General features: G+C 46.0%; 50 protein-coding genes (2 of these 50 running past the window's edge). 12 read left to right on the top strand and 38 right to left on the bottom strand.

Annotated features, from left to right (window positions below; translation table 11 throughout):
- The 7 genes from ACKX2L_RS02440 to ACKX2L_RS02470 form a co-directional block, all read left to right on the top strand.
- Positions 1 to 546 carry the 3' portion of an ornithine cyclodeaminase family protein gene (locus ACKX2L_RS02440; RefSeq protein ID WP_497550088.1) on the top strand. Its footprint begins 597 nt before the window's first position, so 546 of the gene's 1,143 nt are visible here — the last part of the coding sequence; the start codon falls outside the window, past its left edge; its stop codon occupies positions 544 to 546.
- A 52-nt stretch (positions 547 to 598) separates the two neighbouring features.
- Positions 599 to 946: a P-II family nitrogen regulator gene (locus ACKX2L_RS02445; protein ID WP_497550087.1), complete on the top strand. Its 348-nt coding sequence runs from the start codon at positions 599 to 601 to the stop codon at positions 944 to 946.
- 27 nt (positions 947 to 973) lie between these two features.
- Complete coding sequence (locus tag ACKX2L_RS02450) at positions 974 to 2,377, top strand: APC family permease (protein ID WP_497550086.1); 1,404 nt, start codon at positions 974 to 976, stop codon at positions 2,375 to 2,377.
- 94 nt (positions 2,378 to 2,471) lie between these two features.
- Positions 2,472 to 2,792, top strand: coding sequence for a (2Fe-2S)-binding protein (locus ACKX2L_RS02455; RefSeq protein ID WP_497550085.1), 321 nt, complete (start codon positions 2,472 to 2,474; stop codon positions 2,790 to 2,792).
- 12 nt (positions 2,793 to 2,804) lie between these two features.
- A complete protein-coding gene (locus ACKX2L_RS02460) occupies positions 2,805 to 4,382 on the top strand; it encodes an FAD-dependent oxidoreductase (RefSeq protein ID WP_497550084.1) in 1,578 nt (525 codons plus the stop codon).
- Between the two features lie 14 nt (positions 4,383 to 4,396).
- Positions 4,397 to 4,750 carry a (2Fe-2S)-binding protein gene (locus ACKX2L_RS02465; RefSeq protein ID WP_497550083.1) on the top strand — a complete coding sequence of 118 codons (354 nt, stop codon included), beginning with the start codon at positions 4,397 to 4,399 and terminating at the stop codon, positions 4,748 to 4,750.
- Positions 4,747 to 5,886 carry an NAD(P)/FAD-dependent oxidoreductase gene (locus tag ACKX2L_RS02470; RefSeq protein WP_497550082.1) on the top strand — a complete coding sequence of 380 codons (1,140 nt, stop codon included), beginning with the start codon at positions 4,747 to 4,749 and terminating at the stop codon, positions 5,884 to 5,886. Before ACKX2L_RS02465 ends, ACKX2L_RS02470 begins: the two co-directional genes overlap by 4 nt.
- Here the strand turns inward: ACKX2L_RS02470 and ACKX2L_RS02475 are convergent.
- Entirely contained in the window at positions 5,874 to 6,785 is a 912-nt protein-coding gene (locus ACKX2L_RS02475) for a MerR family transcriptional regulator (RefSeq protein ID WP_497550081.1), read from the bottom strand. The two genes, ACKX2L_RS02470 and ACKX2L_RS02475, sit on opposite strands and share 13 nt — an antisense overlap.
- Before the next feature lie 225 nt (positions 6,786 to 7,010).
- On the opposite strand from ACKX2L_RS02475, the gene yneA reads away from it, so the two are divergent.
- The 4 genes from yneA to ACKX2L_RS02495 all read left to right on the top strand — a co-directional run bounded on the left by yneA (position 7,011) and on the right by ACKX2L_RS02495 (position 10,132).
- Positions 7,011 to 7,349 (top strand): cell division suppressor protein YneA, encoded by a 339-nt coding sequence (gene yneA / locus ACKX2L_RS02480; RefSeq protein ID WP_497550080.1) that lies wholly within the window; start codon positions 7,011 to 7,013, stop codon positions 7,347 to 7,349.
- 268 nt (positions 7,350 to 7,617) lie between these two features.
- A complete protein-coding gene (locus ACKX2L_RS02485; RefSeq protein WP_497550079.1) occupies positions 7,618 to 8,343 on the top strand; it encodes a lysophospholipid acyltransferase family protein in 726 nt (241 codons plus the stop codon).
- A gap of 167 nt (positions 8,344 to 8,510) precedes the next feature.
- Positions 8,511 to 9,587, top strand: a complete 1,077-nt coding sequence (locus tag ACKX2L_RS02490) for a tyrosine-type recombinase/integrase (protein ID WP_497550078.1) — start codon at positions 8,511 to 8,513, stop codon at positions 9,585 to 9,587.
- An 89-nt stretch (positions 9,588 to 9,676) separates the two neighbouring features.
- Positions 9,677 to 10,132, top strand: a complete 456-nt coding sequence (locus ACKX2L_RS02495) for a PaaI family thioesterase (protein WP_497550077.1) — start codon at positions 9,677 to 9,679, stop codon at positions 10,130 to 10,132.
- 86 nt (positions 10,133 to 10,218) lie between these two features.
- Here the strand turns inward: ACKX2L_RS02495 and ACKX2L_RS02500 are convergent, their stop codons facing one another.
- From ACKX2L_RS02500 to ACKX2L_RS02680, 37 genes are all read right to left on the bottom strand, one after another.
- On the bottom strand, positions 10,219 to 11,136 hold the full coding sequence (locus ACKX2L_RS02500) for an RluA family pseudouridine synthase (RefSeq protein ID WP_497550076.1): 918 nt from the start codon (positions 11,134 to 11,136) through the stop codon (positions 10,219 to 10,221).
- Positions 11,137 to 11,682 carry a signal peptidase II gene (lspA, locus tag ACKX2L_RS02505; protein WP_497550075.1) on the bottom strand — a complete coding sequence of 182 codons (546 nt, stop codon included), beginning with the start codon at positions 11,680 to 11,682 and terminating at the stop codon, positions 11,137 to 11,139.
- Between the two features lie 12 nt (positions 11,683 to 11,694).
- Positions 11,695 to 12,930, bottom strand: a complete 1,236-nt coding sequence (gene aroB, locus ACKX2L_RS02510) for a 3-dehydroquinate synthase (RefSeq protein WP_497550074.1) — start codon at positions 12,928 to 12,930, stop codon at positions 11,695 to 11,697.
- 243 nt (positions 12,931 to 13,173) lie between these two features.
- Positions 13,174 to 13,725, bottom strand: a complete 552-nt coding sequence (locus tag ACKX2L_RS02515; protein ID WP_497550073.1) for a cell division protein SepF — start codon at positions 13,723 to 13,725, stop codon at positions 13,174 to 13,176.
- 12 nt (positions 13,726 to 13,737) lie between these two features.
- Entirely contained in the window at positions 13,738 to 14,445 is a 708-nt protein-coding gene (locus ACKX2L_RS02520) for a YggS family pyridoxal phosphate-dependent enzyme (RefSeq protein ID WP_497550072.1), read from the bottom strand.
- Positions 14,446 to 14,455: 10 nt separating this feature from the next.
- Positions 14,456 to 15,832 carry a biotin/lipoyl attachment domain-containing protein gene (locus ACKX2L_RS02525; protein ID WP_497550071.1) on the bottom strand — a complete coding sequence of 459 codons (1,377 nt, stop codon included), beginning with the start codon at positions 15,830 to 15,832 and terminating at the stop codon, positions 14,456 to 14,458.
- A 13-nt stretch (positions 15,833 to 15,845) separates the two neighbouring features.
- Positions 15,846 to 16,865 (bottom strand): D-alanyl-D-alanine carboxypeptidase family protein, encoded by a 1,020-nt coding sequence (locus tag ACKX2L_RS02530; RefSeq protein ID WP_497550070.1) that lies wholly within the window; start codon positions 16,863 to 16,865, stop codon positions 15,846 to 15,848.
- On the bottom strand, positions 16,849 to 17,244 hold the full coding sequence (locus ACKX2L_RS02535) for a methylglyoxal synthase (protein WP_497550181.1): 396 nt from the start codon (positions 17,242 to 17,244) through the stop codon (positions 16,849 to 16,851). Before ACKX2L_RS02535 ends, ACKX2L_RS02530 begins: the two co-directional genes overlap by 17 nt.
- 134 nt (positions 17,245 to 17,378) lie before the next feature.
- On the bottom strand, positions 17,379 to 18,491 hold the full coding sequence (locus tag ACKX2L_RS02540) for an FtsW/RodA/SpoVE family cell cycle protein (protein WP_497550069.1): 1,113 nt from the start codon (positions 18,489 to 18,491) through the stop codon (positions 17,379 to 17,381).
- A gap of 51 nt (positions 18,492 to 18,542) precedes the next feature.
- Complete coding sequence (locus ACKX2L_RS02545) at positions 18,543 to 19,235, bottom strand: septum site-determining protein MinC (RefSeq protein WP_497550068.1); 693 nt, start codon at positions 19,233 to 19,235, stop codon at positions 18,543 to 18,545.
- Positions 19,236 to 19,327: 92 nt separating this feature from the next.
- Complete coding sequence (locus tag ACKX2L_RS02550; RefSeq protein WP_497550067.1) at positions 19,328 to 22,180, bottom strand: penicillin-binding transpeptidase domain-containing protein; 2,853 nt, start codon at positions 22,178 to 22,180, stop codon at positions 19,328 to 19,330.
- Positions 22,177 to 22,710: a rod shape-determining protein MreD gene (mreD, locus tag ACKX2L_RS02555; protein ID WP_497550066.1), complete on the bottom strand. Its 534-nt coding sequence runs from the start codon at positions 22,708 to 22,710 to the stop codon at positions 22,177 to 22,179. The genes ACKX2L_RS02550 and mreD overlap by 4 nt, the downstream gene beginning before the upstream one ends.
- Positions 22,707 to 23,561: a rod shape-determining protein MreC gene (gene mreC, locus ACKX2L_RS02560; RefSeq protein ID WP_497550065.1), complete on the bottom strand. Its 855-nt coding sequence runs from the start codon at positions 23,559 to 23,561 to the stop codon at positions 22,707 to 22,709. Before mreC ends, mreD begins: the two co-directional genes overlap by 4 nt.
- Positions 23,562 to 23,574: 13 nt before the next feature.
- Positions 23,575 to 24,591 carry a rod shape-determining protein gene (locus ACKX2L_RS02565; RefSeq protein ID WP_497550064.1) on the bottom strand — a complete coding sequence of 339 codons (1,017 nt, stop codon included), beginning with the start codon at positions 24,589 to 24,591 and terminating at the stop codon, positions 23,575 to 23,577.
- Complete coding sequence (gene radC / locus ACKX2L_RS02570; protein ID WP_497550063.1) at positions 24,588 to 25,313, bottom strand: RadC family protein; 726 nt, start codon at positions 25,311 to 25,313, stop codon at positions 24,588 to 24,590. Before radC ends, ACKX2L_RS02565 begins: the two co-directional genes overlap by 4 nt.
- A gap of 54 nt (positions 25,314 to 25,367) precedes the next feature.
- Positions 25,368 to 26,690, bottom strand: a complete 1,323-nt coding sequence (locus tag ACKX2L_RS02575) for a methionine gamma-lyase family protein (protein WP_497550062.1) — start codon at positions 26,688 to 26,690, stop codon at positions 25,368 to 25,370.
- A gap of 144 nt (positions 26,691 to 26,834) precedes the next feature.
- A complete protein-coding gene (gene miaA, locus ACKX2L_RS02580) occupies positions 26,835 to 27,821 on the bottom strand; it encodes a tRNA (adenosine(37)-N6)-dimethylallyltransferase MiaA (RefSeq protein ID WP_497550061.1) in 987 nt (328 codons plus the stop codon).
- Between the two features lie 20 nt (positions 27,822 to 27,841).
- Entirely contained in the window at positions 27,842 to 29,743 is a 1,902-nt protein-coding gene (gene mutL, locus ACKX2L_RS02585; protein ID WP_497550060.1) for a DNA mismatch repair endonuclease MutL, read from the bottom strand.
- A complete protein-coding gene (gene mutS / locus ACKX2L_RS02590; RefSeq protein ID WP_497550059.1) occupies positions 29,737 to 32,400 on the bottom strand; it encodes a DNA mismatch repair protein MutS in 2,664 nt (887 codons plus the stop codon). Before mutS ends, mutL begins: the two co-directional genes overlap by 7 nt.
- Positions 32,401 to 32,478: 78 nt before the next feature.
- On the bottom strand, positions 32,479 to 34,185 hold the full coding sequence (locus tag ACKX2L_RS02595) for an NAD(P)/FAD-dependent oxidoreductase (protein WP_497550058.1): 1,707 nt from the start codon (positions 34,183 to 34,185) through the stop codon (positions 32,479 to 32,481).
- A 17-nt stretch (positions 34,186 to 34,202) separates the two neighbouring features.
- Entirely contained in the window at positions 34,203 to 35,474 is a 1,272-nt protein-coding gene (locus tag ACKX2L_RS02600) for an aminoacetone oxidase family FAD-binding enzyme (protein WP_497550057.1), read from the bottom strand.
- Positions 35,475 to 35,528: 54 nt separating this feature from the next.
- Positions 35,529 to 37,175 (bottom strand): putative polysaccharide biosynthesis protein, encoded by a 1,647-nt coding sequence (locus tag ACKX2L_RS02605; protein WP_497550056.1) that lies wholly within the window; start codon positions 37,173 to 37,175, stop codon positions 35,529 to 35,531.
- 58 nt (positions 37,176 to 37,233) lie between these two features.
- Positions 37,234 to 38,403, bottom strand: coding sequence for a DUF3048 domain-containing protein (locus ACKX2L_RS02610; RefSeq protein ID WP_497550055.1), 1,170 nt, complete (start codon positions 38,401 to 38,403; stop codon positions 37,234 to 37,236).
- A gap of 49 nt (positions 38,404 to 38,452) precedes the next feature.
- Positions 38,453 to 38,965 carry an rRNA maturation RNase YbeY gene (gene ybeY, locus ACKX2L_RS02615; RefSeq protein ID WP_497550054.1) on the bottom strand — a complete coding sequence of 171 codons (513 nt, stop codon included), beginning with the start codon at positions 38,963 to 38,965 and terminating at the stop codon, positions 38,453 to 38,455.
- A gap of 1 nt (position 38,966) precedes the next feature.
- Positions 38,967 to 39,941 (bottom strand): PhoH family protein, encoded by a 975-nt coding sequence (locus ACKX2L_RS02620; RefSeq protein ID WP_497550053.1) that lies wholly within the window; start codon positions 39,939 to 39,941, stop codon positions 38,967 to 38,969.
- A gap of 28 nt (positions 39,942 to 39,969) precedes the next feature.
- The gene (locus ACKX2L_RS02625) at positions 39,970 to 41,130 is read right to left on the bottom strand and encodes a chitobiase/beta-hexosaminidase C-terminal domain-containing protein (protein ID WP_497550052.1); all 1,161 of its coding nucleotides are present in this window, start codon (positions 41,128 to 41,130) and stop codon (positions 39,970 to 39,972) included.
- A gap of 3 nt (positions 41,131 to 41,133) precedes the next feature.
- Positions 41,134 to 42,039 (bottom strand): bifunctional methylenetetrahydrofolate dehydrogenase/methenyltetrahydrofolate cyclohydrolase FolD, encoded by a 906-nt coding sequence (folD, locus tag ACKX2L_RS02630; RefSeq protein ID WP_497550051.1) that lies wholly within the window; start codon positions 42,037 to 42,039, stop codon positions 41,134 to 41,136.
- 9 nt (positions 42,040 to 42,048) lie between these two features.
- Positions 42,049 to 43,719: a formate--tetrahydrofolate ligase gene (locus tag ACKX2L_RS02635; RefSeq protein WP_497550050.1), complete on the bottom strand. Its 1,671-nt coding sequence runs from the start codon at positions 43,717 to 43,719 to the stop codon at positions 42,049 to 42,051.
- A 124-nt stretch (positions 43,720 to 43,843) separates the two neighbouring features.
- Positions 43,844 to 46,750, bottom strand: coding sequence for a DNA translocase FtsK (locus ACKX2L_RS02640; protein ID WP_497550049.1), 2,907 nt, complete (start codon positions 46,748 to 46,750; stop codon positions 43,844 to 43,846).
- 218 nt (positions 46,751 to 46,968) lie between these two features.
- A complete protein-coding gene (gene glgA / locus ACKX2L_RS02645) occupies positions 46,969 to 48,417 on the bottom strand; it encodes a glycogen synthase GlgA (RefSeq protein WP_497550048.1) in 1,449 nt (482 codons plus the stop codon).
- 54 nt (positions 48,418 to 48,471) lie between these two features.
- Positions 48,472 to 49,212 (bottom strand): YebC/PmpR family DNA-binding transcriptional regulator, encoded by a 741-nt coding sequence (locus tag ACKX2L_RS02650; protein ID WP_497550047.1) that lies wholly within the window; start codon positions 49,210 to 49,212, stop codon positions 48,472 to 48,474.
- Between the two features lie 54 nt (positions 49,213 to 49,266).
- Positions 49,267 to 50,586 (bottom strand): hemolysin family protein, encoded by a 1,320-nt coding sequence (locus tag ACKX2L_RS02655; RefSeq protein WP_497552569.1) that lies wholly within the window; start codon positions 50,584 to 50,586, stop codon positions 49,267 to 49,269.
- Positions 50,583 to 51,743 (bottom strand): alanine racemase, encoded by a 1,161-nt coding sequence (gene alr / locus ACKX2L_RS02660; RefSeq protein ID WP_497550045.1) that lies wholly within the window; start codon positions 51,741 to 51,743, stop codon positions 50,583 to 50,585. The genes ACKX2L_RS02655 and alr overlap by 4 nt, the downstream gene beginning before the upstream one ends.
- Before the next feature lie 111 nt (positions 51,744 to 51,854).
- Entirely contained in the window at positions 51,855 to 53,348 is a 1,494-nt protein-coding gene (locus tag ACKX2L_RS02665; RefSeq protein ID WP_497550044.1) for an NAD(P)H-hydrate dehydratase, read from the bottom strand.
- Positions 53,349 to 53,431: 83 nt separating this feature from the next.
- A complete protein-coding gene (locus tag ACKX2L_RS02670; RefSeq protein ID WP_497550043.1) occupies positions 53,432 to 54,085 on the bottom strand; it encodes a redox-sensing transcriptional repressor Rex in 654 nt (217 codons plus the stop codon).
- 113 nt (positions 54,086 to 54,198) lie between these two features.
- Positions 54,199 to 56,166: an ABC-F family ATP-binding cassette domain-containing protein gene (locus ACKX2L_RS02675; RefSeq protein WP_497552570.1), complete on the bottom strand. Its 1,968-nt coding sequence runs from the start codon at positions 56,164 to 56,166 to the stop codon at positions 54,199 to 54,201.
- A 1-nt stretch (position 56,167) separates the two neighbouring features.
- Positions 56,168 to 57,379, bottom strand: a complete 1,212-nt coding sequence (locus ACKX2L_RS02680; RefSeq protein ID WP_497552571.1) for an NADP-dependent isocitrate dehydrogenase — start codon at positions 57,377 to 57,379, stop codon at positions 56,168 to 56,170.
- A 232-nt stretch (positions 57,380 to 57,611) separates the two neighbouring features.
- Between ACKX2L_RS02680 and ACKX2L_RS02685 the strand changes: the two genes are divergently transcribed.
- Positions 57,612 to 57,671, top strand: the beginning of a protein-coding gene (locus tag ACKX2L_RS02685; protein WP_497550040.1) for a prephenate dehydrogenase/arogenate dehydrogenase family protein. 1,065 nt of this gene lie beyond the right edge of the window; 60 of the gene's 1,125 nt are visible here — the first part of the coding sequence; it begins with the start codon at positions 57,612 to 57,614; its stop codon lies off the right edge, out of view.

Here is a 57,671-nt window from a genome sequence, read left to right on the forward strand (position 1 = left end):
CAGAAGGAATTTCCTCAATTTGATGAGATCAAAGTCTGTGATACAGAGGAAGAAGCTATCCGGGGAGCGGATGTGATCGCCTTTACAACGACTGCCAAGACGGATGACGATCCGAAGGTCGTAGAGACTTATCCCTATATCAGCGGAGACTGGATCAAGCCCGGAGCCTTTATTTCCATGCCATCAGCGGCCAGATTCGATGACGATTATCTGTCCGGCTGCCGTTTTGTTGTAGACAATTACAAGCTCTATGAAGCCTGGGCAAATGAATATCCCTATCCGACCTATCCGAAGATGGGGATCATCGGATGCAAGTTTACAGACCTCGTTCATGAGGGTAAAAACAAGCTTTCTGACATCACAGAGATCACAGATATTATCGAAGGCAAGGCTCCCGGCAGACAGTCGGATGATGAGGTCATTGTATATTCTGTCGGCGGAATGCCGGTAGAGGATGTCGCCTGGGGCTGCTCTGTGTATCGGAGAGCTTTGAAGGAAGGAATTGGCGTGAAATTGAATCTCTGGGATGTACCTGAGATGGCTTAATTCATTTTTCCAAGGAAGATTCATTTTGTCAGTAAGGCTGGAGGAAAAGGCTATGGCAGAACTCAGTAAGATCGAAGTGATTTGTGATATGTCCAAATTTAATCCCATCAAGAAAAGGCTTTCGGAATTGAAGGTCGGCGGCATGACCATTACGCAGGTCTTGGGCTGTGGCGTAGAAAAGGGAACAAAAGAATATGAAGTCGAAGAACATGAGGAAATGGAGCTTTTGCCGAAGATTCAGGTCGCCGTCGTTGTAGATACAAAGCGAGTCAAAGAAATCACAGATGAACTCCTGAAGGCCCTCTATACCGGACATATCGGAGATGGAAAAATCTTTGTATACAGTCTGGATAACGCGATCCGGATCCGGACCGGAGATGAGGGAAAAGACGCTTTGTAAAGTCTTTTTAGAAAAAGGAAAAAGATTATGGATGAAAAGAAACTGGGACTAAGAAATGTCATATCTGTTTCCGTGGGCCTTGTAATTGCAACGAGCACCCTGGTTCAGCTGGGCCAGGGTGCCGGACAGGCTGGGGTCTTATTTATCCCTGCTATGATCATTGCCTGCTGCTTCAATATGCTTACGATGGCTTCTCTGGCAGAATTGAATTCTTTGATGCCTAATGTGACCGGTGGCCTGGCTCAATATACCCTGGCAGGCATCGGCCCCATTCCTACCATTGTCTTAATGGTCGGCGGATATATGGTATCAAATATCTTATCTTGTGGTGTTGAAGCATCGATTTTTGCTTATGCAATGGGAGCGGTCTTGCATCTTCCAATTCCTGATTATTTCTGGGTTGCCATTGCATCGGTCATCATTTTGATCGCGAATCTTCATGGGGTCGATATGTTTGCAAAAATTCAGGATCTGGTCAGTTATCTGATGCTTGGATCCATGCTGGTCATGGGGATCATAGGAAGCTTGAAACTTGGAAGCGGAAAAGTAATCCATCAGCCAATGGTAGTAGGTCAGCAGACACCGCTCAGTATCATTTCGCTTACGGCGATCGCTTTCTGGCTCTTTATCGGAGCAGAATATGCCATCCCGATTTCGAAGGATGTAAAGAATGCAAAAAGGAATGTTCCTCTGGGAATGTTTCTCGGACTGGGACTGATCTGTATCGTACAGATCATTATGATCTTCGGTTTTCATAATTATACGACCTGGAAAGATCTTATGAATTCCGCTGCACCACATATGCTCTATGGGGAGAGCCTTTTCGGAAAGCCGGGCAAGATCTGGATGTGCCTGGTGTCGGGACTTGCGGTTGTCAGTACTCAAAACTCCACGGTGCAAGGCCTGTCCTCCATCTTCGCAGGTATGAGTCATTCCAATCTGATGCCCCAGTTTTTTGGGAAAACCAATAAGAAACAGGTCCCTTTTATCGGCTGCTGGCTCATTACGATCGGTATCATGATCTGTGCTCTTCTGGGGCAGAATTCCTCTCAGATCAGCTTTTTGATCCAGGTGGGATCCGTTTTCTGGATGGCTTCTTATGCAGTAGCAAATATTGATGTTCTGGTTTTCAGGCACAGGCTGCCAAAAGCGCCGAGAAATTTCAAGGTGCCATTCGGCCCCCTTCTTCCCTGTATCAGTATCGCAAGCATCATCTTTATGATAGTGAATATTTCAACCGATCCGGTGGAGCGGAATCAGATCCTTCTGGTCACGGCAATTATCACGGGTATCTTGTTCGTTTATTCAATCTTCTGGATTCGTTTTCGTATGCATATTCCGCTGTTTAAGGCGGTTCCGATGGAAAAAGTTCTGGCGATGGAGAATCCTCTCTATTATGGAATTCGGAAATATCGTGGTATTTGGAAGTGACTTTATGCTTACAGTGTAAAAAGCACTGTTGTCACTGTAAGCAGTTTATGAAATAGAGAACAAGAAGAAAACGGTAGAGAATCGAGGCAGGTTTATGGATAGAATTAAGAATCATCCCATCCTGGGGGAGACCCCGGAGGGAAAATTAGTAAGCTTTACTTATGACGGGAAGACCCTTCAGGGTTATGAAGGAGAACCGATTGCTGCAGCTTTAAGAGTGAACGGTATTATGATCCATCGTTATACCAAAAAAAGGCACGAGCCGCGGGGTGTTTTCTGTGCCATCGGCAGATGTACAGACTGCGTTATGGTTGTGGACGGACAGCCTAATGTCAGGACCTGTATCACACCGCTGAGAGAAGGCATGAAAGTACAGACACAGGATGGCGTAAAACCTCTGGAAGTGAGAGATTAAGGAGAGTTCGCGATGGAAGTGATAAAGAAAGAATTGATCGTAGTCGGTGCCGGCCCTGCAGGACTGTCAGCAGCGATAGAAGCGAGTAAGGCCGGTGTGCAGGTAACCGTATTTGATGAAAATGCAGCCCCCGGCGGACAACTTTTTAAGCAGATCCATAAGTTTTTCGGATCGAAGGAGCATAAGGCAAAGATCCGGGGATTCCGGATCGGTCAGGATCTCTTAAAAGAGGCCGAAGAGGCCGGCGTTGAGGTTGTTTTGAATGCAACGGTCATAGGCCTCTATCCGGAAAAGGAAGTGCTGGTACAAGAAGGGAATGAGGTCCGCCACTATAAGGGCGATGCGATTCTGGTTGCTACCGGAGCAGCCGAGAATATGGTCAATTTTCGCGGTTGGACTCTTCCGGGGGTCATTGGAGCCGGAGCCGCTCAGACCATGATGAATCTGCATCATATCAAGCCCGGTAATCGGATCCTTATGCTGGGTACAGGAAATGTAGGGCTTGTCGTTTCTTTTCAGCTCTTGCAGGCAGGATGTGAGGTTGTAGCTTTGGCAGATGCAGCTCCAAGGATCGGCGGATATGGTGTTCATGCAGCAAAAGTCGCCCGTACCGGAGTTCCCTTCTACCTGTCCCATACCATCAAAGAGGTGGAAGGAAAAGACTGTGTGACCGGTGTCACCATTGCAGAAGTGGACAGCCATTTTCAATTCATACCAGGTACAGAAAAACACTTTGATGTCGATACGGTCTGCGTTGCAGTTGGTCTGTCTCCAATGGCACAGCTGTTAAAGATGGATGGAATCGAGATGGATCATTCTTCCGGCGGCTTTGTTCCCAAGTGCGATGAGACCGGAGCTACTTCGATCCCGGGGATCTATGCAGCCGGTGATGTAGCCGGTATTGAGGAAGCATCCTCAGCTATGATCGAAGGCCGAATGAGCGGAGCTGCTATTGCAGAATTCCTGGGCTATATAGATTCGGATCAAAGAGAGAAGAGGGAAGCAGAGCTGGAAAAGTCCCTGGATTCTTTAAGACAGGGAATGTTTGCTCCACAGAATCGAGGTAAGAAGATCGAAAAAACGGAAGAAGGCATTCCGGTTTCAGAAAGTCTCTTAACCAAGGGCTATATTTCCGATGATGAAATCGAGAGATTCCCCGGATTCCGGAGAGAAGTCAAGGTGCATCCGGTCATTGAATGTACGCAGAACATTCCATGTAATCCATGTCAGGATGCTTGTAAGAAGGGTTGTATTTCCATTGGAGATAATATCACATCCCTGCCGATCTCCGTTGACAACAGCTCCTGCATCAATTGTGGTATGTGTGTAGCAAGCTGCAGCGGACAGGCCATCTTCCTGGTTGCTGAAAATACGGAACCGGGCTTTGGTGAAGTGACCATCCCTTATGAGTTTTTACCTCTTCCGAAAAAAGGAGACCGGGGTTTTGGACTTTCCAGAAGCGGAGAGAAGATCTGCCCTGCGGAAATTACCAATGTCCGGTCGGCCAAAGCCTTTGACGGAACCAACCTGGTTACGATGAAGGTAGCGATGGAGTATATCGATCGTGCCAGATTTTACAGCCAAAAGTGACAGGAGGGAGAAATATGCTTGACATTGAAGAAAAATTAAGAGAGATCGGACCCTACGTACCGGAAGAGGATGACGATCTTCTGGTCTGCCGTTGTGAGGAAGTGACAAAGGGAGAGATCCGTCAGGCCCTCCATAGCGGGATCACGACGATCGAGGAATTGAGAAGGCTTCTTCGCTGCGGTATGGGACTCTGTCAGGGACAGACTTGCGGTAGTCTGACAAGAAGACTGGTGGCGAAGGAACTCCATATGAAGCCCAATGATGTGGTACTTGCAACAGCTCGTACTCCAATGCGGCCTGTCGATATGGGTGTCGGCGGTAATGACCGGGGGCTTAAGGAAGATGCTGTGAAAGGAGGCTTGCAATGAAAAAGTCAGCTGACGTGATCATTATAGGTGGCGGTATCGTAGGCTGCGCCACGGCTTATTATCTGACCAAACTTGGAGTGAAAGACATCATCGTTCTTGAGGGCAGCGATTCGATCGGACACGGAGGATCCAGCCGAAATGGCGGCGGTGTTCGTCAGTCCGGCCGGGATCCGAGAGAGCTTCCAATTGCGATGACGGCAGTGCAAAAATTCTGGCCGACTCTTTCCGAAGAACTTGGAAGAGATGTTGAATATACCCAGAAGGGAAATCTCCGTCTTGGAAAAACAGAAGCTCATATGAAGAAACTTCAGGCTTTGGCTGACAGTTGTGCGGCTGGTGGTCTGAAACTGGACATGATCTCGGGAGATGAGGTAAGAGAGATCAGCCCCTATATGTCTGAGGATGTCATGGGAGCCAGTTTCTGTCCGACGGACGGTCATGCAAATCCATTGGTTGCAACCCTGGCTTATTATCTGAAGGACATTGAACTTGGGGTTCATTTTCTTACCGGTGCTAAGGTGGAAGCCTTGGAAAGGGTCAGAGGCAGGGTAAGAAAGGTCATCTTAAAGGATGGGACGGTCTTAGAAGCCGGTGATATTGTGACAGCAGCAGGTTATGATTCCAGAAGGATCATTCAATCGATCGGTCTGGATATTCCGATGACTGCTTTGGTTGACTGTGCTTTGGTTACAGAAATGGAACCGGAAATGTTTCCGCAGATGCTTGGAACAGCAGCTGCAGATTTCTATGGTCATCAGACCAAACATGGATCCTTTGTTTTCGGTTCGGAGTCAGGTCTGGAAGAATTTATGGATGTCAAAGATCCGAACGATATGAGTATGCAGCATCCTGCGACTTTAGGCGCAAGCTGCAGAGCCATTGAGGGTTGGATCCCGGCTCTGGCAAAGGCGAAGATCGTCCGCAGCTGGTCCGGTATCCTTGATATGACAAAAGACGGAGTCTGTGTCCTCGGCCGTCCGAAAGAGGCAGATGGACTGGTGCTTGCCTGCGGTTTCAACGGACATGGATTTGGAACTGCTCCCGCTGTGGCTTATATCATTGCGCAGACCGTAGTAGGAGAGGAACCGATCTGTGATATCAAACCTCTTCGATATGAGAGGTTCTATGAAGTTTGATTGCATTTCACAGGAAGCTCAAGTTCTGTGAGATATTCGGAAACATCTGACGTCTCATAGCGATCAATATGACAGAATTCTATCAGATCTCCGGCGGGGGTCAGAGCATGATTGCGACAGTATTCCAGCATCTTTGGATAATATTTTTTGGTTTGCCGGAAACTGCCGCGATAGGAAAGAGATAAATACTGACCCTTGGAAAGAAGAAAATTACTCTTATAATCTAAATAATCCGAGTAGAAGAAGACGGCTTTCGTGGGAAAGTCGTCTGTTTTTTGATGGTCAGGATCTATGGAAATCGAGTCTCTGTCTCCTTGTCCCTCCTGGTTCAGGCCCTGAGTATGATCGGCCTCTTCACTGTATTCTGAGGTGTCGAGGATGTAGCAGTCACAGGCTCCGATCGTTGTGACTTTCTGGCTGGAGCTGCTGGTGAATTCTGCAAGCCTGTAATTGATCTCATTATCCGGCATATTTTCATCCGTGATCATGAGACACTTTCTATCTGGAAGATCCAGAAGGCGGATCTCTCCTGAAGTATCGATCTTGAGAGATTCATTGATCGAGCGAAGCCTTGAATTGATATTGGTCCGGATATTTTTAAGATGAAGGATCTTTTCATCGATCACATCCTTTTCCTTTTCCAGCATAGATAGGACATGACTGATATTTCGATCCGTTTCAAAGTCCAGAATTTCCTCCGTTGAAAAACCGATTTCAAGCAGTTCACGGATGGTATTCATGGTACGGATATCATCAAGGGTATAGAGCCTGTAATTACTCTCACGGCTTCTGACCGGATGCAGAAGGCCCACTTTTTCATAATAACGGATGGAATCAACCCCTATTTGGAAAAGTTTTGAGATCTCTCCAATGCGGAATAATTCTTTTTCTTCTTCCATAGCTTACCTCCGAAAAAAAGGAAAGGCATTTTCCTCACTTTCTGATAAGTATAACAGATCTTGTTTGAGAAAGGTCTGAAGAAAGTAGAGATCGAAAATATGTTCGAATCTTATTGACAAACATTTGTTCTGATGCTACTATCATATCGAACAGAAGTTCGAAACATTTGTTTGGAAGATTCGCTTGAAACATTTATGGGAGGTTCATTTATGGGAGGTTCTGTCATGAATGATAGGAATAGAGAGAAGACAAAGCAGGTCGAAAAGAAACTGATGATACTTCTGGCCATATTTTCTGCTGTATTCATTACCGGCATCCTGTTTGCAGGAAGATTTCGTATGGCAAAAGCAGAAGAGTCAACTCCGGATTATAAATACTATACTTCGATTGAAATAGAATCCGGAGACAGCCTTTGGTCCATTGCCGGACGTTATATGGATGATCATTACAGAGATCGGGAGGAATATATCCATGAAGTTCGCACTTTGAATCACTTGACCGGAGATGAGATTCATGCAGGAGGATATCTTCTTGTACCATATTATTCCAATGAACTGAAGTGATTGATCGATCACGCGTCGAAAAAAATTAGAAAAAATTAGAAAAAATTCCAGAGCTTTATCTTAGGAGTAAGAAAAAATATATATCCGCCTGAATCTTGATTCGGGCGGATTTTTTGAAAACATTTCCTGTAAGACTTCCCATTTGTTATAATCATAAATAGTGGTAAAGGGTAGTTTATATTGCTGCCAACAAGTCCTTTTCATTTTACAGATTACAGATAGATATTTTATTTAAAGATATTTTATATGGGAGTTTTCAGATCAACTTATGTTTCGTTTAATTGTAATTATTTTCTGGAATATGTATCGAATTCCTTATATGGTTCTGAAAATGCGTTATATGGCAAAGCATCCAGAACGTTATACGGAATTGGACCGCTATCGTTTTGCCCAGCATGAGATCCTTTGTATGAATCAGGCCGGTAAGATCGAGACAGAAGTCTATGGGAAGGAAAATCTGCCAAAGGAAGGCGGATATATCATGTATCCCAATCATCAGGGCAAATATGATGCGACAGGTATCATTTTTGCACATGACAAGCCTTGTACTTTTGTTATGGATAAGGCAAAGTCCTATCAGTTCTTTGTCCGCGAAATGGTAAATCTCCTGGGTGCAAAAAGGATGGAACTTAAGAATATCCGCCAGGGTCTTCAGATCATCCAGGAAATGACGGAGGACGTCCGAAAAGGGAAAAGATATATTATTTTTTCGGAAGGCGGCTACCATAAGAACCATAATCACGTTCAACAGTTCAAAGCAGGAAGTTTTAAGGCTGCAGTCCGGGCCCGGGTTCCCATTGTACCGGTATGTCTGATTGATACTTATAAGCCCTTGAACAGTCTCACAGTAGGTCGTGTCACTACTAAGATCAGTTTCCTGCCGCCTCTGTATTACAAGGATTATAAGGATATGAAGACGCCCCAGATCGCAGAATATGTTCGTCAGGCAATCATTGATGAAATGAAGCGCTTTGGGATTGATGGAGAAGAGTGATAGTGTTAAAATATATCTATCGGAAAAATATCTGTTTTTCCGAGAAAAAGCAGTGAGATGATCAAGGATATGGTATATCCTGTTAAAAGGCCCTGACAAGGCGGATTCTCAAGGCTTTTGATATGGTTATTATGGTTAATGAAGAACGAATATAGAAAGTATATATTATGGGAAAAGATTCCGAATTCTATAAGGATAAGAAAAGAAAACAGACTCTCCGCTTAAGAGAACTCTTATCGGGACTTCCCCAATGCGCCAGGGATTATATTCAAAGCAAGGAAGTCATCGCACAGCCAAGTACTTTGGTTCAGTATTCCTATGATCTTTTGATTTTTTTCCAGTTCTTAAAGGACAATAATCCGCTGGTAAGAAACACTCCGATCAAGGATATCCGTGTGGATATTCTTGATCGAATCGATCCCAAGGATATTGTCGAATACCAGAGATATCTGGAGCTCAATGTCGATAAGCTTCACTATCATGAAAGCGGAAAACGTGCTATTGCCCGGCGTATGGCACCTCTTCGCGGCATGTACAAATATCTGGTTCGGAATAAGGATATTAAAAACAATCCTACCGAACTGGTTGATCTGCCCCGGATCAAGAAGGACAAGAATATTGTCCGTATGAATGCTACTGAAGTAAGAGACATTCTTACAACAATCTCTACAGAAAGTGCTTCCATGACAAAGCGTCAGAAACAATTTGCCGAGAAAACACGCTATCGGGATCTTGCAATTTTAACTCTGATGTTAAACACAGGAATCCGTGTCTCGGAATGCAATGGTCTGGATTTGTCGGACGTTGATCTGAAGGCGAATACTCTGGTAATTGTCCGAAAAGGCGGCGGACAGGATGTTCTCTATTTTGGTGATGCGGTCCATGATGCCCTGCAGGACTATCTGGATACCGAACGAAAGCTGATCACCCCACGGGAAGGCCATGAGAAAGCTTTCTTCCTTTCGCTTCAGGGACGACGGATCAGCGTGGACGCCATTGAAAATCTGGTTAAAAAATATGCGAGGATTGCTGTCCCCAACAAGCATATTACGCCCCATAAGCTCAGGAGTACCTATGGTACTGCCCTCTATCGGGAAACAGGCGATATTCGCCTTGTAGCGGACGTATTGGGCCATGAGAATATCAATACGACCATTGATTACTATGCGGCCATTGAGGATGAGCACAAACGGGAGGCAGCCGGTGCGGTAGATTATGATAAAATTCGCAAGCAGAATGGCTGAATGAGCTGGAAATGAAACTGGATTTCAGAGGGTATTTGATAGTCCGCTTTTGTCATTTTGGAATATAGTAATTAGAAGGCTGATAAAATATGTGCGAGAAAATGAATAAAGACAGGAAAGATAAAGATGAAATCCGCCCGGATTATGAGCAGATGATCCGTGCACGAAATCAGGCCAACCGCTTTGCAAGACAGCTGGGAATCCAGATTATCGATATGCAGCGCGGTTATGCGAAGGCGATGATGCCAATCACAAAGGAAGTAAAGAATCCGATCGGATCCGTGCACGGCGGCTGTCTCTTTACGCTTGCAGATGTTGTCTGCGGAGCTGCTGCCAGTTCCTACGGAATGCAGGCGACAACGCTGGATTCATCCTTTCATTTTCTGCGAGCAGGACTTGAGGACGATGGCGAACTATATGGTACGGCCCAGGTAATTAAACATGGAAAACGTATAACGGTCCTGGACACAAAGATCAGCGATCAGACCGGACGTATTCTCTGCACAGGAACGTTTACCTATATGTCAATTGGTAAGAAATTCTAATTACTCTTGATAGTCAAGTTATTGGAATAAAATTTTATATATCATGCATACTGGATTGAAATTTTTGATTCCTTTATGCAGGTCCTTTATAGATCCGTCCTCTTCAAAAGTTTCTGAAAATATTCCGGAATCGGGGCCTCGAATTCCACGTACTGCCTTGTCGTCGGATGAATAAAGCCGATTTTCCAGGCATGGAGGGTCTGGCCGACCAGGTGGGGAATCGGGCACTTCCTGGGTCCGTAAAGGGGATCTCCCAGAAGCGGATGGCCGATGGATGCCATATGTACGCGGATCTGATGAGTACGGCCTGTATCCAGCTTGAATTCGCAGTAGGTATAGTTATGGAAGCGCTTGAGAACCTTATAGTGGGTAACGGCAGGCTTGCCGTTTCTTTCATTGATGGCCATCTTCTTCCGGTCGTTGGGATTCCTGCCGATCGGTGCATTGATGGTCCCGCTGTCATTCTTTAAGACCCCATGTACGATGCCGAGGTATCTTCGGTTAATGGAGTGAACGGCCAGCTGTTCGGCAATTTTCTGATGGGCATTATCGTTCTTACAGATGATAAGGGAGCCTGTGGTATCCTGATCAATCCGATGAACGATGCCGGGCCGGAGAACACCGTTAATGGAGGATAGACTGTCCTTACAGTGGTACATGACCGCATTGACCAGGGTATGATCGGGATGGCCCGGAGCCGGATGGACGACCATATTTTTGGGCTTATTTACAATCAGAATATCATCGTCTTCATAGATAATATCCAGAGGAATGTTTTCCGCTTCTACTAATAGAGGCTTAGGATCCGGCTCATAAAGCATGCCCTGATCACCGACTGTAGTCAAATCCTTTGCTTTTACGACATTCCCGTTCAGCTTTACATTTCCATCTGCAATCAGTTTCTGAAAATAAGATCTGGACCGATTCGGAAAAAGAATGGTCAGGGCCTTGTCGATTCTAAGGTTTTTTGTTTGATCTGTGATAGTAAATTCCTGTTCGGTCATTCAGTCAGCCTTTCGGAAGGAGAAAAAATTCGACAGCTCCTCTTCCTTATAATAGAAAACGAATAGGCAAAAGAGGACAATGACACTCAGAGTGACATAAATATCCGCAACATTGAAGACCGGAAAATTGATCAGGGAGAAATAAATAAAATCGACCACATAATGATTCTGTATCCGGTCGATATAATTGCCGAGAGCCCCTGCCAAAATAAAGAGCAGATCGATTCGAAGGATCCGATAGCGGTCTTTATTCGTCAGAAATACAGATCGAAGGACGAAGAAAAGAATCAGTACCATTACAATGGGTGTAAGGACTGTCATGATGGTCTGGAAGACAGAGTGATTTGCTGCAAAACTAAAGGCAGCGCCGGTATTCTCGAGATAGGTAAGCTGGAGAACCCCGGGAATGAGAAGGATATCCTCTTTTCCTTTCAGATAAGTTACGGCCAGGGCCTTGGTCCATTGGTCGAAGGCTATGGTAAGTACTGTAAAGATCAAAATAAAGAGGATCATTTTTATTAGTGTTTTTAAACTTTTCTCTGACATAGTTTCTCTTTTCTATCTTAAAATAAGCCGGATCGCTTGAAGAAGTTCATCATCGCTGACATTCGTTTCGATGATTGCATTGCCGATTCCATGAAGAAGAATGAAACGGATTTTCCCATGATCTCTTTTTTTATCGGAACGAGTTGCAGCCAGAATTTCCTCCGGACTTGGCCAGGAGACCTGTAAAGCTTTCGCCCTGCAATCCTCTTTTGATTTTGAAGAAGAAGCGATTCGGTCTGATAGTTTTACAGGAAGTCCGAAAGATCGGATGAGTTCTACGCCTTGCTTCTCTTCTGCCTGGCTGATCAGACCTCTTTTTCTTGAGATAGAAAGGCTGGAAACCATTCCCAGGCCGACACAGTCTCCGTGGAATAAAGTGAAATCCATCTGTTTTTCAATCGCATGGCCGATGGTATGGCCGAAATTCAGAATGGCACGCAGGCCCTCCTCTTTCGGATCCTCTTCTACCACCTGTTTCTTATAGCTGCAGGAAGCCCGGACAATGCATCTTAAGGCTTCTTTGTCTCTGGAGAGGATCCGGTCATGGAGCTGATTCAGAAGATCCAGAAAGGATCTGTCACAGATGAAACCATACTTTACGACCTCTCCGAGACCGGAGATCAGTTGTTCCTTTGGAAGGGTTTGATAGACTTTGTCATTCATATAAACAAGCTTTGGCATATAGAAGGCGCCGATCATGTTTTTATAAGACATAAAGTCTACGCCGGTTTTTCCTCCGACAGAGGAATCCACCTGGCTCAGGAGCGTTGTTGGAATCTGGATGAAATCTACACCGCGGAGATAGGTCGAAGCTGCAAAACCGGTCATATCCCCGATGACACCGCCGCCCAGGGCAAGAAGCAGGGCGTGACGATCATAATGGCCTTCGATCAGTTTCTCGTAGATCTTTTGGATGGAATCCAAATTCTTATATTCTTCTCCTGCCGGAAGGATGATATGGTCAAAGGAAATTTCCAGAGGTTTCAAAGCCTTTTCCAAGTCACCCAGCAAACAGGGAGCAACGTTGGAATCTGTGACAATCAGGATCTTACTGTATTTGATTGATTTTATTGTTTTTGTGGGGTGCAGGGAATCTTTATAGCCGATGGTCCTGATCTCTTTTGCCAGATCCTCGAAAGAGTCTCGAAACAAGATGGAATAGAGAAAATCCCCTTTGGGATCAGTAACCTTTAGATCCTGTGTCTTATCAAAAGAATTTGAATCCTTCTCCTCTTCTCTCTTCATCATGGGAACACACACACTTTCTTTCAACCAGTCAAGCCGTTTTTAACCAGTCAAGTCGCTTTTAACCAGTCAGGCCACTTTTAGTCAAGCCGCATTTTTGTAAGCACGAATGCGGCATGATCAATCATACGACCGACCATGTATCATACTATAAGAAAAGCGGCAGTTTGACTGCCGCCACATTTTCTTTTTATTCATTCAGATTCTTCATCCAGATTCTTCATCCAGATTCATTCAGAATCCAAATTAGAAACCGGTCTGGATACCGGAGAAATCAAAGGCATTTACAATATCCTGCAGATCACCGGAAATAGAGACACCGGAAGGTGTGATAATGAAGATGTAATTACTGATCTTCTGCAAATTTCCGTTCAAGGCATAGATACAACCGGATGCAAAATCAATGATCCTTTGTGCCAGGCCGACATCGACACCCTCCATATTGATGATCACCGTTTGATTGCCAATCAGAGTCTCTGCAATTTCCATTGCATCATCAAAGGATGTCGGCTTGAATACACAAACTGACATCTCTCCATTTCCTTTTTTACTGTGGAGGGGAGTGATTTTAGAACCGCTGCGATTTGTTGTTACCTTGTGATCAAAGCGACTGCTTCTCGATTCACGATCGGAATCAGCCGAAGACTCTGTTTCATCAGAAGAATCAGACTGTCTGCTGCGCTGGCTGAAACCTCTGCTTTCCTGGCCTTCGTCTTCTTCGTCGTAATCTTCATCATTATAATCTTCATCGTCATCATTCAGACGCATCACATCAAGGAATTTAGAAAATACGCTCATAATTCTTCTCCATTATTTTATACGTGAATAGTCACGGGCGCCGAAGATACCGGTACCGACGCGAACCATGGTAGAACCCTCTTCCACAGCAACAATATAGTCATTTGTCATACCCATGGAGAGTACTTCCATTTCTACATTATCAATGTTTTCCCGGGCGATGTCAACTGATAACTCCTTCATACCGCGGAAGATCTCCCGGTTTTCCTCGGGATCTTCAACAAAAGGCGCGATGGTCATAAGACCTTTGATCTTTACATTTTCCAGTTCGCTGATTTCTTGAACCAGTTCTTTTGTTTCTTCCGGTGCAATGCCGAATTTGGAGTTTTCTTTGGCATAATTGACTTCGATCAAAATGGGAATTATGCAATTATTTTTCTTGGCCTGGATATTGATTTCCTCAGCCAGTCGGTAACTGTCTACGGAATGAATCATAGAAACCTTCCCGGCAATGTATTTCACTTTATTTCTCTGGAGATGTCCGATCATATGCCAGCGAATATCGGCAGGCATTTCTTCTATTTTTCCGGTGAGTTCCTGCACCTTGTTTTCTCCAAAGTCTCTAGCACCGGCCGCATAAGCAGCCCTTAAGTCTTCGATTGGCTTGGTCTTACTTACTGCGATCAGAGTCACTTCTTTTGGATCTCGCCCTGCCCGCTTACAGGCCTCATTGATTTCTTCTTTTACATGGTTTAAATTTTTTTCAATTTCTGCTGCCATCATAGGCCTCCTAATTAATAATTTCGTCTTCTTTTACAGAGCTTCCATCCAAAGCAATGTGGTCATAAAGGCTGACCCCGTAGGGAGTATTACTCTTGACAACACTATAATCCGTGTTTTGGAATAGGATCTCGATTCGGTTAAATACGGCATACCCCTTATTGACATTGAAAACTCCCTTTAACTTGGCGGTTTTCTGTCCTACCCGGTATTTCTGCAGAGAATTGGTCAGATAGATCTGATCCGAGGCTTTGACATCGGAAGAGTCGATATAGTAATTCTTGTCATCTGCATAGAAAATCGTCGGTTTGACCATACCCTCCTCTTCTCTTCCACTGACCAGGAATCCCAGATCACTATTATCTGCCCCGGCTGTAAAATAGGATTTGGGGATCACGAAGAAAGTTTTCTCCGTGATGGAAGAATTGGGAATCTTCAGGCCGGATCTACTGTTCAGAAGCAGTTCTATGGAAATCATCCTCTGATCTGCATAACGGTCCACACTATCATTCAAAGAGAGATTCAGGTAGGAATTTCCGTTTTTCTCAATTACACTGACAGAGGCCGTGGTCTCTGCCTGATCCTTATCGAATCGGATGCGAATGTTTTTGGCATCACCGATTTCTTTCTTCAGAGTAGAATCCATGCGGAGAAGAAGATTCCAATTGTCGGATGTGATCTCTTTATATACCGGACTTCCGGCGGAAAGCTGACCCTTTGTCCGAAGGTCTTTTGCCTTGTATTTCGAAGAATCCAAATCGGCATCCGTAAAGGAGTCCAGGGTCAGACCCTCTCCTCCGTCTGTACTATAGATAAGAAATCCAGGGCTTGTGGCATTTATGATATGGTAGCTTCCTGCTTGAAGGGAAGCATTTATATCATTTGCATGTTCTGATGCCGATCCCATCTGGAAGGCTTGATCCGCTGTATTGGTAAGATCCGAGGCAAAGCTGTAGGTCTTTTGGAAATTGTTTGAATCATAGGCATTTACAAAATCCGACGCGGTTTTCTCGAAATCCTCCAAATTCTGATCCGTAAGATCGTTGGAGGAACTTGTGGTATGATTCATGGATTTTACCAGGTCTCCCTGATCATCGATTGCATAAACCGGAGAGAGGAGGCCGACCTGGCTTCCATTTTTCGCATAGTAAAATGGAAATCCTGCCCGGTCAGTTGTGATGACAGTCTCTTGTCGGATGGCAAGGGCTTGGAAATGGTTGTCCTGTGCTATCGTTCCGGCGGAAACTTCATAAATGGCAGCATGATTTCCCGTCAGATAGGAAATACCGTGATAAGCCAGATAAATCAAGAGAATCAGGCAGACAACGATCGCAATATTCAGTTGATAGAGAGGTTTGAATTTTACGATTTTTTTATTTCTTGCCATTCGATTCCATTTCTTATGAATTCTTGATTAATTGATTCTGTGCAGCCGTGAGGATCTCATTCATATCAAGATATAGGTTATAGGCACTATCAGCGCCAAATACTGTAGAGATTAACTGGTCTCCGTTGGATGCTGTGGAAAGCAGGACCAGACAATATTTGGCTTCCCCGGTTGTTCCTGTCTTACCGCCGACGACTGTGATCCCTTCCGGAGGCTTTCTGGTACCCTTCAGATAGCGGCAGGAATTTGTCCAGGTCTGCTGTACAGCAGCACCGGCAGAATTTCTGTAGAAAGCATTAAAGGAAGTGGAACTGATCAGTTGAACAAAGCGGTCATATTTACAGGCAGCAGCGAAGATCAGATACATATCATAAGGCGTTGTATAATGATTTTCGTCGTGAAGGCCATTCACCGTAACAAAATGGCTATGAGTTGCACCAAGAGCATTGGCTTCTTTATTCATCAATTCGACGAATTTTTCTGTGGATCCGCTGACAGCATCGGCGATTGCAATTGCCGCATCATTACCACTGGGGAGCATCAGCCCATAGAGCAGCTGCTGGAGACTGATGACATCGCCGGGGTTCAGATGAGCAAGGGACGAACCGGATTCAAGGCCCAGGATATCAGAGCCTACGGTAACTTCCTGGTCCGGATTTCCATATTTGATTGCAAGATAGGCAGTCAGGATCTTGGTCGTCGATGCAGGATAGACCTTCTTTAACATCTGATAGTTATAAAGGGCCTTGTTTTGTGTGACATCATATACGGAAGCTGCTGCACAGGTTCCTATGTCCGGTGCCATCTCCTTAGGAGAATCTTCATTCAAAGGAAGAGCCAAATTGGTAGAAAATCCCTTGATTGAGCCGGATGATGAAGATGATGTCAGCCGGTATTCATCGGAACTATCATAGACATGATAGGGATTGGAAACCTTGTTCCCACATCCGGTCATAGATAAGACGGTAAAAGCGATGAGACAAAAAGCTGCAAGTTTTTTCTTTAACTTATTTATCTTATTTATACATTTCACGCCAGTCAAGATCTCCTCTGTCAAGTGCTTTGATCAATAATTCAGCGGTAGCAAGATTGGTCGCCAAAGGAATATTGTTAGCATCACAGATGCGGACAATATTGTTGACGTCCGGCTCATTGGATTTCACACGAAATGGATCTCGCAGGAAAATCACCAGATCAATATTATTGTGTTCGATCTGTGCTCCCAGCTGCTGGGTTCCACCAAGATGACCAGCCAGAAATTTGTGGACGGAAAGATTGGTCACCTCTTCCACCAGACGCCCGGTTGTTCCGGTTGCATAAAGATTGTTTTTGGCTAAAATATTCCGATATGCAATACAGAAATTCTGCATCAGCTTTTTCTTTGAGTCATGTGCGACAAGACCGATATTCATCATTTTCCTCCCTTCAATTCTCTTTATTTTGCTGAAATCCTTTTCCAGTAAGATTCATACGTGAGTTTTCTTTATAATATAATCTTCAAACCATAGGAAACATATGACCTTCTACTATCATACGACAAAATGCTCTAATGTTCATAGAATTTCTTCGCTTGAAGCCCTACATTTAATACCAGTCCGATTCCGATATAAATCGTAACAAGAGACGTCAGTCCATAGCTTACAAAAGGAAGGGTCAAACCGGTATTCGGCATCAGTCCGGTAACCACACAGACGTTGACAAAGCTCTGGAAACCGATAATGGATGCGATGCCAATACAGATCAGTTTTCCTGCCTCATTTTTCGCCCTTTTCGCTACACGAAGACAGAGAATAACAATCAGGAGAATGAGAAGGAGCAGAATACAGGATCCGACAAAACCAATCTCCTCTCCCGCTACGGCAAAAATGAAATCTGTATGGGGCTCTGAAATAAAATTACCGTTTTTCACCGAGTTCCAGTCATTATTATTTAATCCCTTACCCAGAAGCTGTCCGGATCCGATGGCCATAATTGAATTTTGCTGCTGATAGGCATTCTGGGGATATTCCTCCGGACGCAGCCATGCCAGGATTCGCTTTTTCTGATAACCTTTGATGAATGGAACGGATCCGGTCTGGGCGGAATAGAGAATGAAGATTGCAATCGCCGGAATTGTGATCAAAAGAACCGGTGTTATGATTTTGGAGGACAAACCGGCAGCATAAAACATAGTCGCTATGACCATAAAGGTCACGATGGTTGTCGACAGATCCGGCTCCTTTAAAATTAAGAGAAGCGGAATTGCAATATAGATCAGGGTTAATAGAAAGCGCTTCCTTTGATTTAAGCTTTCCATAAAGTGTGTAAAATACCAGGCAAAAAAAAGAACCAGAAAAATTTTAGCAATTTCCGAAGGCTGGAAACGAATACCGATATTGATCCAACGCTTTGCTCCGAGTGAAGTGTCACCGAACAGCAGGACAGATAAAAGAAGGAGTATGGTCAATCCATAGTAAAACCAATGAAATTGCAGCAGAAATTCGAAGTCAATCAGAGATACGACGAACATGAGAGTCACGCCAATCACCATGCCAACGATCTGTTTGGCCTGATTGTCGGTATTAGCACTTCCGATGATCATAATGCCAAGAATCGTTAATGCAACGACTGCTATGACCAAAGGTAAATTATAATTTTTGAATTTATAATTATGGAACATAGAAAGGCTCCTTTAGCTCTTCTTTTCAGTTCTTCTTTTCAGTTCTTCTTTTCAGTTCTTCTTTTCCGCCTGAAACAGTTCCGTCAGGAGTTCGTCATAGACATTGGTCAGAAGGAATCGGTTTTGATGCCGAAGCAGGATCTGGCCTTCCTTCTTCCGAAAGCGGTCAAGAAAACCTGATTTTCTTTCCGGCAGATCTGCATCATGACCGCTGATATGCACTGCTTCCGCATTAAGATCCCCTGCATAGACGAAACAATCCTCATGATCGGGACAGCCGGCTTTGGCATCTCCGGCGAGAAGACCTGTAACGATGATATTGCCCGCAGCAAGGAGCTCACTGCCCTCTTCTGCATCTCCAAGGATCAGGAGACTGGCATCGGACTGAACCTTTTGCCCGTCTTTTACCGGACCTAATACAATTTTACAGTTCTGGCGGATGGATTCAAAATAGAATCGGTCTCTCATTGATCTCATCCGGCGATCTCGAATCTGACTCTTATCATAGATCAAATCAATCTTGACATCTGAATTGTACTCAATGGACTGAATGACTGCTTCAAATTCTTCATCGGTCAGTTGCCGTCCGGTCACAGTCAGTACCATTTTTGCAGATCCGAAGAACTTTTTCTGGGAGGCAAATTTATAGCAAATCTCTCTTAAAGTATCTTCGATCGGTGAAGATGGGTTCAGAAGCAAAGTGATTCCGTAGGATCCGCTTTTGATAATACAGTTTTCCTTCATGCTTTTACTCTTTCGATCGTAATCATGTAATGGTTGGCTACGGAAGTCCGCAGCCATTGCCTGTTTTTTTTTAAGTTCTCTCAGTCTGACCATCAGTCCGTGATCGGTTCCGTGGAGGCAGTAGGCGCACCACTATTATCAGCGGCCTCTATAGAGGAGGGTACCTGGAAGAGACAGCCGAGAATGTCCTTGGCTACATCCGATGCATTATGAGAAGAATAGGCATTGGCAATACGGGTAGCCAGGGCATATTGAGGACTGCTGCTTGGCGCATAGGCAATAAAAAGTGCGTGTGGCGGTCGATCCTGTGCTTCCTGAGCAGTTCCGGTCTTACCTGAAACTTCGATGGGGAAATTATCGTAGGCTTTCGTACTTTGAATGACCATTCTCATACCATTCTGGATAGCATCCCACTGACTGGAATCTAAGACATCAATCGTATTCTGCAAAGAGGATCCATAGGTTTTCAGGACTTTTCCCTGCGGTGATTGTGTATGATCCAGAAGACTCAGATGATATACCTTTCCCCTGGTAGCCAAAGCTGCTGCATATCGAGCCAAAGCCACAGTTGTGAGATTGTTGTCAGATTGGCCGATCGCAGCCATGACAGGATATTTTGTAGCGATCGTCGACTTGGCCTCTTCAATTTCCAGACCGGTCTTCTCGTCCAGACCATACATATGAGCATATTTCTGTATTTTCTGGATACCGACAGAATCATTATAATTATTATCGCCACCGGCCAGACGCCAACCGACTTCATAAAAGAAATAGTTGCAGGAATTCTTCAAAGCCTCAGATACATTGAGCGTGCCATGGGTACCATGATACATACCATAGATCCAGCATACCGGGTGGTTGGATACTTTGGTGAAAACACCGGTACAGTCGATCGTTGATGTCGGGGTAATCGCGTTTTCCGCCATGCCTGCCGTTGATGTCATCGGTTTAAATGTTGAACCGGGGGCCGTCTTCTGCTGTGTTGCAAAGTTAAACAGAGGCCGGCTGCTATTGGAATTCAAATAAGCATAATACTTGGAGTCCACCGTATTGGCCAAACGGTTGTTATCGTATCCGGGGTAGGAAACACAGGCCAGAACGGATCCCTTATTTGTATCCAGTACAACGGTAGATCCGGAGCAGGGGTCCAGACCGAGCTGACCAGGTGTGATTTGCATATTCCGGATCTTATCAATGATGAAATTGTAGGCATTCATGGAACCGCCGGCTAATGCATTTCTGCTGTTATCATCTTTGGCAAGAATTCCCTGATCATATAATAGGGCGCAAACCTGACCGGGTTGAATTCGATCCTGGAGGATCGCATATTTATATACCAGCTTGGAAAAATCTGCATTCGTCTGAAAAACATCCGAAAGATTTGAAACCAATGCCTGATAGAGTTCGTCTGTATCGACATACTTCTGGCTGGTCTTGATTGAATCGGTATCGATCCAGTTTTTTTCGATGCAATATTTCAGATAATCATGGATACTTAGAGTTCCGGCAGTCCAGGATTTATAAGTGGCATCGGATGTGTCAATCTTATCTGTATTCAGGATCTTCTGACTCTTCAGATAGCGGATGACATAGTTCTGGTAGTTCTCCATTTCGTCATCAAGCTTTCCAAACGGAGTTGTACCGTTTAACAAGGCATCCGAAAGCATGTTCAAAGCTTCCCCTTGTTTCTGCTGAAATGCAGCATAGACGGCCTTTTCCAGATCACTGGCATTACTGTCTTTAAAATGGTCTGAATCGATAACACCATTATTGATCAAGGCAATATAGGCATCATAAACTGCAACCGTCATATTCGAAGTATCCGTTGTTACCGGAACGGTTCGCTGATTGACCAGCTTTGAGATCAGGACACCTGCAATCTCTTTCTCCAGAAGTTTATAGGTTCTTACCTGTAAATCATAGTCGATGGAAAGATAGACATCGTTTCCGGCCTTGCTGTCGATGTGGTTTACCTTTTTAATAATATTACCAACGTTATCAACATAAAGGGTATCAGATCCCTTGGAGCCTCGAAGAGTAGAGTCCATATATTGCTCAATGCCGGACTTTCCAACGACATCATTCATTGTAATGGATTTATCTTTTTTCTTCAGATCCTGATACTCACTGGTGGAAATTTTTCCGGTATATCCGAGAATAGAAGCAAAAGCCTCCGAATCCGTGTATTTTCGGATAATATTCTCATGAATATCGATTCCGGGATAGCTCGCTTTATTCTCTTTCACATATGCAATCGTTGCCTGGCTGACATTGGAAGCAATGGCTGTCGTGACATACTTCTGGTAGGAATTGAGACCAATCTTATAGCGGAGAACAGCGATCTTAAAACGGAGATCATCATTATATTTACCGGAGATATTATAACATTTGCTGCCCATGAGATAGTTCATGATGTCCTCGGCTGAGGCTTGGACTTCATTGATTCCGTCTTTATTTTTGTAGTCAAGATCACTGATTTTCGCATGCCCGAAGATATCCGCACGGAATCTCTGCTGAGCGGTACCGCTCACGGTGAAGACAAAGCTTCCGTCCGTATTTCTCTGAATATCAAAATCGTCATCAGCAATTTTGTCGCCGTTTTTTTCTATTTCAGGGATGATTTGTGCGAGTTCCCGATTGAGATACTTATTTCGATCCTTACTCGAATAATTGGAGTAGGAATCCTGAATGGTGACATCATAGGAAAGGTCATTATATGCCAGAAGTTTACCGTTTCGGTCGAAGATCCGGCCTCGTGAAGCCTCAATGGTCTCCTTCCTCTCAACCAGGAGGTTATAGGAGTTCTGATAGTCTTTGCCATGCAGAATCTGCAGAATAAAAAGTCTGAGAATCAGAATCACGGTAAAAATAATCATCAGGACCATGATAACGCGTTGACGGTCCTTGAAGAGTTTTTCATGCAGGTCTTTAAAAAAGGATGTCAAAATCGACGGTCTCCTTTCGATTCATATCGGTCAGTTCTTCCGGCGATCCATAAGATAAAAGGATACAGGAGAAAAGAAATAACAACCGTATAGATGGCTTCCGGGAGCATGATATTCAAAAAAAAGAATTTAAAGTCGCTTCTGCCCCGGCTGGCAAAGGAAATGAGATAGACACATATCCCATAGACCAGATCTGTCAGTCCTACAAAGAGGATGGGAAGTTTGATATCATCTCCGAAAAAAATCTTCCTTACCAATCCATTCAAATATCCAAGCAAGAGAAAAAGCAGTGCATAGATACCGAAAAGCTGTCCGGAAAAAGTATCCAGAAGAAGACCGGAGGCCATGCCAATCGCCATGCCCTCCTTTCTCCCGCGAATAAATCCAATCAATGCAACCAGGCTGAGGAGAAGGTTCGGCACCACCCCCGCCAGGACCAAATGAGAGAAAACAGCAGTCTGTAAAACATAGACCAGTCCGATCAATAGGAGGCAGATCACTGCCCTTCGGACGAAGTAGGAAATCTTCATTGACCGCCACTCTCCTTCGTCTTAAGAATTACAAGAACATCCTGGAGATGCTTAAAATCAACCGCCGGGGTCAGGCTGCCGGACTTACTGATACCGTTTGGATCCGTCTTCAACTGATCCACATAGCCGATCAGAAGACCGGGAAGATACTTGCTGCTGACATTACTGGTAACGATCGGTTCGCCGGAGCTGATCTTTTCATCCTTATCTTCCAGATTTGAGATATTTAAAGTGTTATTCTTTGTCATCTCTTCCAGAGATCCGGATACAATACAGATATTTCCCGTGTTCAATGACATGGCGGATACATCGGAAGTGTCATCAATGATGGCACGGACAACAGCATAGTTTCTTCTTGTTTCTGTGACGATGCCAACAAGACCTCCATCAGAAAGGACATTCATATCTTTCTTAATGCCATCGGCACTTCCCTTATTGATGGTAAAAGTATTAAACCAGTTCGATGTACCACGCGCAATGACCCGGGCACCGGTTTTTTTGTAATCACCATACTGCTGATCCAGAGCATATAATTTCTGCAGTTTTTCTAACTCCGACTGCTGCAATTGTATCGTGTTCAGCTGGTTATTCAGGTCATTCACTTCATCCTGCAATTTCTTATTCTTCTTCTGCAGAGATTGAATCGTTTTCTGGTTTCCGCGCCGGACACTTGCGGATTCTTCGATCACTGCAAGCCCTTTCTGCATGGGTACGAAGACATAGTTCGATACGGAACCGATGATTCCCCCGTTAAAATCCGAAATATAACTTATAAAGAGGATCATTATGCATACGATCACAAGGATGATCATAATTGCGCTGCTGGAAATGCTATGTTTCTTCCGTCTCATTGCAAACTGTCCTTTAGCTGAAAATTCGTGATCTCATAGTATAGCCGAAACGACTGTATTTCTCATCGGTCAGAACCTTGCCGAGTCCAAGAGCAACGGTTTGTTCACCGTTTTCCGTAATATTGGTCTTGATATTTGTGATATTGGAAAAGAACTGATCCAAACCGGCAATCTTAGAACTGCCTCCGCTGACATAGATGCCGGAGTAGACAATATCCTTTGCAAGTTCCGGCGGAACATTTTCCAGGATTCTTTTAATAGCCATAGACAGGCTTGTCAGTTCGTCTTTCATGCCTTCGAAAATGATATCTGATGAAATGGTCATAGGAATGGGAAGACCGCTTACTACATCACGTCCGACAATTTCCAGAGAATTATCCATACCCGGGAAGGCACCGCCGATTTTCTCTTTTAATTCACGGGCAGTCTTTCGACCGATCAAAAGATTATACTTGCGTTTCAGATAAGTCACAATGGCATCGTCCAGACGGTTTCCTCCCGTTGGAAGAAGTTCGGACAACACAAGTCCACCCAGAGAAATAACAGAAATTTCCGTCGTATCGGCACCGATATCAACTACCATGACACCGGTCGGTTCCGTGATATCGATCCCCATACCAAGGGCATCTGCCAGAGGCTTTTCACAGAGAGTGACCGAATGCAGTTTGATTCTGGTTTTCTCGAAAATATCCCGAAAAGCCCTCTTCTCTACCTCGGTAATATCATTCGGCACGGCAATGGTGATATCCGCACTCTTCAAATGGGCTTTCAGGTCCTTATTTAATACTTCTAAAAGCATGGACTGCATATGATCGAAATCGGCAATGACACCATTGACGATCGGGAAAGAAACATCAATGGTGTCCGGTGCTTTTTCATACATGGAATAGGCATCGTCTCCGTATGCATAGATTTGATTCTTGTTGATAACAGCGATTGTATTTTTTAAAGTCGTCACATCATTGGCGGTGCGACTGAAGATCTTCAGATTAAATGTACCGAGATCAATGCCATATCCATTATTTGTCATAAGTCTGTTCCTTCCCGGGGCAGTAATTCCCCATGTTCTTTAAAACTATAATAGCGTCTGTCTCCGATAATAATATGATCCGCCAGAGGGATCTCAAGCATATCTCCTGCCTTACAGATCCTTTCGGTGATCATACGGTCTTCTCTGCTGGGACAGGGATCTCCGGATGGGTGATTGTGAAGGAGGATGAAGTAAGAAGCGTTTTCTCTTAAGGCCTCTCTGAAGATCAAGCGAAGGCTGACAAAAGACCGGTCTTCTGTTCCTATGGACAGGAGATGCTCGGAAAGAAAGCCGCAATGGTTATCAAAGAAAGCCAGGAGGACTTTTTCCACTGCTTCATGACGCATCTGTTCCATAAAGTAGGAAGCTACGGATGACGGATCGTCCAGTTTTATCTTCTGTCTTTTGCCTTCCATTGTGATTCTTCGTCCAAGTTCACAGGCAGCCTTCAAAGTCAAAGCCTTGACTGTACCGAGACCCCGTATTGCAGTAAGCTCTTTTAAGGAGAGCTCTTCCACATTACAAAGGCCGGCGTTCTTGGCCTGCATGACCTCGTAGGCCAGGGCCAGAGCATTTTTCTCTCTGGTACCGGATCGGATCAGAATGGCCAGAAGTTCTTCATCAGACAGACAAAGAACTCCGCAGCGGAGAGCCTTCTCATAAGGTCCTTCCTTTAGATCCTGCATACGGAGTGTAGACGACGGATTCTGCATCATTGACATCCTTTCACTCTCTTCTTACGCTTGGATCTGCCAATCACACAATTTGCATTAATTTTAGCATAATGTAGGAATGCGAACAAGATTTCTCTCTGCAAGTTTTTGCAGAGACATAAGAATCCCAAGCTTGGCGGAAGGCCAGGTCAGTCCACCCTGAAGGTAGGCGGCATATGGCGGGCGAAGGGGACCGTCGGCAGAAAGTTCAATCGAAGACCCCTGGACAAAGGCACCTGCTGCCATAATGACCTGGCTGTCATATCCCGGCATGTCCCAGGGTTCCGGAGATACGTAGGAATCCACCGGGGAACCGGCCTGGATCCCCTGACAGAATGCAACAAGCTTATCGGCTTCGCCGAAGGTGATGGCCTGAATAATGTCATGCCGGTCTTCTGTCTTGCCCGGAACACAGGAAAAGCCCAGAGGTTCATAGAGATTGGCAGCAAAAATTGCACATTTTAAGGCACTTGCCGTTACGATCGGGGCCATAAAGAATCCCTGGATAAAGGACCGGTTTAAGCCAAGGCTGGCTCCGACCTCTTTTCCAAGTCCGGGAGAAGTCAAACGATAGGCTGCATTTTCCACGCATTCCTTCTTACCGACGATATAACCTCCGATCGGGGCCAGCCCGCCGCCCGGATTTTTGATCAGGGATCCGACCATCATGTCGGCACCGACGTCAAGCGGTTCCTTATCCTCAACGAATTCCCCATAACAGTTGTCGACCATGACTTTTACGTCCGGTTTACATTTCTTTATGAAGGAAATAAGCTCTCCGATCTCATCAACCGAGAAGGTATGCCTGGTCTGATAGCCCTTGGACCTCTGAATGGTGACAAGCGCGGTCTTTTCGTTGATCGCATTTTTGATGCCCTCATAGTCGAAACTTTCGTCGGCTAAGAGGTCGATCTGGCGGTATTTGATCCCATACTCTGCCAGAGATCCCTTGGAAGGCCGAATGCCGATGACTTCTTCCAGGGTGTCATATGGGCGGCCGACCGGAGAAAGAAGTTCGTCACCGGGTCTTAAGTTACTCATCAAAGCCAAAGCCAGGGCATGGGTACCGCAGGTGATCTGAGGGCGAACCAAAGCATCCTCACCGTGGAAGGTCAGAGCATAGACTTTCTCCAGTTTTTCCCGGCCGATGTCATCATAGCCGTATCCGCTCGAAGCATTAAAGCATTCATTGTCGATCCGGGCATCCTGCATCGCTTTTATCACCTTCAGCTGATTCCTTTCCGCTCTCTCATCGATGGAAAGAAAACGGTCTTTCAACCCTGTCAATACGGATTCCCCGTAAAGATAGACCGATCGGCTGATTCCCATGGATTCGTAAACTGCCTCAGCAGTTGTAAAGATCCCGGATCTGTCTTTGTTTTCCATTGTTTGATTCATGTCTTTTACAAGCATTTCTTTGTCCAATCTATTTTTATTTATTTTCCATCTTACGAGGAGATCCCTGTCTGGTTTGATCCAGGCCTCGTGAATCAGTCAGGTAATATACACCTATCACATCTATACGATCTATCATAAATCATCGGATCCGTCTGTATTTTCATCAGAGGCAATTTTTGAGAGTACAGCCTGCAAAAGGTCCTCGCCGCTTGGATAGTCTCTCCGGTCCAGAAAAATAACATCTTTTTCCCGTCGAAACCAGGTCAATTGACGCTTGGCATAATGCCGGCTCTCTTTTTTGATCTGATCGACCGCACTGTCATAATCTTCTTCTCCCCAGATCACAGGGATCAGCTGTTTATAGCCAATGCCTTGCATGGAGGTCATGGAAGGCTGACAGCCCATGTCCAGAAGGCTTTTGACTTCGTTTAAAAGACCTTCTTTCATCATGAGATCGACTCTTTCGTTAATTCTTTGATAAAGTCTGGCCCGGTCGTCTGTCAAAACGAAAAAAAAGGTGTGGAAGGGGGAAATCTTCTCCTCTTCCTCTTCATTATGAAGTGAGATCGCTTTCTTATTTTTATGATAGAATTCCAGAGCCCGAATCACACGCTTTCGGTTGTTCGGATGGATGGTCTGATAGGAAATCGGATCGATCGTTTTTAATCTTTCATGGAGGGCCTGATTTCCCAGACGAAGAGCCTCCTCTTCCAGTTCCTCCCGATAAGCCATATCCGGATCTTCTTCTGTGAAATCAATATCCCGGACGATGGCCTGGATATAGAAACCGGTTCCGCCGCAGAGAATCGGAATTTTTCCCCGGGCCTGAATGTCACGGACTATCGATATGGCTGTCTCCTTAAAGGTTCGGACGTCACATGGTTCGGTCGGATCCAAGATATCGATCATATGATGGGGAACCAGTGCCCTCTCGCCCGGAGTGACCTTGGCAGTCCCGATATCCATACCCCGATAGACCTGCATGGAATCACAGGAGACGATCTCCCCCCGGATCTTTTGAGCCAGCCGTATGGCTAAGTCACTTTTTCCAACTGCTGTCGGACCGGCGATCACAATAAGAGGCGGCCGCGGGTCCGTGAAATTATGCTGAATTGTCATGCTTTTTATCCTAAACCTGTCTAGACGATCCTCTTAAAGAGCTTGTCCAGATCTTCTTTTTTGACAGCAATCATGGTCGGCCGTCCGTGCGGACAATGAAAAGGTTCCTCTGCCATTAACATTTCCTGGATCAGGGCTTTGGCTTCCACAGGGGAGATGGTCTGATTTCCCTTGATCGAAGCCTTGCAGGCCATGGAGGCGATCTTTTCTTCGATGATCTCCGGTGTATCTTTTCGGTCGAAGTTCAGAGAATCCGCAATCGAAAGGAATAAGGCTTTCGGATCCACATCCGGCAGATTGGCCGGGAGACCGGTCAGCTTATATTCTTTTCCGCCGAAGGATTCAAAGCGGAATCCTAAGGCCTCGACTTCGGCCCGGTACTTTTCCAACTGATCCATTTCATTTGCTTCTAAGCTTATGATCGCCGGAGGAAGGATCATCTGGGAGGTCACGGAATGCTGTTTTAATTCTTTCATCATCCGTTCGTAATTGACCTTCTCGTGTGCGGCATGCTGGTCAATGAGATAGACTTTCTCATTGTATTCTATGATCCAGTAGGTGGAGAAGATCTGCCCGACGAGATGAAAATAGGTTTGGTTCTCTTCGGTAAAGAAGGATAGCTGTTGATTTTTGGCATTTCCTGCTATGGAAGCACTTTCTATTCCGGGATGGGTCTCTTCTGACTGTTTTTTGTCTTCCTCTTCCATACGATCATAGTGTTTCCCATTTTCCCGGACTTCACCAGGCTGATAGAAATCAGCCGGAAGGTCCTCTCGTATGGATCTGACTTCTTCTTCGACCGCCTTTTTGACCTCCCTCAGGCGGTTCTCTTCAAAAGGTTCGGCTGTCATTTTCGGATCGACTGCACTTGCTGTCGCTTTGGCTTTTCCTGCCGGGGCTTCTTTTAATGAGACCGTTTGGATATCTTCTCTTCGGATCAGACGCTCATGCACAGTCTCGGAAAGACGGTCATAGATTTCTTTTCCATGATCCATGCGGATCTCCCGCTTGGCCGGATGTACATTGAAATCCACACTGCCATCCGGAAAGTCAAAGAAGAGGACCAGGAAGGGAAACTGGTGCTGCATCAGAAATCCGTGATAGCCCTCTTCGACTGCCCGGGACAGGATCTTGTCATTGATCATTCGTCCGTTAATGAAGAAGTTTTCAAAATTCCGGTTGCCACGGTTGATATTATACTTGCCGAGATAACCGTGAACCGAATAGTACTCGTTTTCATCATGGAATTCCAGAAGATTCTTACTGATCTCTCTTCCGAAAATGGAAAAAACACAATCTTCGGTCACGCTGTTTCCGCTGGTCTGCAGCTTTTCTTTTCCATTACTTTTGAAGTGAAAAGAAATCTCCGGATGTGACAGAGCCAGGTGCTCGATCAGGGTCTGGATCTCATTGGCTTCGGTTTGATCGGATTTTAAAAATTTCTTTCGGGCGGGTGTATTGTAGAAAAGATGGTGAACGAGAAAAGTCGTCCCGTCGGGCGTTCCGATATCCTTTAATTCGCCATCTTCACCGCCCTCAATAGAGAAATAGGAACCAACATCTTCTTCCCTGCACTTGGTTAGGAGTTCCACTTCCGAAACGGCTGCGATAGAGGCCAGAGCCTCTCCCCGAAACCCCAGGGAATGGATCCGGTCCAGGTCCTCTGCATTTTCCAGTTTACTCGTTGCATGTCTTAAAAAGGCGGTCGATATTTCAGGCCGCGGGATCCCAATTCCATTATCTGTCACCCGGATCAGCGTTCTTCCGCCATCCCGAATCTCAACGGAAACGGCAGAGGCTTTGGCATCGATAGAATTTTCAATCAGCTCTTTTACAACTGAGGCCGGACGTTCGATGACCTCTCCTGCTGCGATTTTGTCAATGGTATCTTTGGAAAGAACATGAATGCTGTTTCTTACCATCTGTTATTCACCTTATTCTGTATACGATATAGCTGGTTCATGGCTTCAATCGGTGTCATATGACTGATGTCCAGTTTCCGGATCTCGGAAATGATATCATCGTCCGTTTCCGTTGTGAAGAAAGACATCTGTCTGGAATCAAAGTCATTTTCCTCTGACTTTTTCCCCTTCTTCTGACTGGAGGATGCAATGTTTTCTGCAATCTTAGAGAGATCATTGGAGGCCAGCTGCTCCTGCAGTTCTCTGGCCCGGTCAATGACAGCATCCGGAAGACCTGCGAGTTTGGCAACTTCGATTCCATAACTCTGATCAGCTCCGCCTTTTACAATTTTCCGGAGAAAGACAATGCCGTCTTTTCCCTCTTTGACAGCAGAACAATAATTATGAACACCCGGCAGTTTTCCCTCCAGTTCGGTCAGCTCATGGTAATGGGTGGCAAAGAGAGTCTTGGCACCGATCAGCCTGGGATTGGCTACATATTCTACTACTGCCCAGGCGATACTTAAACCATCGAAAGTCGATGTGCCTCTGCCAATCTCATCCAGGATCAGAAGGGAGTCTTTCGTAGCATTTTTTAAAATATTGGCCACTTCATTCATCTCTACCATGAAGGTAGACTGGCCGCTGGCTAAGTCATCGGATGCTCCGACTCTGGTAAAGATCCGGTTTACAATACTGATATCTGCAGATTCCGCGGGAACAAAGGATCCGATCTGTGCCATGAGAACGATCAGGGCAGTCTGCCGCATATAAGTCGATTTCCCGGCCATATTGGGTCCGGTAATGATTGCCATGCGGTGGTCCTTGTTATCCAGAAAAGTATCATTATCGACGAAAGATCCCTCCGGCAGCATCTGTTCAATGACCGGATGACGACCCTTTTTGATCTTCAGATTGCCATTGGTATTGATGGAAGGTCGGACATAGTGGTTCCGGTCAGCCGTATAGGCCAGGGAGAGAAGAACATCCAGGGAAGAAATGGCCTTGGCCGTTGTCTGGATTCGTTTGATCTCCTGTCCGATCCGGTCTAACAGTTCGAGATAAAGCTGATTTTCCAGATGGGTCAGCCGGTCCTCGGATCCCAGGATCTTATCTTCCATCTCTTTTAATTCATTGGTATAAAAACGCTCCGCATTGGTCAGGGTCTGCTTTCGGATATAGCGGTCCGGAACCAGGTCTTTGTAGGAGTTCGTAACCTCAATGAAATACCCGAAGACTTTATTATAACGGATCCGGAGATTCTTGATGCCGGTTTTCTCCTTTTCTTCCTCTTCCAGATTGGCCAGCCATTCCTTGCCATGGGTCTTTAAGTCCCTGAGTTCATCCACTTCTCTGTTGTAACCGCTTTTGAAAATGCCGCCATCGTGGACAGAGACCGGCGGGTCATCGTCAATGGCAGAATCAATCAGGGAATAGAGGTCAGTTAAAGGATCCAAAACCTGATTCAATTCCAGGATCAGTTCAGATTTCATACAGGAAAGCGTCTGCTTTAAGGCCGGAAGAAGCCGGATTGAACTCTTGAAGGAGATCAGATCTCTCGGATTGGCTGTCTTGTATGTGATTCTGGTTAATAGTCGTTCCAGATCATAGACAGGCGACAGATATTCTCTTAACTCTTCCCGGTCAGAAGGATTGGAAACAAATTCCGAGACGGCATCCAGGCGTTTCTCGATCTGGTCTTTCTTTCGAAGGGGCTTATCAATGTCCTGACGAAGCCGTCTTGCACCCATGGCCGTCATGGTATGGTCCAGGACCCAGAGGAGGGATCCCCTTTTCTCTTTGTCTCGCAAGGTTTCGGTAAGTTCCAGATTCCGCCGGCTGCTGCTGTCGATCATCATGTAGTTGGAGTCCTGGTAGACCTGGAGCCGGGTGATATTTAACAGATCGGACTTCTGAGTTTCCTTCAGATACTGGAGCATGGCACCGGCGGCTACGGTTTTGATGCTCTGGTCATCCAGATCCAGACTTTTCAGGGAGGAAACGTGAAAATGCCTGGTCAGAAGCCGGCGAGCCAGATCATCCTCGAAATAGTAATTGTCGAGGACAGAAATGGCAATATGCATGTGGTCCTTCAATTCATTCAGATCTACACCACAGATCTGAAAAGCCTCGTTACAGATGATCTCCGAAGGCTTGTAACGGCTCAATTCATTCAGGAAGGCGCGAAGGCTGCTTTCTTCTGTGACATAAAAGTCTCCGGTAGAAATGTCGGCCACGGCGATACCGAAGCGGTCAGAAATGAAGGCAATGCTCATCAGATAGTTGTTTTTGGCCTCGTCCAATGAAGCGGTATCTATATTGGTTCCCGGGGTCACGACCCGGATAATACCACGTTTTACAATGCCTTTGGCGGTTTTCGGATCCTCTAACTGCTCGCAGATTGCGACCTTATGGCCTTTATTGACAAGACGGGTCAGATAGGACTCTGCTGCATGATAAGGGATGCCGCACATAGGAGCCCGCTCTGGCAGGCCGCAGTTTTTGCCGGTCAGGGTGAGTTCCAGTTCCTTGGATACCGTGATGGCATCATCGAAGAACATTTCATAGAAGTCGCCCAAACGGTAGAATAAGATACTGTCTCTGTTTTCTTTTTTCATGCGGATATAATGCTGCATCATGGGAGATACGGCATCGATATCGATATCATCAATGGTCATGATATTTAATTCCTGTTTTTGTTTCTGCTATTCGTTTCTCTAATTAAGTATAAGGGACTTAAAGTCAAGGGGCATCCATCAGTCGTTACTATAGCGGAGAATCAGCTTTTCTGCCATCTTCATGCCGTCCATAGCGGCAGACATAATACCACCTGCATACCCTGCTCCTTCTCCGCAAGGGTAGATCCCCTGAATCGAGGTTTGACCATTTGCATCTCTTTCGATCCGAATCGGGGATGAGGTACGGCTTTCCACGCCGGAAAGGATGGCATCCTTTCGATTGAAACCGCGGATCTTTCGATCAAAAGCTTCCATTCCGGATAAAAAGGAGGCTTCAATTTCCGGAGAAAAGATTCCACGGAGATTGCATAGCTCGGTCTCTCCTCTTGTGACAGAAGGAAAATCGCCATAGCTCTTGGAAGGAATGCCCTGTCTATAATCGGATAGGAGCTGCTGTGGGATTTTACCACCTGCCAGGCGATAGGCTTTGATCTCAAGATCCTTTTGATATTCGATTGCCGCCAGAGGATCATCCAGAGAATATTCCTTCTCTCCGACCGAGACAATGATGGCACTGTTACAGTTTTTGGAATCCCTGGCGGAATAACTCATTCCATTCACCAGAAGCTGTCCCTCTTCGGAAGAAGAATTCTCGACATATCCGCCCGGACACATACAGAAGGAATAGATACTTCTGCCATTGTCCAGATTGCAAGCCAATTTATAGGAGGCAGCCGGAAGGGCCGGATCCAGAAAACCGTACTGGTGGAGATTGAGCCAGTCCTGGGGATGCTCGACCCGAAAACCGACAGCAAACTGCTTGGCTTTCATGGGAAGACCCTTCCCATAAAGCATACGAAAAGTGTCTCTTGCGCTATGGCCGATAGCAAGGATCAGATCATTGCAAGGGATTTCTTCCATGATTTCTTCACGGCTTTTTCCTTCACCATCCTGTCCATGGCCTGTAGATCTTGCCGTTTGAATGGAAATCAGCTTTCCATCTTTTTCCGTAAAATCAATCAGACGGGTGCGGAAGCGGACTTCCCCGCCCAGGGACTCGATCTCTTTTCGGATATTTGCGACAATAGAAACCAGTTTATCGGTTCCGACATGAGGCTTGGGATCGTAGAGAATCTCGGGCCTGGCTCCTGCCTTCACAAAGGTCTCCAGGACAAAGCGGTTCCTTCCTTCCTTATCATGGACCTGTGTATTCAGCTTGCCATCCGAGAATGCTCCTGCCCCGCCCTCTCCAAATTGGACATTGGACTCAGGATCCAGCTTTCCGCTCTGAAAGAATTTTTCGACATCCTTTGTCCGTTCGGTGATTGCATCTCCTCGTTCGATCAGAATGGGGCAAAGGCCGGCCCGTGCAAGGATCAAAGCCGAAAACAGACCGGCAGGTCCGGCCCCGACAACAACAGGCCTTGTATCCATTTGACGTGTCGGTGTCTTTACAAGGTAAGGAATCTTCTGATAGGAGCGGATCCTGATCCCGCCAGGAAGCTTCTTTTCGGAAGACTTTTTGATCAAAGCCGCTTCTTTTTGTTCATCCAGGGAAAGAACCAGAGAATAAATATAGAAAAGATCCGGCTTCTTCCTGGCATCGATCGAACGCTTCAGAATCTCGAAATGGCGGATTTCCGATCGATCGATGTGCAGTTTCTTTTTCAGAAGCTGATATAGATCATTTTGATCTAAATCCTTTTGATTTTGATATAAATCATTTTGATAAATTCCATTTGATTTTTTTGAAAAGGGAAGTTTGATTTCCAATATTTCAATCATGTAAGGTTCCTTATTTTTTACTTCAGAGAAAATTTTTTCGTTCCAGCCAGATAGGCGCTGGTCCAGGCCCATTGGAGATTATATCCGCCGCAGAATCCGTTGACGTTTACGATCTCTCCGGCCAAATATAGACCGGGACAAAGCCTGGATTCCATCGTCTCAGGGTCTATCTCAGACAGAAGGACGCCGCCTCTTGTCGTCTGGGCAGATGCAAAGCCTTCCTGTCCCTTGATGACAAAGATCAGATCCTTCAGCCTGTCTGCAATCTGTCCGGCTGCCTGTTCAATCGACCGGATCTCACGAATCTTTCGGCCGTCAAGGCCCAGGACCTTTAGAACAAACTCAGCCAATTGCTTCTGGATAAGACCGCATAAGAATAGAGACAGATCGGACTCTGGATCTGCTCTTTGAAACAGAGACCGGATCTGATTTTCCAATTCTTCTTTCTTTTGGTCCGGACAGAAATCGCAATGCAGTTCCAGTTTCTGCCCTTCGGCTAGAAGAGGTGCTGCTTCCAAACTAAGCTGGAATACTGCAATTCCGGACAGGCCGTATCGCGTGAACTGCACTTCTCCACGTGAGGAAAGGATGAGATCTTTATTATCTTTCACTGTCAGTCTTAGAACAGCATTTTGCCGAACGCCGAAAAGCTTTGCATCATAATCTTCTGCCAAAAGAGCTGTCAGTGCCGGGAGTGGTTTTTCCAGATGATGGCCGAGTTTTTCCATATAGTAATATCCATCTCCGTTACTTCCGGTTTTCGGATAGGAGGCGCCTCCCATACAGACAATGACACGCTTTCCATACAGGAAGGAGATCGCTTTGTCCTTGTCTTTTGCAGAAAGATCCAGGACTTTTACCCGAAAGCCCTCTTTTTCTTTTTCAATCCCCTTGACCTGATGATTTTTTAAAATGACCTCTGGCTTCAGGGCAGCTCTTAAGAGCGAAACAAAAGAAGAAGCCTGGAAGGAGGAGGGATAATACCCATCATTTTTGAGTGTGGGGAAGATACCAAGGGAAGAAAAATCATCTAAGGTCTCTTCTACCCCATATCTTTCCAGTGCAATTTGCAGGGCCTTTTTGTCATCGGTTCGATAATCTTCGACAGAAACGCTTTTATGGGTGAAATTGCAGCGGCCGTTTCCTGTCATGGATAGTTTTTTCCCAAGGCTTTCTGTTTTTTCTACCAGAAGAACCTTCTGGCCGGAACGGGCAGCCCACAAGGCACTGTATAGACCGGCCGCACCGCCGCCAAGGATCAGAGTATCGAAAACCTGTTTCTCTTGCATCTCTTATCCTTTCTTTTTTCTTATTTTAGACGAGAGGGCTTTGGTCTATATTTCTTAAGGGAAAAGATGAAGCCTTCTGGCCAGGCCGCAGAGGGAATCTCCCTTGGGAAGACGCTTGAGTTCGCTCTCTGTGATACCGCCGGTTTTTAAAATAACAAGGCCATAGATCAGGATGCCGGCAAATACGGAGATCACGACGGCAATGGCATTCCTTGAAGTAATGGCAAAGAGCACATGATAGATTGCAAATACTGCCAAGCCCATTATGATGGAGGAAAACAGGGGGATCAGGAAGACCTTTCCAATTGGATAACGGGTCTTCGTGTATTTCCGGACAGCGATATTATTTAAAGCAGCCGTCAGAAAGCCATCGAAAATATAGGAAATAACGACCGCAAAGATATTCATTTTGAAGACCAGAAGAAGGATCGACAGAAGTCCCATATGAGATATCAATGTGATGATGGAATTTCGGACCGGGATCCGAAGCTTATCAATTCCCTGCAGAATGCTGCTTGACATGGCAGACAGGGAATAAAAGGGAACCGATAAAGCACCAAGCATCATGATCATTGCAGAGGTATGGTCTGCATCTCCAAATAATAAAAGGAGAAGGGGCCCTGAAAGAACCATCATACCCACCATCATGGGAAGCACGATTGCCATAACGAAACGGGTGACAGAACTGGTCTTGGCACGAATGGCCTTACGATCATTCTGGACATAAGACTCTGCCAGAGATGGAACAATGGGAGAAGCCAAAGAGGATGCAACGGTGACCGGAAGGTTCTGGATCACCATAAATTCCTGACTATATGCCATCCACCAGAGGGAGATCTGTCTGGCGCTGTATTTCTGGAAGACAGCAATATTCTTGAAGACATACATCTCCGCTACGGGTGCAATATTGTAAATGATAGAATTTAAGACCATGGGGAAGACAGTGGCAATCATGATCATGAGAATGACCCGGTAGCTGTCTGCCTTATAAGTCGTACTTCTTCTTTTCTTCCGGCTCTTTAAGAAAGGAACCAGAATAAAAAGGAGGAAGATCAAAGCGGCAATACCACCGACAACAGTACCGAGCGTACCACCTGCGGCTCCATAAGCAGATGACATATTGGGCTGATTCAAAAGGCTTTCCACCCTGTTCCCGTAAGATACGAGTTCATAGGCTGCCAGTACGGAAATGACGGCATTGACGATCTGCTCGATGATCTGGGAAACTGCCGTAGGCACCATGGTATTAAAGCCCTGGAAGTAGCCGCGGACAACGCCTAAAATCGATGTAACCAAAAGAACCGGGGCAAGAACACGTAAGGCGGAAGCTGCCATGGGTGTCTGAACGGTTCCTGCCAGGAAGTCTGCTCCAAAGTAGAAAAGCAGAGACATAAAGAGACCTACGAGTGTCATGGCAATCAGAGATCCCTTGAAAATTCGCCGGGAGTTTTCGTAATCTTTGATTGCTTCCCGTTCCGAGATCATTTTCGAAATAGCTGTTGGAACGCTGTAGGTAGAAACGACCAGAAGAATACTGTAGATGGAATAGGCAGTTCCATAATAATCCATGCCGATTTTCCCGACAATTCTGGTCAGTGGGAAACGGTAGCACAGGCCGATCAGTCTGCTGATAAAGGATGTCATTACAAGGATAGAACCCTGTACTAATAAGGAATTTGATTTTTTCTTGTTATCTGTCATGATCTTCTCTTGTCTCATTCCATCTGTTTGTCGTTTGACCTGGTTAGTGAGTCATAACTCATCGATTATTAAATTCATCCAGCGTCTTGTAAAAGGTATTTTTCCCCTCTGCATTCTTTTCGATAATACTGATCCAGGTCCGTCCCGGATTCAAGACGATCTCCTTACCGGATCCGTCATAATAATGAGTGATGCCGGTTTCACTGTCCTTTTTCCAGGTAATGTCTTCGATCTTACCACGCGTCAGGAACTTTCCCGTGCCGCTTCCGATCAGATCGATCTTCATACGATAGTGTTCCTCATCATAGTAAGAAGACGGCGTAAACTGGAGAATAATATTAGTGGCAGTGAGCTGGGCATTATTGGCTGCTGCATCTATTTGGGGAGCACCGAACTCAAAACGATTGTATAGTCCTGTGGCTGCATCATAAACAAAATAAGGCTTATTGTCATAAAAGTAAAGCTGAACTGCGGCACAGTCATCGCCGGCAGGAACATTTGGCTGGTCAGGCGATGCAAATTGAAAATGCTGATGTTCGTCTGCCTGATAGGTCGTAGCAAAGTTCTTCTGCTGCATACCGGCTAAAAGACCATTCGTGGATGTATAGGCATTGTGTGGTGCCTTCCGGTCACTGGACCGGAAGAAGACAGTCCCTCCAATCGAAGACAGACCGTTTAATTCATCCACATAGCCCTTATCCAGTTCTTCCTGACCTTGAATGCTTTGCCCGAAATGCACATAGACGGCCTGGTATTCTGCGGCCATCTGAACGAAATAGGGACGGCAGGATCTGACATTTCCCAGTCTGTCAAATCCGGCATAATCTTCAAAGATCCCCATCATGCGGGTGATACCGCCTTCCGCAGGTGCCTCATAGATCACAGCGGTTTTTAATGTACCATATTGCGGCTGCGTCACCTTGGTATTCTCGATCATAATGGCAAGCGGCCGGGTATTTCTTTGTTCTGCAGATACAGGAAGACCGGTCAGAATACTTGTGATCACTTGCGGCTTTTCTTCCGCTTTCTTTTCTTCTGTAACTCTTGTCTTTGCTTTCTTTTCGACGGTCTTCCCTCTACTAGGCTTTTTACCGGGAAGAAGCAGGGCAATTGCTGCAACAATAATAATGACTGCTAAAAGGGTCAGGACGATCAAAGGTCCCTGTCCGCTTTTCTTTGGATTCGATTTCTTGGCAGCATCCCTTCTGCCCTTCTTATTTTCTGTCATAATTTTCCCTCATATAGATGACTCTTATATCAGTATCAGATCTTACTTGTCAGTCTTCGGCTTCCTCTGACCGCAGAATATTCAGATCCGCCATGATTTTTCTCTGCTCCTCTTCCATCCGGATCCGATCTTTTTCTTCGATATGATCGAAACCCATAAGATGAAGCATGCTGTGGCAGATCAAAAATGCATATTCTCTCTTCAGAGAGTGCCCGTATTCTTCGGCCTGCCGATGGACATGCTCAACGGAGATCACGATATCGCCCAGCATGGCTTCGCCGGATTCCGGTGAAAAAGCATCCGGGTCCTCTTCCAACTTCGAGAAATCACCGGCCGAAGGATATTCGATCAGAGGAAAGGAAAGCACATCCGTGGCTGCATCGATCTTCCGGAACTGTTCGTTCAATTCATGGATCATAGCATCGTTTGTCAGTGTGAGATCCACTTCTGCTTCATAAGGAAAACCTTCACTTTCCAAAGCCTGGAGAATTACCTCTTTCCCGACTTCTTCCGGGTCAAAAGGGAAATTCCCGGAAACTTCTTCACTAAAGCGTATGGTCATTTTATCTCCTTTTCACGTTCTTTTTTTCATATTCCTCATAGGCATTGACGATCTTTTGAACCAAAGGATGACGGACAACATCCTTACCGGTCAGATCGATGAAGGCGATCTCTTTGACCTTCCCCAAAACACGTCTTGCAACATCGAGACCGGACTTGGTCCCTGGAGCCAGATCCTTCTGAGAGGCATCACCGGTGATCACAACCTTGGAGCCGAAGCCGATCCTGGTCAGAAACATCTTCATTTGTGCGGGTGTCGTATTCTGTGCCTCATCCAGGATAATAAAGGAATTGTCCAGGGTTCGGCCACGCATATAGGCAAGAGGCGCAACTTCGATCAGGCCTTTTTCCATATTTCGCTGAAAACTTTCCTGTCCCATGATCTGGTAAAGAGCATCATAAAGCGGGCGGAGGTAAGGATCAATTTTCTGCTGGAGATCTCCCGGCAAAAAACCCAGCTTCTCTCCTGCCTCGATCGCAGGCCGGGTCAGGATGATTCTCTGCACTTCCTCTTTTTGGAAGGCAGTAACCGCCATGGCAATGGCAAGATAGGTCTTACCGGTTCCGGCAGGGCCGCTTCCGAAAACGATCATATGATTTTTGATGGCATCCACATACTTCTTCTGCCCTAAAGTCTTTGGCTTTACGGGTTTTCCTGTAATGGTGTGACAGATCAGATCATCCACGGATACTGCTGCATCGGCAAAGGCAGTCAGCTCTTTTTCTGTCAGACTTAAGGCATAGTCTACATTTTGCGCCGTGATCTCTGCATGTGTCATAGAGATTCGAAGGAGCTGGGTCAACACCTTCTCTGCTGCATTGACACAATTCGGCTCTCCTGAAATATGAACTTCATCGCCCCGGTAAATGACATCAACATGGAGGGTACCTTCGATCCTTTTGATATTTCGATCCAATTCCCCGAAGAGATTACTTAAATGCTCTTTTGGGATAGACATGGTCTTTTCAATTTTCATCTCTTTTATCCATCTCCCTTGTCCTATCTTAATTCGACAGATAGACATAATTCAACCGTAAGATGCGGCTGACCATATTGTGTTGATTTACAGCAATCACAGAAAGAATATGATTTCCCTCCGGTATCGCAATGGGTTCTGTATATTCCGCTGAGTCAGAGGTCGGATCGCTTCCGTCCCAGGTATAATAGATCTTACAGTTTTCATCTGCAGTGAGTGTAACCAATGTCTCTGTATTATAGGTCCCGCCATCCGGCGCCGCCTGAGGCTGTGAAGGCTCCTGATAAGTGATACGATAGGTCTCTTCGCTGACCGGACCGCTTTTGCCGTCAGAATTAATGATTACGGCCCGAACCCTGGTTTCTCCATCGGTGATCGAGATGGGCTCCGTGTAGCGGATACTGTTCTTCCTACCGGGTTTTTGACCATTCAGCGTGTAATAGATCGTACCGCCTCTACCCTTTAACCGCAAGGTCTGATCATCCGAAAAGTCCCCTCCCTGTAAGGAAAATTCAACTTTCGGCAAGAGATAAGGGTCGATGAGATCCGTAAGTTTTGCATCGCTGACCTGGTATTTTAAGGCCTGCAGGGAAGAAGAATCGTTCTCATCATAATACAGTTTTACCAGAGCTTTTACGATATCCGCATTGTCAGAATCGATGGAAAAAGCTTTCTTTAAGGCAGACTCTGCCAGGTCATTCTGCTTTTTCTTCTGATAGGTAAGTCCCAGATAATAGAGACTCTCGGCGTCCTTTTCTTTCCGCTTGGACACAGCAGCTGTAAAAGCACTTTCTGCAAGGGTCAATTTTCCTTTTTGGAAGGCCTTACGACCACGGGCCATCGCATAGTTATAAGAGTTCAAATATAGCCCAAAGCTGACACAGCTGATTAAAAGGGCAGAAAAAGCTGCAGAAGCCAGGATCTTTCTCTTCCTTTTTTTTACGGAGAAAGCTTTCGCCCGCCCGTTGGAAAAGGCACCTTTTTCCCTGATCTCCTTTGATTCAGAAGCATTGGAAATCAAAGGGATCGAGGTCCCTTCACAGGCTTTGGTGTCTTCATGAATAATGGAAGATAAGGCATCTTCATCGAGCATATTATAATCCGGAACGACCTGGATCGGCCTGCCGCAGAAGGGACAGTAGACTTTTCCCTCCGGAATCTCACCACCGCAGTTTTTACATTTCATCATGAACTATATCAAATCCTCTTCAAGACTTAAGGAATACAGACAGTTACGCATCAGCATGGCAATGGTCATGGGACCGACTCCGCCCGGTACCGGTGTGATTTTGGATACAACAGGAAGAAGATCCTCGGTGTCGCAGTCGCCGCATAGCTTCCCGTTTTCATCGCGATTCATACCAACGTCGAGAACGACAGCACCCTCTTTCACATCCTCTTTATGGAAGAATTTCGCTTTTCCTATGGCTGCGACAAGGATGTCCGCCTGCCGGGTCATCTCTCTTAAATCCTTTGTATGAGAGTGGCATATGGTCACCGTTGCATTCTCCCGAAGAAGCATCATGGCCATCGGCTTTCCAACGATATTAGAACGTCCGACGATGACAGCGTGTTTTCCATCGATCGGAATTTGTGAACGCTTCAGAAGTTCTATCATACCCTGAGGCGTACAGGAAAGAAAGCCCGGACGGCCGATGGAGAGATTGCCGACACTGACCGGGAGAAAGCCATCGACATCCTTTTTGGGATCGATCAGATTTAAGACCAAATCCTCTCGGATCTGTTTTGGCAGAGGAAGCTGGATCAGGATGCCGTTCACATCCTTTCTCTGATTGAGATCAAGAACGAGTTTTATCAACTCTTCCTCTTTCGTATCGGTCGGAAGATGAAAAGTCAGGGGGCGGATACCGGTGAATTCACAGGCTTTTTCCTTGTTTCGGACATAGACTTTCGAAGCCGGATCTTCACCAACCAGAATGACAGCAAGAGTGACATCCTGTCCCTTTTCCTTCAGAGACAGGACCTCTTCTCTTACTTCTTCCTTGATCTCCAATGAGATTTTTTTACCGTCGATCAATTTATCTTGATATTGTTCCAGGATCCTATTCATGATTTGGTCTTCCTTTTTATCTGCCATCGGTTTTCTTTAAAACAGTCCTGTGATCCTGCCGTCGTCTGTGACATCAATATTGTTGGCTGCCGGAACCTTGGGAAGGCCGGGCATCGTCATGATATTACCGGTTACGGCAACGACAAAGCCTGCTCCTGCGGAAGGATAGATCTCTCTTACGTGAAGGGTGAAGCCCTCGGGGCGTCCCAGAAGTTTCGGATCATCCGACAGGGAATACTGAGTCTTTGCAATGCAGACCGGGCAGGACCCCATACCAAGCTCTGTGAGATGCCGGATCTCTCTTGCTGCAGGCTTTGAGAATTCTACATCTTTTGCTCCGTAGATTTCCCTCGCGATGGTCCGGATCTTATCGTCCAGAGGAAGGTCACTTGTGTAGATCGGAGCAAAGTGGCTCTCCTTCTCTTCCAGAGTCTTTAAAACTTTCCTGGCCAGATCGATACCGCCTTCTCCGCCTTTCTCCCAAACCCGGCTCAGAGCGAATTCACAATTCCTTTCCCGGCAGAAGTTTTCAACGAAAGCAGTTTCCTCGTCTGTATCCGTAATAAAGGAATTCAATGTTACAACAACAGGAACTCCGAATTTCTGAAGATTCTCAATGTGCTTTTCCAGGTTTACAATGCCTTTTTTCAAAGCTTCCATATTGGGGGCTGTCAGCTGATCCTTGGGAACTCCTCCGTTATATTTCAGAGAACGCACAGTTGCAACCAGTACAGCACAATCGGGTTTGAAACCTGCCATCCGGCACTTAATATCGAAGAACTTTTCAGCTCCGAGATCTGCGCCGAATCCGGCTTCCGTGATCGCAATGTCACCAAGCTTTAAGGCCGCCCTGGTCGCTTTTACACTATTACAGCCATGGGCTATATTTGCAAAAGGTCCGCCATGTACAATGGCAGGGGTATGCTCCAGGGTCTGAATCAGATTGGGGCGAATTGCATCTTTCAGTAAGGCTGCCATTGCACCGACGGCATGAAGATCCTTTGCGGTGACCGGCTCGCCCTGGAAATTATAGGCAACGATGATCCTGGACAGACGTTCCTTCAGATCATGGAGATCATCGGCCAGACAGAGAATGGCCATGATTTCGGATGCGACGGTGATTTGGAAATGATCTTCCCGGACCATCCCGTCCGCCTTTGCACCCAGGCCGACAACGATATTACGAAGCACACGGTCATTCATATCCATGCAGCGTTTCCAGACGACCCGGCGGGGATCAATGCCAAGGGCATTGCCTTGCTGGATATGGTTGTCAAGCATGGCGGAAAGGAGGTTATTGGCAGAGGTGATGGCGTGGAAGTCTCCTGTAAAATGGAGGTTCAGATCTTCCATGGGAACCACCTGGGCATAGCCGCCGCCGGCTGCACCGCCCTTGATGCCGAAGCAGGGTCCGAGGGAAGGTTCTCTTAAGGCAAGAACAGCCTTCTTTCCGAGCTTATAGAAAGCTTCGCCGAGACCGATGGATGTCGTTGTCTTGCCCTCTCCGGCAGGAGTCGGGTTGATGGCAGTGACCAGAACCAGCTTTCCATCCGGCCGGCCCTCAATCTTCTTTAAGAAATCCTCGGACAGCTTGGCCTTATATTTGCCATAGAGATCCAGGTCATCCATGGTCATGCCAAGGCTTTCGGCAACCTTCCAGATGGGTTCCATTTTTGTTTCCTGTGCGATTTCAATATCTGTTTTCATCGTTCTCTCCTCTTTCTCTTTTCCCTGTGAAGGCCCGGATCAGAAATCCGAAGCTTTCTGCCTTTGAAGTCCACTGAATCATAGCATGAATCTCTGATTTGCGGAGATCTGTTTTTTTTCTGATTCAGGAGGCTTCCTCTGTCAACTTTTGATCAAATGCTTCTATTGTCAACAGAATCCTTCTGGGCTTAGTCCCCTCTTCGGGACCGACCACGCCGAAGTCTTCCAGCTGATCCATAATTCGTGCGGCACGGTTGAAACCGATCTTGAAATTCCGCTGCAGCATGCCGATCGAGCCCTTCTCCTTCTCGATTACAAGCCTTGCCGCATCTTCAAAGTATTCATCCCGGTCATTGGTAAAGCCGCCGCCGTTTCCGTCGATCGACTGATAGCCGTCAGTTTCTGCTTTCTGCATCTCTTCCTGAATGGCGGCATCATAACCGCTGCTCTCATTATTACTCTTTAAGAAATGCACGACCTTGCCGACTTCTTCATCGGAGACAAAACAGCCCTGAACCCGAATGGGCTTGGACATTCCCTGCGGATAATAGAGCATATCGCCCTTTCCCAGAAGCTTTTCGGCGCCGGTCATATCCAGAATGGTTCTGGAATCAACACCGGATGTAACAGCAAAAGCGATCCGGCTCGGCATATTGGCCTTGATGAGTCCGGTGATGACATTTACAGAAGGTCTCTGTGTTGCAATGATCAGATGAATCCCTGCGGCTCTGGCCAGCTGGGCCAGGCGGCAGATGGACTCTTCCACTTCTTTCGATGCGACCATCATAAGGTCGGCAAGCTCATCCACGATCACAACAAGCTGAGGCATCTTCTGAGCGGGAAGGCTTTCTTCTTCGCCGTTTTCATTATAGATCGTGATCTGACCGTCGTGGATCTTACTATTATATCCCTTCATATCCCGGACATGTGATTCCGCAAATTTTTTATAGCGAAGGGTCATTTCATTGACGGCCCACTGCAGGGCAGCAGACGCCTTCTTCGGATCGGTCACGACCGGGATCAGAAGATGGGGGATCCCATTATAAACGGAAAGCTCAACGACCTTGGGATCGATCATAATGAATTTTACTTCATCCGGAGTCGCCCGATAAAGAATACTCATAATAATGGTATTAATGCAGACCGATTTACCGGATCCGGTTGCACCCGCAATCAGAAGATGGGGCATTTTTGCGATATCGGAAATGACGACCTTGCCGGCAATGTCTCGTCCGACGGCAAAGGAGATCTTAGATTTTGCCGTCTGGAAGTCATTGGTCTCAACGATCTCACGGAAAGGAACCATGGAAGGCTCTTTATTTGGAACTTCGATCCCAATGGCTGCCTTTCCGGGAATCGGGGCTTCGATCCGGATATCCGTTGCTGCAAGATTCATTTTGATATCATCCTGCAGGTTTACGATTCTTGAGACCTTGACGCCCATTTCCGGCTGGAGCTCATAGCGGGTAACTGCCGGTCCCCGGCTGATATCCGTGATCTGAACATTGATACCGAAATTCTTTAAGGTCTCTTCCAGTTTCATGGCTGTGCCGTGGAGAATGGAATCATTTTCCCGGTTCTGTCTTTTCACCGGATTCAAGAGGGAGACAGGCGGGAATTGATAAGGCTTAGGCGCTGAACCTTCCGCCGAACCTTCCGCTGAACCTTTCGAATCTTTCTTCGAAGAAACGCTTGCAGATTCACTTACATTGCTATGATTCGTATGCACTTCTTCCGCTCTGGCCGATTGTAGATTTGTATTCGAAATTCCAGAAGAGGATAAATGAGAATTCGGCTTTCTCTCGTCAGTATCCGCATGGCTGCCATCTTCTATCGGTGCACCGGGATTCTCGTCGATTCGTTGTTTCTTGTCTTCTTCTGCCCGGTCTAAGAGTTTCTGCATGGAAGGATCATGATCCGAATCCGGCTCAAATGCAGAGTGAATGCGCGGGGCATTCTTCTCAGTCTTCTCTTCTTGACCGGATCTTAGATCATAATGATCTACGCTTTGGATCTCCACTTCTTTGGAATTGACTTCCATACGGACAGGATTCTCCACGCCGCTTTGACCGGAGCCGCTTAAGGGAGTGACAGCCTGTTCGGGAATCTCTGTATTCATAGAAACGCCACGGGCAAGCCGATCTTTCCGAAGGGGACTGTCTTCGTTTTGAATGATTTCCGCATTTTTGATGTCCGGCTTTTTCCGGCCGGGTGCAGTGACGAAGGGACGAATCTTTGCTTTTTGTGATTCTTCTTTTCCGAATTCTTTTCCGGATTCTTTTCCGGATTCTTTGTTTCGAGGGGCTTCGATCCGGATATCCGGCCCTAATGCCCTCTTTTCCTCGACTCTGGCATCATGCTTTCTCTTTTCTTCCTGAAGTTTTCGAACACCGGACCGCTCCGTCATAAGAACCAGGAAAAGAATCATAAGAATAATGTCAACAACATAAGCACCGACCAGGCCGAAAGCCGTCTGAAGCCAGGAAGACAGGATCCCCCCCATAAGGCCTCCGCCGCTGTGATGCTCCCTGCTGTAGAGGAAAGAATCTGAAATAGAGAAAGACTCTTCCCCATGCGCCAGAAGTTCCGTAAACATCATAAGGAACCAGGAAAAAAGAGCGGAATAGATCAGTTTTCGCAGTGCATAGGCATCATTTTTATTCGAGATATAATAAAAGACACCCAGGCAGAGGGCCAGAGGCAATAAATAATTCAAGAGGCCAAAGAGACCGAAGAAAAATCCGCAGACTGTTTTTCCAAAAACACCGCCAAGGCCCAGATTTCCAAGAAAAAGAAGGATCGAAATTAAGAACAAAAGAAGGAGATAAATGTCGACCATAAATTCCTGCTGCTTCTTTTCCGAAACTTTGTTTCTTCCTGAGGATCGATTCTTTTGCCCGCTGGATGCGCTATGACTTCTGTTTCCGGTTTTCGAAGCGGTTTTTCTTGCGGAAGAAGCCTGGCTTTTTCTTGTATTTGAAGTCTTACGTGATCTGCCACTGCTTGTTTTTCTGGTCTTTTCTTCCGTCATAATGCTCCCCGGATCGGATTTCTTGGTTCAAATGGTAAGACAAAGGTAAAAGGACCTTTTCTTCTGTATTTATAATTTATGATTTATGCAACTCTTTTATCATAGCAAATTTTCGTATTTCTTTCAAAATAATGTTTCAGCCCTTCCTGTCGTCAAAATGAAAAAGCTGTTGCAGAATTTCCCGACGGGTTCTGCAACAGCTCTTGTCGATCAAAAGATCAGCCGATCAGATAGTGATAAAGCTCTTCATATTTTTGCTTCTGATGCTTCCAGGAATAGTCTTTCGCCATTCCCCGGTCCACCATTTTATTCCAATCTGTCTTCTTTTCGAAGAATACAAACTTGGAATAATTTACGGTATTGAGTAACTCATCCCCATTATAATTAGCAAAGGAGAAACCGTCTCCGGTGTGTTCATATTCATTAAAAGGAATGACCGTATCCTTTAATCCGCCGGTTTCTCTTACGATCGGTACAGTGCCATAGCGGAAAGAAATGAGCTGGGTCAGACCACAGGGCTCGAAACGGGACGGCATCAGGAAAGCATCGGCAGCCGCATAGAGCTTTCTGGCAAGATCTTCCGAGTAGCAGATATTTGCCGAGATCCGATCCGGATATTTCCATGCATAGTGACGGAACATATTCTCGTATTGCGACTCGCCGGTCCCGATGACTACCAGCTGCGTATTGTCATCTGCGATCCCTTCAATGCAGTAATTAATCAGATCCAGTCCCTTCTGATCGGTCAGACGGGAAATCAATCCGATCATATACTTCTTCGTATCTACGGTAAGGCCCAGCATTTCCTGGAGCTTTTCCTTGTTGACCTTCTTATTGCGGCGGAAATTCGAAGCATCATAGTTCTTAAAGAGAGCCGGATCCTTGGCCGGGTCATAGGAATCATAATCGATGCCGTTTACAATGCCCTGCATATCAAAGTGTCTGGAAGACAGAAGACCGTCCAGGCCCTCGCCGTAGTAAGGGTTCTGGATCTCCTCAGCATAGGTGTTGGAGACGGTCGTGATATAGTCTGCGTAGACCAGACCGCCCTTTAACATATTCCCGCACTTGTTGAATTCCAGCTTATCCGGGGTAAAGAGATCCATAGGAAGTCCGGAAAGACCCTGCAGGGTCTTGACATCCCATACACCCTGGAATTTCAGATTGTGGATGGTCATGATGGTCTTGATCCCCCAGAAGAAGGGGTTTGCCTGAAATTCCGTCTTTAAATAAACCGGGATCAGACCGGTCTGCCAGTCATGGCAGTGGATCAGATCCGGTTTGAAATCGATGACCGGGAGGATCGACAGAACCGCTTTATCAAAAAATGTAAAGCGTTCCATATCTCTCCTGGTTTCACTATAGGGATAGAAACATTCGAAGTAATCCAGGTTGTCAATGAAATAATAGGTAATGCCCAGATACTTGTACTGCATGACACCGACATACTTCTCGCCGATGTAAGGGCCGCAGCTCATATTGAAGTGTGTGACATATTCGAACTGATCTCGGAATTCATGCGGAATACAGGTGTAATCCGGAAGCACTACGCGGACGTCCCAGACTTTGGGATCAAATTCTTTCGGAAGCGCTCCGACAACATCTGCCAGACCACCGGTCTTAACAAAAGGAACACATTCACTTGCAGCAAAAAGAATCTTTTTCATTGCGCTACCCCCCTGGAAGCAACCAAACAACAAACAAGTTACCTACTTGTGTTATTAATCTTCGTCCGGCTCATCCCAATTGTGGTAAACATTCTGCACATCATCATCCTCATCCAAGAGATCAAGGATCCGACGAATGCACTTGATATCCTCTTCATCGGACAGGGTGACATATGTCTGAGGAATCATGGTGACTTCAGCCTCTGCCATGGGAATATTTTCCTTCTCCAGCGCCTCGCGGACTTTTGAGAAATCATCCGGATCGGTCAGGATCTCATAACCATCCTCATTTTCCTGGAAATCATCGGCGCCGGCATCCAAAGCCATCATCATAAGATCATCGGCATCCAGGTCGCAATCTTCCTTGGAAACAAGGATCTGCCCCTTCTTATCGAACATATAGGAAACGCATCCCTGTGTTCCGATACTGCCATGTCCCTTCGTGAAGGCACTTCTGACATTTGATGCCGTACGGTTTCTGTTATCGGTCAGAGTCTCTACAATGATTGCGGTTCCGCCAGGGCCGTATCCCTCATAAGTTGCAGTCTCATAGTTTACGGAATCTGCATCTCCTGCAGCCTTCTTGATACCACGCTCAATGGTATCATTAGGCATATTGGCAGCCTTGGCTTTCGCAATGACATCACGAAGCTTGGAATTGTTGTCCGGATCCGGACCGCCCTCTTTGACGGCAACGGCAATCAGACGACCGATGATGGTAAAGCTCTTTCCCTTCGCAGCATCGTTCTTTTCCTTCTTATGCTTGATGTTTGCAAATTTTGAATGTCCTGACATTTTTATTAAATCCTTCCTAACAATAAATTCATAAAAATTTTAGCATTTTCATGGCTATGATTCAAGTGAATCGGAATCCTTAGGGATCGGTTCTACCAGGACCTCCCGGATGACGTGGTCCTTCACGTCCTGAACATGAAAGGCAAAACCGTGCGTCTTGACAGTAAAGGTCTCATGGTCCATGGGGACACGATGGATCTCATTTATGAGAAAGCCGTTTAAGGTGTCGATCTCATTTTCCGGATCGGTAAGATCGGTATCAAGGATCTGTGAGACCTCGTCCATCGGCGTCATTCCGTCCATTTTATACTTCTGTTCATTTACGACCTCGACTTTACTCTCCTCTTCGTCATGCTCATCCTGGATATTTCCGACGATCTCCTCGAGGATATCCTCCATGGAAACCAGACCGCTGGTTTGTCCATATTCGTCAATCACGATGGCCATATGAGTCTTTTCCAGCTGCATGGTAGTAAACAGTGTATAGATACCATGAGTCTCCGGTACCGTTTCAGCCGGCCGCAGGAGATCATCCATATCCCGGATCTTCTGCTGGAAGCAATCCTCCTTCAGGCTGTACTGAAGGATGTCCTTGATGTGGACGATCCCGATGATATTATCCAGAGAATCGAGATAAACCGGGATCCTGGAGAAATGGACATCCTGGAAGAAATGTATGGCGTCCTTTAAACTGGTATTTCCCTCCATAGCAGTGATGTCATTGCGGTGAACCATGATGTCCTTCACGCACTTATCATCCAGCTCGAAGATATTCTGGACCATGGTTGCTTCACTGGAAAGAATCGATCCGCTCTCATTTCCCTCATTGACCATGGACAGGATCTCCTCTTCCGTAACTTCATCCGGATCAGACGCGTTTTTTCCCCGAAATGGACGAGACAGGATCCGCGCAAAGAGGCTTGCCAGACCGTAGATCGGAAAAAGAAGGATCTTACAGAAGAAGAAAACGCCTTGGAAGGCATAGATCCCTGCCTTACTTCTGACACTGAATACATAATAGGGAAAGTATATGAAGAGAAGCAAATACAGGATCATTGCCAATAAGAGGAGGAGAAAAGAAAAAAGGATCTCTCCCCCTCTCTCCCCGGATAAAATACCGGACAGGGAGAGAAGAATGCTTTCTATTAGAAAGCTGTTCAAGAGGCAGACGAGAAGCAGGATCCGCCGGCAGCCTTCTGTATTTTCGTGGTCCTTTTTGACCCTCATTCGGATCTTTCTCTGACGGTCAGACAGTTCCTTCTTCTCATCTCCTCCGGGATCCGGCAGATTTACCAGAGAAAAATAATAAGCAGAAACAGAGAAAGTCAGAAAACACAGGACAATCAGGACCCCTATGAGCAATGAATCAATCATTTGAAATAGTGCTTTCTAGCGACTTCTTTTCCATTTTGATAGAAGATTCGCGGAATGCGGTTGCCGAGGCAGCAGGCAAATTCATAATTGAAACGTCCGGAAAGATCTCCCAGTTCTTCCAGACTGATAGAAAGATCCCCGTCTTTTCCGATCAAGGTGACCCGATCCATTAATTTGGCTTCCGGAATTTCTGTAATATCAACCATCATCTGATCCATGCAGATCCGGCCCAGGATCCTGGCCTTTTTCCCATGGATCAGGACATAGCCCTTGTTGCTTAAGGTCCTGGCATAACCATCTCCGTATCCTACCGGGATCGTTGCAACTCTTGTTAATTCTTTTGTTACGAAACTTCCGCCATAGCCGATGGGACAACCGGCCGGAAGTTCCTTGATATGAACAATTCGACTATAGAGTGATAAAGCCGGCTTCAAGGGGAAAGAATGATCCATTTCATTTGACGGCCAGAGTCCATAGAGAGTGATCCCCGCTCTTACCATATCCATAGAAGCTTCCGGAAGTTCCATAATCGCGGCGCTGTTGGCACAGTGATGAATGGAGAAATGGATACCAACAGAGGCTAAGTCATCGATCATCTTTTGGAAGGTTTTCAATTGTCCTCTGGCATTGGTCTTATCCGCTTCATCGGAACGGGCAAAATGGGTAAAGATCCCTTCCAGGGAAAGATTTGGAAGTTTTTGTATCTTTTGGATCTCTTCAACGGCAGAGGGACCCGGAAGGAAACCGATCCGACTCATGCCGGTATCAATTTTAATATGAATGGGGGCCGTTACATGAAGACGGACTGCTGCATCCGAAAATTCCTTCGCCATGTCCAGACGGAAGATCGTAGGCCGGATATGATTTGTTATCATGAGAGGATACTCTTCCGGAAAGGTAAATCCTAAAACCAGGATGGGCTTTCGAATCCCGTGATTTCGAAGTTCCATAGCTTCATCTACGGTTGCTGCTGCATAGCCGAAGACATAATCAACGGACTCCAGCATATGAGCAATTTCAACGGCTCCATGGCCATAGGCATCGGTCTTAATCACAGCCATGATCTTCGTTTGTTTCGGAAGATTCTGATGCATCGCCTCTAAATTGTCTTTGATATGATCCAGATTGATTTCTGCCCAGACTCTATTGTAATCCATGAAAAACTCCTTTGAATTCTCGGACAAATTCAAGAACAATTGATCTTACGTGTCAAAACGACCATTTGGCACGGTAAAATATGAAACAAAGGTTAAAAATCCGATTTCTTATTATACTAATACATTGTGGATCGCGTCAAGAATCTCTCTTGGTCCCATGGCATAGACACCGCATTTCTTGCGGGCCAGATCCCCTGCTTTTCCGTGGAGGTAAACAGCAAGAGGAGCGGCCTTCGACGCCGGAAGATGCTGAGCCATCAGTCCTGCCAGAAGGCCGGCTAAGACATCTCCGCTTCCTCCGGTGGACATGCCGTTATTTCCGGTCGTATTGATGATGGTATCTGAAAAAGGAATGGCCGTAATACTGGCGGCATTTTTTAAGACCAGGGTCACCTGATAATCATTGGCGAATTCTTCCGCCAAAGGGATCATATGTTCTGCTACATAGACAGGGCTTACTTTCTTTAATCTTGCCATTTCACCGATATGCGGCGTCAGGACCAGGTCCAGGTGAGGCCTCTGCAGGAGACTGAGATCTTCGGACAGAAGATTTAAAGCATCTGCATCCATCACCATAGGAGTCTGGATCTCTTCCATGACCAGAGAAAAAAGCTGCCGGGAAATGGCTGTTTGTCCAAGACCAGGTCCGATCAGGACAACATCGGCCCAGGACAGTTCTCGTTTGATCTCCTGCTTACTTAATTTATTTCCATAGACGGATAAAAGAGCTTCCGGGATCTGACTCTGAACGATTTCCCTGTTTCTTTCATCGGTCAGGACTTTGACCAGGCCGGCACCGGATAAGACACAGGCTTTGGCTGCAAAGCAGGCAGCTCCTGCCATGAGATAGGATCCGGCAATGACTAAAACATGACCATATGATCCCTTGTTGGAGCCAGAAAAGCGCGCCGGTTTATATTGATTCAGATCGGATTCCTGGAAGACTTTCCGTCCTGCTCTCTGGTCTTCTTCGAGGGGCCTTTTGATCCCGATATCCCGAAGGATGAGTTCTCCGCAGTACTCCTTTCCCGGGAACAGAAGCTGGCCGACTTTCAGATAGGCAAGGCTTACCGTCAAATCTGCTTTGATTGCTGTTCCGAGGATCCGCCCGTCACCTGCAGCGACTCCGCTTGGAATGTCAACGGAAAGAATGGGTTTCTTTAAGTCCTGAAATTTCTGGAATTTCATGGCCATTTCCTCTTCTACCGGGCGGGACAGACCGGTACCGAAAACGGCATCGATCAGAAGATCCCGGTCATAGAGGTCATTCACATCTTCCGTGAAAGAAACGCCTGCCTTGTCTGCAATCTGATATTGAAACCAGGCCAAGCCCTGATTCTTTTTCTCTTGAATCGGTCCGGTCAGGCAGACTTTACAATCATAGCCCTCCAGTGCAAGGATCCGGGCAGCTGCGATCCCATCACCACCATTATTGCCAAGTCCGGCAAAGACGCCGATTTTTCTTGCCTGAGGAAAATGCTTTTTTATTTCCTCAGTGATGGCAAGTGCTGCTCTTTCCATCAAGAGATCCGATGGAATGCCGATTTTTTCTGTCATCTGCCGGTCTGCTTCCTGCATCTGCCGTCCTGTCAAAACACAAAGCATAATATACTCCTTTTTGCTTAAAAAAAGGCCGTGAGGCAGAGGATTCCGCTTCACAGCCAAAAGAGCCGATGATCCACGGCTTCTTATTCATTTTCTTGTGTCTCATCCGACTGGTTCTGTATCCGATAATTATAAGACAATTCCATAAGAGAATCTGCCAGATGGACATTCTGTACAACAACAGAATCCGGCACGTCCAGATCCAAGAGGGCAAAATTCCAAATTCCCTTAATGCCGAGATTTACCAGCTGATCTGTGACATCGGCTGCATGAGAACGGGGAACGGTCAGAGCTGCCATATCGACTTTATTATTCTTGATGAATGAAGGCAGCTCCTCCATTAAACGAATCGGAATATCCCGGATGGTTTTCCCTGCAAGCTGAGGATTGACATCAAAAAAGCCGATCATTTTGAATCCGAGATTTTCAAAATGCGAATAGCGGGAAATGGCCTGACCCAGGTTACCCATTCCTACCACGATCATGTTATGAACCTTGTCTACGCCAAGGATCTTACCGATCTCATTATGCAGGTACTGAACATTGTAGCCGTAGCCCTGCTGGCCAAATCCGCCGAAATTATTCAGATCCTGACGGATCTGAGATGCGGTAATATGCATACTCTTAGACAGGTCACCCGATGATATACGGTCTACACCATTCTCAAGTAATTCATCCAAATATCTGTAATAACGGGGAAGACGCCGAATTACGGCGTTGGATATTTCCTTAGCCATTGTCATTTATCTCCTCATGTAAAAGTTCAGTAGACTCTCCTTATCAATGAATCAACATTGTTAAAAAATAAACATTCTTAACCTATGATAGTTTTCTTGTGAAAAAAAGTCAACTATTCTGCATCCAATTCCATCGAAAGAGACTCCCATTTGGCATAAGCGTCTTCCAGTTCTTCTTCCAGATCGGATCGCTCTTTCGTCAATTCATTTAATTTTGCAGAATTCTTTGCGATCGATTCATCTGTGAATGCCTTATCGATCTCACGGATCCTCTCTTCCCTCTTCGATATCTCTTCTTCCAATGAGGCCAGGGCTCTTTCGACTTTCTTTCTCGCTGCTTTTTTCCGCTTCTGCTCCTGGTAATCCAGTCCGGCATCCTTACTGTCTTCTGCAGAAGGATCTCCCTTTTTCTCCGATTCGGATCTTACATTTGAAATTTCCCCTGATGCAGAGGAAGGCGTCAGATCCTCCTCGGCCTTTTTTTCCAGATAATAGTCATAGTTTCCCAGATATTCCTTCATTCCGTCCTCATGGATCTCCAGGATCCTCTCGGCAGTCTGATTAATGAAATAACGGTCATGGGAAACATAAAGCAAAGTCCCGGTATAGGCATTCAAAGCTTCTTCCAGAATCTCCTTGGATTCCATATCCAAATGGTTGGTCGGCTCATCTAAGATCAGAAAATTGGCTCCGGACAGCATAAGCTTTGCCAGAGATACTCTTCCTCTCTCCCCGCCGGACAGTTCCCGGATCTTCTTATAGACATGGTCTCCCTTAAATCGGAAGGCCGCAAGGATGGAACGTACCCTGGTATTATTCAAATTGGGATAAGCATTCTGAAGCTCTTCAAAAAGTGTTGCATCCTCGTTCAGATTCTGCTGCTCCTGATCATAATAACCGATGGTAACGCCGGTTCCGATATGTACGGAACCTGAATCTGCCGGAAGAATTCCATTGATGATTTTTAAGGTCGTTGTCTTACCGGTTCCATTGTCACCGAGAATGGCAACTCTTTCCTGCCTTCGGATCTGGAAGTTCAAATTTTTGAATAATAGCCTGTCATCAAAACTCTTGGATAAATTGGTCACCGTAAGGACGTCATTTCCGGACCGGCTGTTGGGCTCTAAAACCAGCTTCATACCGGTATCTTCTTCCTTTGGCCGTTCCATCCTCTCCATTTTATCCAGAACTTTCTTCCGGCTCTCCGCTCTTTTAATGGACTTTTCCCGGTTAAAGCTCTGGAGCCTGGTAATCACAGCTTCCTGATGAGCAATCTCCTTCTGCTGTTTTTCGTATTCCCTCTCCAAAGTGATCAGAAGCTCTCTCTTCTGTTCGGTATAAGCTCTATAATTTCCGGTGAACAGATGGGCCGGATGCATGGAGAGATCCAGCGCATGATCGATGGTCCGGTTTAAGAAATACCGGTCGTGAGCAACCAATATGACAGCCCCGCTGTAATTCGACAGGAAAGTCTCCAGCCATTCAATGGAATGGAGATCCAGGTGGTTAATGGGCTCGTCGAGAAGGAGAACGTCCGGTTTTGCGGAAAGAAGCCGGCTTAAGGAGACACGGGTCTTCTGCCCTCCGGACAATTGATCCATGCTTTTCGAAAAATCTTCCTCGGAAAAACCCAGTCCCTTTAAGACACCGGCAGCCTGGCTTCGAAAGACCAGTCCGCCTTTTTCTTCAAAGGTTTGGCTTTTCACATGATAAGTTTCAATCAGCTGATTTAAGGCATCCCCGGTGACACGAGACATCTGTTCTTCCATGTTCCGCAGTTCCTCTTCCTCACAGATCAGGTCCTGGCGGGCAGAAAGGACGATATCATAGATGTTTCCGGCCCAGTCATCCTTCTGGTACTGGGCCAGGTAGCCAAGCTTTTTCCCGGAGGCCAGTGTTACAGTCCCGGAGTCTGGCGTCATTTCTCCAACGATGCACTTCAGTAATGTGGACTTGCCGGTTCCATTGGAACCCAGAATGCCCAGTTTTTCGTTCTCCTCCAGCTGGAAGGAAATATGATCAAAAATTACATCTGATCCGAAAGCTTTCGTAAGATCGGAACAGGTTAATACAAATGCCAAGTTACTCTGCCTCTCTATCCAAGGTATCTTTGATTGCAAGGATAAATTCCTCACTGCCAAGAGTGGTAGGATTCAAAAGCTCTGTGATCCTTGCCAGATCACCGGTCATCTTACCGCTCTCAATGGTATCAATGGTTGCTTTCTCCAGCCGGTTAGAAAAATCGACAAGCTCCGGGATCTGATCCAGTTCTCCGCGCTTTCTTAACGCTCCGGTCCATGCAAAAATGGTTGCAACGGAATTCGTGGAAGTCGGCTCGCCCTTTAAATGCTTGTAATAGTGCCTCTGTACCGTGCCATGGGCTGCTTCATATTCATAGTAGCCCTGAGGGGAAACGAGGACCGAAGTCATCATTGCCAGTGAGCCGAAGGCTGAGGACAGCATGTCGCTCATGACATCACCGTCATAATTCTTGCAGGCCCAGATAAAGCCGCCTTCTGATTTCATGACACGGGCAACGGCATCATCGATCAGGGTATAGAAATAGGTGATGCCGGCTTCTTCAAAGAGCGGTTTGTATTTCTTATCATAGCGCTCCTGGAAGATATCCTTAAAGGTATGATCGTATTTCTTACTGATGGTATCCTTGGTTGCAAACCAGAGATCCTGCTTCTTCTCCAGAGCATAGCTAAAGCAGGAATCTGCAAAGGAGGTGATGGAAGGAATCAGATTGTGCTGGCCCTGAACAACGCCGGGGCAGTCAAAATCATGAACCAGAGCTCTCTCTTCATGACCGTCTTCTGCCGTATAAACCAGCTCTACTTTTCCGGGGCCGGGGATTTTCATTTCCGTATTCCGATAGACATCGCCATAGGCATGACGTGCGATAGTGATCGGCTTCTTCCAGGTGCGGACATTGGGCTCGATTCCCTTGACCAGGATGGGCGCACGGAAAACGGTTCCGTCCAGAATGGCACGAATGGTTCCATTCGGACTCTTCCACATCTCCTTCAGATTATATTCCTTGACACGTGCTGCATTTGGAGTGATCGTCGCACATTTCACGGCAACACCATATTTTTTGGTGGCCAGGGCCGAATCAACGGTGACCTGATCATTGGTTTCATTTCGGTGTTCCAGTCCGAGATCGTAATACTCACTCTTTAAATCGATATAGGGGAGGATCAGATGCTTCTTGATCATGGCCCAGAGGATCCGGGTCATCTCATCTCCATCCATTTCCACCAGAGGGGTTTTCATCGTAATCTTTGTCATGCCGTGCCTTCTTTCTTCTTTTCTTGTATACAAAGCTGGAATTTTTCGAATACGAACTGTCAAAAGTATAACAAAGTGGACCTTTTTGGTAAAGACTTTCCTTTGCTTTTATACGTTGAAGTGTTGACATATATCAAACAAACAGATAGGATTGGTATATAATATTTCAAAGAGAAAACTGACAAAAAACTGACAAAAAACTGACATAAGAAATTAGGAACGTGAGGTCACAATGGACGATTTTCGCACCAAAATCAACGACTGGAAGAAGATTGGTTTTATCGGACTTGGT

The sequence above is a fragment of the Porcibacter vitabionis genome, from assembly GCF_046263795.1.
In the GTDB taxonomy this organism is placed as follows: Bacteria; Bacillota; Clostridia; order Lachnospirales; family Lachnospiraceae; genus Lachnocurva.

Coding starts and splice junctions, on each gene's coding strand:
- ACKX2L_RS02515 (WP_497550073.1), bottom strand. CDS start 13,725: ATGAGCGTATTTTCTAAATTCCTTGATGTGATGCGTCTGAATGATGAC.
- ACKX2L_RS02490 (WP_497550078.1), top strand. CDS start 8,511: ATGGGAAAAGATTCCGAATTCTATAAGGATAAGAAAAGAAAACAGACT.
- mutL (WP_497550060.1), bottom strand. CDS start 29,743: ATGGTAAGAAACAGCATTCATGTTCTTTCCAAAGATACCATTGACAAA.
- ACKX2L_RS02465 (WP_497550083.1), top strand. CDS start 4,397: ATGCTTGACATTGAAGAAAAATTAAGAGAGATCGGACCCTACGTACCG.
- miaA (WP_497550061.1), bottom strand. CDS start 27,821: ATGACAATTCAGCATAATTTCACGGACCCGCGGCCGCCTCTTATTGTG.
- mreD (WP_497550066.1), bottom strand. CDS start 22,710: ATGAAGATTTCCTACTTCGTCCGAAGGGCAGTGATCTGCCTCCTATTG.
- lspA (WP_497550075.1), bottom strand. CDS start 11,682: ATGTCAGAGAAAAGTTTAAAAACACTAATAAAAATGATCCTCTTTATT.
- ACKX2L_RS02535 (WP_497550181.1), bottom strand. CDS start 17,244: ATGAATATCGGTCTTGTCGCACATGACTCAAAGAAAAAGCTGATGCAG.
- ACKX2L_RS02600 (WP_497550057.1), bottom strand. CDS start 35,474: ATGCAAGAGAAACAGGTTTTCGATACTCTGATCCTTGGCGGCGGTGCG.
- folD (WP_497550051.1), bottom strand. CDS start 42,039: ATGGCAGATAAAAAGGAAGACCAAATCATGAATAGGATCCTGGAACAA.
- ACKX2L_RS02445 (WP_497550087.1), top strand. CDS start 599: ATGGCAGAACTCAGTAAGATCGAAGTGATTTGTGATATGTCCAAATTT.
- ACKX2L_RS02460 (WP_497550084.1), top strand. CDS start 2,805: ATGGAAGTGATAAAGAAAGAATTGATCGTAGTCGGTGCCGGCCCTGCA.
- ACKX2L_RS02680 (WP_497552571.1), bottom strand. CDS start 57,379: ATGACAAAGATTACGATGAAAACCCCTCTGGTGGAAATGGATGGAGAT.
- ACKX2L_RS02545 (WP_497550068.1), bottom strand. CDS start 19,235: ATGAAGGAAAACTGTATTATCAAAAGCGGATCCTACGGAATCACTTTG.
- ACKX2L_RS02625 (WP_497550052.1), bottom strand. CDS start 41,130: ATGATGAAATGTAAAAACTGCGGTGGTGAGATTCCGGAGGGAAAAGTC.
- ACKX2L_RS02520 (WP_497550072.1), bottom strand. CDS start 14,445: ATGGCAGCAGAAATTGAAAAAAATTTAAACCATGTAAAAGAAGAAATC.
- ACKX2L_RS02610 (WP_497550055.1), bottom strand. CDS start 38,403: ATGACAGAAAATAAGAAGGGCAGAAGGGATGCTGCCAAGAAATCGAAT.
- mreC (WP_497550065.1), bottom strand. CDS start 23,561: ATGAGACGGAAGAAACATAGCATTTCCAGCAGCGCAATTATGATCATC.
- radC (WP_497550063.1), bottom strand. CDS start 25,313: ATGTCAATGATGCAGAATCCGTCGTCTACACTCCGTATGCAGGATCTA.
- ACKX2L_RS02650 (WP_497550047.1), bottom strand. CDS start 49,212: ATGTCAGGACATTCAAAATTTGCAAACATCAAGCATAAGAAGGAAAAG.
- ACKX2L_RS02485 (WP_497550079.1), top strand. CDS start 7,618: ATGTTTCGTTTAATTGTAATTATTTTCTGGAATATGTATCGAATTCCT.
- ACKX2L_RS02500 (WP_497550076.1), bottom strand. CDS start 11,136: ATGACCGAACAGGAATTTACTATCACAGATCAAACAAAAAACCTTAGA.
- ACKX2L_RS02540 (WP_497550069.1), bottom strand. CDS start 18,491: ATGTTCCATAATTATAAATTCAAAAATTATAATTTACCTTTGGTCATA.
- yneA (WP_497550080.1), top strand. CDS start 7,011: ATGAATGATAGGAATAGAGAGAAGACAAAGCAGGTCGAAAAGAAACTG.
- ACKX2L_RS02495 (WP_497550077.1), top strand. CDS start 9,677: ATGTGCGAGAAAATGAATAAAGACAGGAAAGATAAAGATGAAATCCGC.
- ACKX2L_RS02655 (WP_497552569.1), bottom strand. CDS start 50,586: ATGATTGATTCATTGCTCATAGGGGTCCTGATTGTCCTGTGTTTTCTG.
- ACKX2L_RS02565 (WP_497550064.1), bottom strand. CDS start 24,591: ATGACAAATAATGGATATGGCATTGATCTCGGTACATTTAATCTGAAG.
- ACKX2L_RS02455 (WP_497550085.1), top strand. CDS start 2,472: ATGGATAGAATTAAGAATCATCCCATCCTGGGGGAGACCCCGGAGGGA.
- ACKX2L_RS02605 (WP_497550056.1), bottom strand. CDS start 37,175: ATGACAGATAACAAGAAAAAATCAAATTCCTTATTAGTACAGGGTTCT.
- mutS (WP_497550059.1), bottom strand. CDS start 32,400: ATGACCATTGATGATATCGATATCGATGCCGTATCTCCCATGATGCAG.
- ACKX2L_RS02475 (WP_497550081.1), bottom strand. CDS start 6,785: ATGGAAGAAGAAAAAGAATTATTCCGCATTGGAGAGATCTCAAAACTT.
- ACKX2L_RS02450 (WP_497550086.1), top strand. CDS start 974: ATGGATGAAAAGAAACTGGGACTAAGAAATGTCATATCTGTTTCCGTG.
- ACKX2L_RS02635 (WP_497550050.1), bottom strand. CDS start 43,719: ATGAAAACAGATATTGAAATCGCACAGGAAACAAAAATGGAACCCATC.
- ACKX2L_RS02575 (WP_497550062.1), bottom strand. CDS start 26,690: ATGGAAAACAAAGACAGATCCGGGATCTTTACAACTGCTGAGGCAGTT.
- alr (WP_497550045.1), bottom strand. CDS start 51,743: ATGGATTACAATAGAGTCTGGGCAGAAATCAATCTGGATCATATCAAA.
- ACKX2L_RS02620 (WP_497550053.1), bottom strand. CDS start 39,941: ATGAAAATTGAAAAGACCATGTCTATCCCAAAAGAGCATTTAAGTAAT.
- ACKX2L_RS02595 (WP_497550058.1), bottom strand. CDS start 34,185: ATGATTGAAATATTGGAAATCAAACTTCCCTTTTCAAAAAAATCAAAT.
- ACKX2L_RS02670 (WP_497550043.1), bottom strand. CDS start 54,085: ATGGCTAAGGAAATATCCAACGCCGTAATTCGGCGTCTTCCCCGTTAT.
- ACKX2L_RS02525 (WP_497550071.1), bottom strand. CDS start 15,832: ATGGCAAGAAATAAAAAAATCGTAAAATTCAAACCTCTCTATCAACTG.
- aroB (WP_497550074.1), bottom strand. CDS start 12,930: ATGATGAAGAGAGAAGAGGAGAAGGATTCAAATTCTTTTGATAAGACA.
- ACKX2L_RS02640 (WP_497550049.1), bottom strand. CDS start 46,750: ATGACGGAAGAAAAGACCAGAAAAACAAGCAGTGGCAGATCACGTAAG.
- ybeY (WP_497550054.1), bottom strand. CDS start 38,965: ATGACCATACGCTTTAGTGAAGAAGTTTCCGGGAATTTCCCTTTTGAC.
- ACKX2L_RS02470 (WP_497550082.1), top strand. CDS start 4,747: ATGAAAAAGTCAGCTGACGTGATCATTATAGGTGGCGGTATCGTAGGC.
- glgA (WP_497550048.1), bottom strand. CDS start 48,417: ATGAAAAAGATTCTTTTTGCTGCAAGTGAATGTGTTCCTTTTGTTAAG.
- ACKX2L_RS02665 (WP_497550044.1), bottom strand. CDS start 53,348: ATGCTTTGTGTTTTGACAGGACGGCAGATGCAGGAAGCAGACCGGCAG.